Source organism: Saccharopolyspora sp. NPDC050642, from assembly GCF_040654735.1.
In the GTDB taxonomy this organism is placed as follows: Bacteria; Actinomycetota; Actinomycetes; order Mycobacteriales; family Pseudonocardiaceae; genus Saccharopolyspora; species Saccharopolyspora elongata.
Map to the genome: position 1 here is coordinate 727,865 of NZ_JBFAIN010000001.1, position 55,428 is coordinate 783,292.

General features: G+C 70.7%; 56 protein-coding genes (1 of these 56 running past the window's edge). 20 read left to right on the forward strand and 36 right to left on the reverse strand.

Features of this window, described 5'->3' with window-relative positions; translation table 11 throughout:
* Positions 1–113 precede the first annotated feature (113 nt).
* From AB0H93_RS03425 to AB0H93_RS03440, 4 genes are all read right to left on the reverse strand, one after another.
* The gene (locus tag AB0H93_RS03425; protein ID WP_235883588.1) at positions 114–647 is read right to left on the reverse strand and encodes a MarR family transcriptional regulator; all 534 of its coding nucleotides are present in this window, start codon (positions 645–647) and stop codon (positions 114–116) included.
* Positions 648–1,166: 519 nt separating this feature from the next.
* The gene (locus tag AB0H93_RS03430) at positions 1,167–1,883 is read right to left on the reverse strand and encodes a hypothetical protein (protein WP_358566690.1); all 717 of its coding nucleotides are present in this window, start codon (positions 1,881–1,883) and stop codon (positions 1,167–1,169) included.
* Between the two features lie 167 nt (positions 1,884–2,050).
* Positions 2,051–2,485 (reverse strand): VOC family protein, encoded by a 435-nt coding sequence (locus AB0H93_RS03435; RefSeq protein ID WP_358566693.1) that lies wholly within the window; start codon positions 2,483–2,485, stop codon positions 2,051–2,053.
* Between the two features lie 44 nt (positions 2,486–2,529).
* Positions 2,530–3,144: an SIS domain-containing protein gene (locus AB0H93_RS03440; protein WP_358566696.1), complete on the reverse strand. Its 615-nt coding sequence runs from the start codon at positions 3,142–3,144 to the stop codon at positions 2,530–2,532.
* Between the two features lie 393 nt (positions 3,145–3,537).
* Between AB0H93_RS03440 and AB0H93_RS03445 the strand changes: the two genes are divergently transcribed.
* Positions 3,538–3,636, forward strand: coding sequence for a YciI family protein (locus tag AB0H93_RS03445; RefSeq protein ID WP_358566900.1), 99 nt, complete (start codon positions 3,538–3,540; stop codon positions 3,634–3,636).
* A gap of 87 nt (positions 3,637–3,723) precedes the next feature.
* Here the strand turns inward: AB0H93_RS03445 and AB0H93_RS03450 are convergent, their stop codons facing one another.
* Positions 3,724–5,361: an ATP-binding cassette domain-containing protein gene (locus AB0H93_RS03450; protein WP_358566699.1), complete on the reverse strand. Its 1,638-nt coding sequence runs from the start codon at positions 5,359–5,361 to the stop codon at positions 3,724–3,726.
* 536 nt (positions 5,362–5,897) lie between these two features.
* Positions 5,898–6,437 carry a MarR family transcriptional regulator gene (locus tag AB0H93_RS03455; protein WP_358566702.1) on the reverse strand — a complete coding sequence of 180 codons (540 nt, stop codon included), beginning with the start codon at positions 6,435–6,437 and terminating at the stop codon, positions 5,898–5,900.
* Positions 6,438–6,536: 99 nt separating this feature from the next.
* Here AB0H93_RS03455 and AB0H93_RS03460 point away from each other — a divergent pair, with 99 nt between their 5' ends.
* The 3 genes from AB0H93_RS03460 to AB0H93_RS03470 all read left to right on the forward strand — a co-directional run bounded on the left by AB0H93_RS03460 (position 6,537) and on the right by AB0H93_RS03470 (position 9,681).
* Entirely contained in the window at positions 6,537–7,436 is a 900-nt protein-coding gene (locus AB0H93_RS03460) for an EamA family transporter (RefSeq protein ID WP_358566705.1), read from the forward strand.
* A complete protein-coding gene (locus tag AB0H93_RS03465) occupies positions 7,433–8,005 on the forward strand; it encodes an NADPH-dependent FMN reductase (protein ID WP_358566707.1) in 573 nt (190 codons plus the stop codon). Before AB0H93_RS03460 ends, AB0H93_RS03465 begins: the two co-directional genes overlap by 4 nt.
* A 101-nt stretch (positions 8,006–8,106) precedes the next feature.
* Positions 8,107–9,681, forward strand: coding sequence for an MFS transporter (locus AB0H93_RS03470; protein ID WP_358566709.1), 1,575 nt, complete (start codon positions 8,107–8,109; stop codon positions 9,679–9,681).
* 308 nt (positions 9,682–9,989) lie between these two features.
* On the opposite strand, the gene AB0H93_RS03475 is transcribed toward AB0H93_RS03470, so the two are convergent.
* From AB0H93_RS03475 to AB0H93_RS03495, 5 genes are all read right to left on the reverse strand, one after another.
* Positions 9,990–10,976 carry a LysR family transcriptional regulator gene (locus AB0H93_RS03475; RefSeq protein ID WP_358566711.1) on the reverse strand — a complete coding sequence of 329 codons (987 nt, stop codon included), beginning with the start codon at positions 10,974–10,976 and terminating at the stop codon, positions 9,990–9,992.
* Positions 10,977–11,024: 48 nt separating this feature from the next.
* Positions 11,025–12,212: an acyl-CoA dehydrogenase family protein gene (locus AB0H93_RS03480; RefSeq protein WP_358566714.1), complete on the reverse strand. Its 1,188-nt coding sequence runs from the start codon at positions 12,210–12,212 to the stop codon at positions 11,025–11,027.
* The gene (locus AB0H93_RS03485; protein ID WP_358566903.1) at positions 12,209–13,414 is read right to left on the reverse strand and encodes a CoA transferase; all 1,206 of its coding nucleotides are present in this window, start codon (positions 13,412–13,414) and stop codon (positions 12,209–12,211) included. The genes AB0H93_RS03480 and AB0H93_RS03485 overlap by 4 nt, the downstream gene beginning before the upstream one ends.
* On the reverse strand, positions 13,414–14,739 hold the full coding sequence (locus tag AB0H93_RS03490; protein ID WP_358566715.1) for an MFS transporter: 1,326 nt from the start codon (positions 14,737–14,739) through the stop codon (positions 13,414–13,416). Before AB0H93_RS03490 ends, AB0H93_RS03485 begins: the two co-directional genes overlap by 1 nt.
* A gap of 421 nt (positions 14,740–15,160) precedes the next feature.
* Positions 15,161–15,754, reverse strand: coding sequence for a TetR family transcriptional regulator (locus AB0H93_RS03495; RefSeq protein ID WP_358566717.1), 594 nt, complete (start codon positions 15,752–15,754; stop codon positions 15,161–15,163).
* Between the two features lie 124 nt (positions 15,755–15,878).
* Between AB0H93_RS03495 and AB0H93_RS03500 the strand changes: the two genes are divergently transcribed.
* From AB0H93_RS03500 to AB0H93_RS03510, 3 genes are all read left to right on the forward strand, one after another.
* Complete coding sequence (locus AB0H93_RS03500) at positions 15,879–16,847, forward strand: SDR family NAD(P)-dependent oxidoreductase (RefSeq protein ID WP_358566720.1); 969 nt, start codon at positions 15,879–15,881, stop codon at positions 16,845–16,847.
* A 161-nt stretch (positions 16,848–17,008) separates the two neighbouring features.
* Entirely contained in the window at positions 17,009–18,412 is a 1,404-nt protein-coding gene (locus tag AB0H93_RS03505) for an MFS transporter (RefSeq protein ID WP_358566729.1), read from the forward strand.
* A gap of 44 nt (positions 18,413–18,456) precedes the next feature.
* On the forward strand, positions 18,457–19,674 hold the full coding sequence (locus AB0H93_RS03510; RefSeq protein WP_358566731.1) for a cytochrome P450: 1,218 nt from the start codon (positions 18,457–18,459) through the stop codon (positions 19,672–19,674).
* 58 nt (positions 19,675–19,732) lie between these two features.
* Here AB0H93_RS03510 and AB0H93_RS03515 read toward each other — a convergent pair whose 3' ends face one another.
* The 3 genes from AB0H93_RS03515 to AB0H93_RS03525 all read right to left on the reverse strand — a co-directional run bounded on the left by AB0H93_RS03515 (position 19,733) and on the right by AB0H93_RS03525 (position 22,605).
* The gene (locus AB0H93_RS03515) at positions 19,733–21,046 is read right to left on the reverse strand and encodes a hypothetical protein (RefSeq protein WP_358566734.1); all 1,314 of its coding nucleotides are present in this window, start codon (positions 21,044–21,046) and stop codon (positions 19,733–19,735) included.
* Complete coding sequence (locus AB0H93_RS03520) at positions 21,043–21,630, reverse strand: RNA polymerase sigma factor (protein WP_358566737.1); 588 nt, start codon at positions 21,628–21,630, stop codon at positions 21,043–21,045. Before AB0H93_RS03520 ends, AB0H93_RS03515 begins: the two co-directional genes overlap by 4 nt.
* A gap of 72 nt (positions 21,631–21,702) precedes the next feature.
* On the reverse strand, positions 21,703–22,605 hold the full coding sequence (locus AB0H93_RS03525; protein ID WP_358566740.1) for an NADP-dependent oxidoreductase: 903 nt from the start codon (positions 22,603–22,605) through the stop codon (positions 21,703–21,705).
* A 250-nt stretch (positions 22,606–22,855) separates the two neighbouring features.
* Here AB0H93_RS03525 and AB0H93_RS03530 point away from each other — a divergent pair, with 250 nt between their 5' ends.
* Complete coding sequence (locus AB0H93_RS03530; RefSeq protein WP_358566743.1) at positions 22,856–23,242, forward strand: low temperature requirement protein A; 387 nt, start codon at positions 22,856–22,858, stop codon at positions 23,240–23,242.
* Between the two features lie 353 nt (positions 23,243–23,595).
* Here the strand turns inward: AB0H93_RS03530 and AB0H93_RS03535 are convergent, their stop codons facing one another.
* From AB0H93_RS03535 to AB0H93_RS03545, 3 genes are all read right to left on the reverse strand, one after another.
* Positions 23,596–23,838, reverse strand: coding sequence for a CDGSH iron-sulfur domain-containing protein (locus AB0H93_RS03535; protein WP_358566746.1), 243 nt, complete (start codon positions 23,836–23,838; stop codon positions 23,596–23,598).
* Between the two features lie 13 nt (positions 23,839–23,851).
* Positions 23,852–24,058, reverse strand: a complete 207-nt coding sequence (locus AB0H93_RS03540) for a heavy metal-associated domain-containing protein (RefSeq protein ID WP_358386169.1) — start codon at positions 24,056–24,058, stop codon at positions 23,852–23,854.
* An 80-nt stretch (positions 24,059–24,138) separates the two neighbouring features.
* Positions 24,139–24,972 (reverse strand): hypothetical protein, encoded by an 834-nt coding sequence (locus AB0H93_RS03545; protein WP_358566749.1) that lies wholly within the window; start codon positions 24,970–24,972, stop codon positions 24,139–24,141.
* Between the two features lie 337 nt (positions 24,973–25,309).
* On the opposite strand from AB0H93_RS03545, the gene AB0H93_RS03550 reads away from it, so the two are divergent.
* Positions 25,310–26,731, forward strand: a complete 1,422-nt coding sequence (locus AB0H93_RS03550; RefSeq protein ID WP_358566752.1) for an MFS transporter — start codon at positions 25,310–25,312, stop codon at positions 26,729–26,731.
* Between the two features lie 58 nt (positions 26,732–26,789).
* A complete protein-coding gene (locus tag AB0H93_RS03555; protein ID WP_358566755.1) occupies positions 26,790–27,329 on the forward strand; it encodes a carboxymuconolactone decarboxylase family protein in 540 nt (179 codons plus the stop codon).
* 167 nt (positions 27,330–27,496) lie between these two features.
* Here AB0H93_RS03555 and AB0H93_RS03560 read toward each other — a convergent pair whose 3' ends face one another.
* A complete protein-coding gene (locus tag AB0H93_RS03560) occupies positions 27,497–27,778 on the reverse strand; it encodes a pyrimidine/purine nucleoside phosphorylase (protein WP_358566758.1) in 282 nt (93 codons plus the stop codon).
* Positions 27,779–28,028: 250 nt separating this feature from the next.
* Between AB0H93_RS03560 and AB0H93_RS03565 the strand changes: the two genes are divergently transcribed.
* Complete coding sequence (locus AB0H93_RS03565; protein ID WP_358566761.1) at positions 28,029–28,481, forward strand: MFS transporter; 453 nt, start codon at positions 28,029–28,031, stop codon at positions 28,479–28,481.
* A 257-nt stretch (positions 28,482–28,738) separates the two neighbouring features.
* Here AB0H93_RS03565 and AB0H93_RS03570 read toward each other — a convergent pair whose 3' ends face one another.
* The 6 genes from AB0H93_RS03570 to AB0H93_RS03595 all read right to left on the reverse strand — a co-directional run bounded on the left by AB0H93_RS03570 (position 28,739) and on the right by AB0H93_RS03595 (position 33,541).
* The gene (locus AB0H93_RS03570; RefSeq protein ID WP_358566764.1) at positions 28,739–29,788 is read right to left on the reverse strand and encodes a polyprenyl synthetase family protein; all 1,050 of its coding nucleotides are present in this window, start codon (positions 29,786–29,788) and stop codon (positions 28,739–28,741) included.
* A 230-nt stretch (positions 29,789–30,018) separates the two neighbouring features.
* Complete coding sequence (locus tag AB0H93_RS03575) at positions 30,019–30,309, reverse strand: hypothetical protein (protein ID WP_358566767.1); 291 nt, start codon at positions 30,307–30,309, stop codon at positions 30,019–30,021.
* Positions 30,310–30,504: 195 nt separating this feature from the next.
* The gene (locus AB0H93_RS03580) at positions 30,505–30,852 is read right to left on the reverse strand and encodes a YciI family protein (RefSeq protein ID WP_358566770.1); all 348 of its coding nucleotides are present in this window, start codon (positions 30,850–30,852) and stop codon (positions 30,505–30,507) included.
* A gap of 165 nt (positions 30,853–31,017) precedes the next feature.
* A complete protein-coding gene (locus AB0H93_RS03585) occupies positions 31,018–31,926 on the reverse strand; it encodes a virginiamycin B lyase (RefSeq protein WP_358566773.1) in 909 nt (302 codons plus the stop codon).
* Positions 31,923–32,576, reverse strand: a complete 654-nt coding sequence (locus AB0H93_RS03590) for a CatB-related O-acetyltransferase (protein ID WP_358566776.1) — start codon at positions 32,574–32,576, stop codon at positions 31,923–31,925. The genes AB0H93_RS03585 and AB0H93_RS03590 overlap by 4 nt, the downstream gene beginning before the upstream one ends.
* Before the next feature lie 14 nt (positions 32,577–32,590).
* Positions 32,591–33,541 (reverse strand): GNAT family N-acetyltransferase, encoded by a 951-nt coding sequence (locus tag AB0H93_RS03595; protein WP_358566779.1) that lies wholly within the window; start codon positions 33,539–33,541, stop codon positions 32,591–32,593.
* A gap of 152 nt (positions 33,542–33,693) precedes the next feature.
* Between AB0H93_RS03595 and AB0H93_RS03600 the strand changes: the two genes are divergently transcribed.
* Entirely contained in the window at positions 33,694–36,378 is a 2,685-nt protein-coding gene (locus tag AB0H93_RS03600) for an AAA family ATPase (RefSeq protein ID WP_358566782.1), read from the forward strand.
* A gap of 116 nt (positions 36,379–36,494) precedes the next feature.
* Here the strand turns inward: AB0H93_RS03600 and AB0H93_RS03605 are convergent, their stop codons facing one another.
* The 3 genes from AB0H93_RS03605 to AB0H93_RS03615 form a co-directional block, all read right to left on the reverse strand.
* The gene (locus tag AB0H93_RS03605; protein ID WP_358566785.1) at positions 36,495–36,782 is read right to left on the reverse strand and encodes a hypothetical protein; all 288 of its coding nucleotides are present in this window, start codon (positions 36,780–36,782) and stop codon (positions 36,495–36,497) included.
* Between the two features lie 139 nt (positions 36,783–36,921).
* Positions 36,922–37,584: an NAD(P)H-binding protein gene (locus AB0H93_RS03610; protein WP_358566788.1), complete on the reverse strand. Its 663-nt coding sequence runs from the start codon at positions 37,582–37,584 to the stop codon at positions 36,922–36,924.
* 23 nt (positions 37,585–37,607) lie between these two features.
* Positions 37,608–38,657: an NAD(P)-dependent alcohol dehydrogenase gene (locus AB0H93_RS03615; RefSeq protein WP_358566791.1), complete on the reverse strand. Its 1,050-nt coding sequence runs from the start codon at positions 38,655–38,657 to the stop codon at positions 37,608–37,610.
* 111 nt (positions 38,658–38,768) lie between these two features.
* On the opposite strand from AB0H93_RS03615, the gene AB0H93_RS03620 reads away from it, so the two are divergent.
* Positions 38,769–39,374 (forward strand): TetR/AcrR family transcriptional regulator, encoded by a 606-nt coding sequence (locus tag AB0H93_RS03620; RefSeq protein ID WP_358566794.1) that lies wholly within the window; start codon positions 38,769–38,771, stop codon positions 39,372–39,374.
* A gap of 78 nt (positions 39,375–39,452) precedes the next feature.
* Here AB0H93_RS03620 and AB0H93_RS03625 read toward each other — a convergent pair whose 3' ends face one another.
* A complete protein-coding gene (locus AB0H93_RS03625) occupies positions 39,453–39,935 on the reverse strand; it encodes an Rrf2 family transcriptional regulator (protein WP_358566797.1) in 483 nt (160 codons plus the stop codon).
* Positions 39,936–40,044: 109 nt separating this feature from the next.
* On the opposite strand from AB0H93_RS03625, the gene AB0H93_RS03630 reads away from it, so the two are divergent.
* Together AB0H93_RS03630 and corA are read left to right on the forward strand one after the other, a co-directional pair.
* On the forward strand, positions 40,045–41,163 hold the full coding sequence (locus tag AB0H93_RS03630) for an NADH:flavin oxidoreductase (RefSeq protein WP_358566799.1): 1,119 nt from the start codon (positions 40,045–40,047) through the stop codon (positions 41,161–41,163).
* A 424-nt stretch (positions 41,164–41,587) separates the two neighbouring features.
* Positions 41,588–42,724, forward strand: a complete 1,137-nt coding sequence (gene corA / locus AB0H93_RS03635; RefSeq protein WP_358566801.1) for a magnesium/cobalt transporter CorA — start codon at positions 41,588–41,590, stop codon at positions 42,722–42,724.
* Positions 42,725–42,847: 123 nt separating this feature from the next.
* On the opposite strand, the gene AB0H93_RS03640 is transcribed toward corA, so the two are convergent.
* The 4 genes from AB0H93_RS03640 to AB0H93_RS03655 all read right to left on the reverse strand — a co-directional run bounded on the left by AB0H93_RS03640 (position 42,848) and on the right by AB0H93_RS03655 (position 47,039).
* Positions 42,848–43,780, reverse strand: a complete 933-nt coding sequence (locus tag AB0H93_RS03640; RefSeq protein ID WP_358566804.1) for a 3-keto-5-aminohexanoate cleavage protein — start codon at positions 43,778–43,780, stop codon at positions 42,848–42,850.
* Positions 43,781–43,806: 26 nt separating this feature from the next.
* Positions 43,807–44,571 (reverse strand): SDR family oxidoreductase, encoded by a 765-nt coding sequence (locus tag AB0H93_RS03645; protein ID WP_358566807.1) that lies wholly within the window; start codon positions 44,569–44,571, stop codon positions 43,807–43,809.
* 28 nt (positions 44,572–44,599) lie between these two features.
* Positions 44,600–45,904, reverse strand: a complete 1,305-nt coding sequence (locus tag AB0H93_RS03650; RefSeq protein ID WP_358566810.1) for an MFS transporter — start codon at positions 45,902–45,904, stop codon at positions 44,600–44,602.
* A gap of 64 nt (positions 45,905–45,968) precedes the next feature.
* Positions 45,969–47,039, reverse strand: coding sequence for a LacI family DNA-binding transcriptional regulator (locus AB0H93_RS03655; RefSeq protein ID WP_358566813.1), 1,071 nt, complete (start codon positions 47,037–47,039; stop codon positions 45,969–45,971).
* Between the two features lie 161 nt (positions 47,040–47,200).
* On the opposite strand from AB0H93_RS03655, the gene AB0H93_RS03660 reads away from it, so the two are divergent.
* On the forward strand, positions 47,201–47,764 hold the full coding sequence (locus AB0H93_RS03660) for an Asp23/Gls24 family envelope stress response protein (protein ID WP_358566816.1): 564 nt from the start codon (positions 47,201–47,203) through the stop codon (positions 47,762–47,764).
* A 68-nt stretch (positions 47,765–47,832) separates the two neighbouring features.
* On the opposite strand, the gene AB0H93_RS03665 is transcribed toward AB0H93_RS03660, so the two are convergent.
* The 3 genes from AB0H93_RS03665 to AB0H93_RS03675 all read right to left on the reverse strand — a co-directional run bounded on the left by AB0H93_RS03665 (position 47,833) and on the right by AB0H93_RS03675 (position 49,756).
* A complete protein-coding gene (locus AB0H93_RS03665) occupies positions 47,833–48,279 on the reverse strand; it encodes a hypothetical protein (RefSeq protein WP_358566819.1) in 447 nt (148 codons plus the stop codon).
* A gap of 28 nt (positions 48,280–48,307) precedes the next feature.
* Positions 48,308–48,805, reverse strand: coding sequence for a hypothetical protein (locus AB0H93_RS03670; protein WP_358566822.1), 498 nt, complete (start codon positions 48,803–48,805; stop codon positions 48,308–48,310).
* A gap of 201 nt (positions 48,806–49,006) precedes the next feature.
* A complete protein-coding gene (locus AB0H93_RS03675) occupies positions 49,007–49,756 on the reverse strand; it encodes an SDR family NAD(P)-dependent oxidoreductase (protein ID WP_358566825.1) in 750 nt (249 codons plus the stop codon).
* 121 nt (positions 49,757–49,877) lie between these two features.
* Here AB0H93_RS03675 and AB0H93_RS03680 point away from each other — a divergent pair, with 121 nt between their 5' ends.
* The gene (locus AB0H93_RS03680; protein WP_358566828.1) at positions 49,878–51,071 is read left to right on the forward strand and encodes a helix-turn-helix domain-containing protein; all 1,194 of its coding nucleotides are present in this window, start codon (positions 49,878–49,880) and stop codon (positions 51,069–51,071) included.
* 15 nt (positions 51,072–51,086) lie between these two features.
* Here the strand turns inward: AB0H93_RS03680 and AB0H93_RS03685 are convergent, their stop codons facing one another.
* Positions 51,087–51,998 carry a LysR substrate-binding domain-containing protein gene (locus tag AB0H93_RS03685; protein WP_358566831.1) on the reverse strand — a complete coding sequence of 304 codons (912 nt, stop codon included), beginning with the start codon at positions 51,996–51,998 and terminating at the stop codon, positions 51,087–51,089.
* Between the two features lie 125 nt (positions 51,999–52,123).
* Here AB0H93_RS03685 and AB0H93_RS03690 point away from each other — a divergent pair, with 125 nt between their 5' ends.
* The 3 genes in view from AB0H93_RS03690 to AB0H93_RS03700 are tightly spaced (at most 57 nt apart) and all read left to right on the forward strand, a layout consistent with a single transcriptional unit that may run on beyond the window.
* The gene (locus tag AB0H93_RS03690; RefSeq protein WP_358566834.1) at positions 52,124–53,311 is read left to right on the forward strand and encodes a CoA transferase; all 1,188 of its coding nucleotides are present in this window, start codon (positions 52,124–52,126) and stop codon (positions 53,309–53,311) included.
* A 49-nt stretch (positions 53,312–53,360) separates the two neighbouring features.
* Positions 53,361–54,665 carry an MFS transporter gene (locus AB0H93_RS03695; protein WP_358566837.1) on the forward strand — a complete coding sequence of 435 codons (1,305 nt, stop codon included), beginning with the start codon at positions 53,361–53,363 and terminating at the stop codon, positions 54,663–54,665.
* A 57-nt stretch (positions 54,666–54,722) separates the two neighbouring features.
* Positions 54,723–55,428, forward strand: partial view of an enoyl-CoA hydratase family protein gene (locus tag AB0H93_RS03700; RefSeq protein WP_358566840.1) — the 5' portion only. It continues 59 nt past the right edge of the window; only the first 706 of its 765 coding nucleotides appear in the window; its start codon is at positions 54,723–54,725; the stop codon falls past the right edge of the window.

Sequence of the window (55,428 nt, forward strand, 5' to 3'; positions counted from 1 at the left end):
CGGAGGGTCCGGAGGTCGACAGTTTCAATTGAAACTGCGGAGACCTCGGGCCCCAGAGGGTCCGGAGGTCGGCAGGCGCGCCGGAGAGTGATCTCCCGGCCCTCGCGGGAAGATCACTCTCCGGCGCGCCTGGCCACCGCGTGGTCGAGGGAGCCTTCGAGCCTGCTGAGCAGGTCCGCGAGGCGTTCCTGCTCCGTGGCGGACAGGCCGCTGAGCATCTCGCGTTCGTTGGCGAAGTGGGCCTCGCTGACCCTGTCGGTGAAGGCGAGGCCTTCCTCGGTCAGCTGCACGTGAACGGTGCGCCGGTCGTCGGCGTCGCGTTCCCGCCGCACCAGGCCGGCGGCCTCGAGCTTGTCGACGCGCTGGGTGATGCCGCCCGTGGTCACCAACGCGGCGTCGGCGAGCTCGCCCGCGGTGCGCCGGTACGGGCTGCCCGCCCGGCGCAGCGACGCGAGGATGCTGAACCCGGCCATGGTCAGGTCGAAGGACTGGAAGATCCGGTTCAGCTGGTCCTGGTAGCGGTGGTAGGCGCGGTGCAGGCGGCCGAACACGGCCATGCCGGATGCGTCGACGTCCGGAACCTCGCGCCGCCACTCCGCCAGCATGAAGTCGACCGCGTCCGGCCGGGACCGGTTGCGTCGGACCACCTTCGCCCACCACCCGAAACTCGACGAACAAGATGAACTAAGAATAACAGAGCTAAGAGAATTTCCCCGGCGACCGCCGACCGAGACCGCAGTTCGAACAGTGCCACCAGGACCGAACCCGGGCGACACGACGGACATGATCGCCGAACCTCCAACCACGAACCCCCAGCCACGAACCTCCGGCCGCGAGGCTCCTCGCGAGGCGCCGGCCGCCGCCCCCTGACCGGGGTTCCGCAATTTCAATGGAAATCGAAGGTCCGATTTCCATTGAAATTGCGGAAGTTGTCCACAGGTACCCCGGGTTGTCCACAGCCTCCGGTGTGTCGGGGCAATCGTGTCGGGGTAGCCGTGTCGGGGTAGCCGTGTCAGGGTAGCCGTGTCGGGGCAGCCATCCGTCCTTTGAGGACCACCGAGCGCGAAAGAAGCACCGGGACGGCAGGAGCGAGACCGCGACGCCCCCGCTCGCGCAGGCGAACGCCGAGGGCAAGATCGATTGGACCGTGAGCGTGGACGCGGCGATCAGGCCTGGAAACCGCAGCGGCGTTCGGCCAGCCGGGCGCGCAGCGGCGCGTAGTCGTGATCGGGGAACAACGTCGGGAAGACCTCGAGCATGATCTCCACGAACCGCCCGGAGACCCCGTGCTCACCGTCGTCGTTCAGCGAGACGTCGGTGAACAGGAACTGCCACCCGTAGGTGCCCTTCGTGATGCGCAACGCCTCGAGGTAGCCGGGGAAGTCGAGGTCCATCCGGCGGTAGCCCTTGGTCGTCGCGTCGAACCACAGCTCGGGGTTGGCCACGCCCGGCTGGATCCGCAACATCGACAGGTGCCCGACTCCGGCATACGGGGTTCCGTCGAAGCTGCGGAACCCGGAGTACAGCTGCAGCTCCTCGGGCGTGGGGTCGTACAAGCGCTCCACCAGCGGACCCGACTGGACCGCCCGGTGGATGTTGTCCAGGTAGAACTCCCCGGCGATGAGGCAGTCTTCGTCGTAGTCGGGGTCGGGATCGGGCACGTCCCACACCGCCGCAAGGCCGGAGAACCGCAGGTGGTAGGGCTTCAGCGACGGGTCCAGCGCGATGCCGTCCCGGTCGGCGAGTTCACCGAACGCCCGGTCGGCGTCCGCGTCGTCCAACTGCCCCTGATCGGCGCTTTCCAACCTGATCCCCGGGCAACTGCGCAATTCTTCCAGCACACCAAGCCACGTCGTCTCGTACGCGGTCAGCTCGCTCGTCATCGGTTCCTCCGGCCCGCAGCATTGGTGGCGTGTCACACCGGACTCCGATTCTGGCGCAGGAGCGGATGGTTCCACGCACGGCACTTCCCAACCGCCGACGACGTGCGCCCAGAGCAGTTCTTCGTCCTGGCCCGCGGGGGGCAGAACGAGGACACGTTCGCGGCCCCTCAGTCGAGGCAGAACTCGTTGCCCTCGATGTCCTGCATCACGATGCACGACTCGTTGTCTTCATCGGCGAGCAGCAGTCGCACGCGTACCGCGCCAAGCGCGACCAGTCGTGCGCACTCGGCCTCGAGCGTGGCGAGGCGCTCTTCACCCACGAGCCCGGTGCCGGCCCGCACGCAGAGGTGCACCCGATTCTTGACGACCTTGCCTTCGGGAACGCGCTGGAAGTACATTCGCGGGCCCTCACCTGAGGGATCCATGCAGACGAACGCCGAACCCTGTTTCTCAGGCGGCAGCGTGCGATCGTAATCGGCCCAAGTGGCGAACCCCTCCGGTGGCGGCGGCACGACGTACCCCAACACCTCGCACCAGAAACGAGCGACGCGCTCAGGTTCTGCGCAGTCGAAGGTGACTTGGAACTTCTTGATCGACGCCATGGGTCCACCATAGTGGCGCGTGCCGTTCACCGAGACCCCGGATGTCATCGCCACGTGGGTCGATGAGACGGGGCGATGCGGAAGACACGCCCTAGGGCTGGTCGTCCATGAGGTCGAGGTCGCTCCACACCTTCTGGACGTCTCCGGACGCGCGCGGAGTCGTCGTCCGCCATCTCGGCGAGGATCGCCTGCACCGCCGCGACCATGGCGGTGAGGGACGGGCCCGCCTGGATGCCCTCGATCGGCGTGGCGATCAGGTGGTGCGCGTCGTCGGCCAGCGGCGAGGAACGCAGGTCGGTGAGGACGCAGACGGTCGCGCCGCGTTCCCGGCCGACCCGGGCCAGGCCGCGGATCGCGCGGGTCAGGCGCCAGATGTTGAGGACCACCAGGCAGTCGCCCTCCTGCAGCCGGGCGACCTGCGCGGCCTGGCCGGTCGACGAGCCGAGCGCGAGCTGGATGTCGCAGCCCATGATGGTGCCGAGGTAGCCGAGGACGTGGGCGGGCCCGGTGCCGCTTCCGGAGCTGACGACGACGGTGCGGCGCGCGGCCTTGATCGCCTGGGCCGCGGCTCGGATCGCGTGAAGCTGGGCATTTCCCACAGGATCGAACTCGCGCAGCTCGACCTGCAGCACTGACCGCCGGTCCGATTGCTTGCGCACGTCCGCCGGGCACGTCGAGTCATGCGGCGAACGCCAGCAAGTCGTCCGATGCCCCGGGCACTACCGCCGCCATAGCTTGGTCCGGCAAGCAAGCCAAGACATCGAAACCGCGGCCGATCACGCGTCCGGTGCACCGGCTGACGCAGTCACAGGAGAGATCGCCATGAAGTTCGCCCTGCTCTACCAGTACGACCACACCAAGACCGGCCCGACCGACGGCTAGATCGACGACTGGCTGGCGCTCGACAAGCAGGTCCGCGACGCCAGCGTCTTCGTGTACGAGGCCGGCTTCCACCCCGCCGAGGCCGCCCGCACCGTGACCGTCCGGGACGACGCCGCGGCCACCACCGACGGCATCGAGCACCGCGCGGGCGAATACCTGGCCGGTACGTCATCGAGGTCGCCGACCTCGACGCGGCGACCAAGTGGGCCGAGCAGATCCCCACCGGCCGCTACGGCAGCGTCGAGGTGCGCCAGGTCGTCGAGTACTGAGGCCGGGAAGCGCGGAGGGGTGGCAGGTCCCGGCGGACCCGCCACCCCTCCTTTTGTCTACAAGGGACAGTTTGGCTACGACGTGATTCAGGCCGTGGCCGGTTCCCGGATCGTGCGCAACTCCTCGCCGAGCAGGACCCACCGGGTGATGCCGATCGATTCGAGGAACGGCATGTCGTGGCTTGCCACGATCAGCGCCCCTTCGTAGGACCTCAGCGCCGCGACCAGCTGACGTGCGCTGGCCATGTCGAGATTGTTCGTCGGTTCGTCCAGCATGAGCAGCTGCGGCGCCGGTTCGGCGAGCATCAGCGCGGCGAGGGCCGCGCGGAAGCGCTCACCACCGGACAGCGTTGCCGCCTGCTGGTCGGCCCGCGCCCCCTTGAAGAGGAAGCGGGCCAGGCGGGCCCGGATCTCGTTGTTGGTCGAACCCGGCGCGAACCGCGCCACGTTCTCGGCGACGCTCAGCTCCTCCTCCAGGACGTCGAGCCGCTGGGGCAGGAAGCGCAGCGGCACGTGCGCGGTGGCCTCCCCCTCCAGCGGTTCCAGTTCCCCGGCGATGGTGCGCAGCAGCGTCGTCTTGCCCGAACCGTTCCGGCCCAACAGCGCGACCCGTTCGGGCCCGCGCAGGTCGAACTCGCCCCGCACCCGCGCCCCGTAGCGCAGGCGCAGGTCGCGCAGGGTCAAGACGGTTCGGCCGAGCGGCACCGCCGTGTGCGGCAGATCGACCCGGATCTCGTCGTCGTCGCGCACCGCCTCCACCGCCTCGTCGAGCCGCTCCTTCGCCTCGGCGAGCTTCTCCTCGTGCATGATGCGGTGCTTGCCGGCGGAGACCTGGGCCTGCCGCTTGCGCTCGCTCATCACGACCTTCGGCTCGCGCTTGGTGTCCCACATCTTCTGGCCGTACCGCTTCCGGCGGGCCAGCTTGATGTGCGCGTCGGCGAGTTCGCGCTTCTGCCTCCGCAGATCGGTCTCGGCGACGCGGACCATCCGCTGTGCCGCCTCCTGCTCGACGGCGAGCGCCTCCTCGTAAGCGGCGAGGTTGCCGCCGTACCAACCGATCTCACCGTCCCTGAGGTCGGCGATCTGGTCCACCCGCTGCAGCAGTTCGCGGTCGTGGCTGACCACGACCAGCACGCCCGACCAGTTCTCGACCGCCTCGTACAGCCGCCTCCTGGCGTGCAGGTCGAGGTTGTTGGTCGGCTCGTCGAGCAGCAGGACGTCCGGCCGCGTCAGCAGCAGCGCGGCGAGCCGCAGCAGCACCGACTCACCGCCGGAGACCTCGCCGATGGTGCGGCCGAGCCCGATGTGTCCCAGCCCGAGACCGGCGAGCATGGCCGCGGCGCGCTCCTCGACGTCCCAGTCGTCGCCGATCGTGGCGAAGTGCTCCTCGCGCACGTCACCGGCGGCGATGGCGTTGAGCGCGGCGCGGATCCCGGCTATGCCGAGGGCCTCGTCGACGCGCATCCTGGTGTCCAGCGCGACGTTCTGCGGCAGGTAGCCGACATCGCCGGACACGCGGACCGCGCCGGCGGTCGGCGCGAGCTCGCCCGCCACCAGCTTCAGCAGGGTGGACTTGCCCGACCCGTTGAGCCCGATGAGGCCGGTGCGGCCGGGCCCGAACGCCGCCTGCAGCCCGTCGAAGACCCGGCTGCCGTCCGGCCAGGAGTAGCCGAGCTCGGTGCAGGTGATGGCGGCGATGCCGGGCAGGTGCGTGGAAGTAGACATGAGGGCCTCGCAGTTGCTCGAAGTAGCGATGTGGGTGCAACGCGTTCGAGACGCCGCGAGCGACAGCAGGCGAAGCGGGAAACGCCGACTCACGGCCCGTTGTCGGAGCGGAGGCGGAGGAACGGCTCACATCGCAGAGGTCGCGACCGGGTCGGCGCTTCGGGAACGAGCGCGACGCGCGGCGTCTCAGGACCTCAGATGAGCAACGTTCCTCTCCAATCGACGGCAGCAGAAGCTCGGCTACTTTAAGGACACCCGAGGAAGAAAGTCAAGCAGAAAACGAACCTTCTTTCATCGGCACGAGCACGCGCAGCGAAGCCACCACGGCTCGCGCTCGACGGGATCGAACCCACGGGGAGAGCCCGCCGGGACGACAGGCCCTCCCCACCATCTCAAGGCGCCTCGATAGGCAACCTGCTCCGCTGTCGTGTCCTGCTTCCTCAGCGACAGCACCCCTTCCGGCGGGACCACCGTCCAGAAAGACATCTTCACCGGGCAGCCCCGAAGCGAGCCCCGAGGTTCGCCGGAGACGGGACTCAGGCGTTTTCGGCCGGTTTGCCAGTGGCCCGGCCGCGGTCGAGCCGGTCTCCGAAGTGCTCGAGCAGGCGGCGGAGTTCGCCGGTGAGGTGTTGGTAGTCGGCGGGTTCGAAATCCGGGAGCAGCCGCGCCTCGTTGGCCAGGTGGAGCCGGAAGACGCGGTCGACGACCTCGATTCCGTGCGCGGTCAGGCGAACGCGCACCGAGCGGCGGTCGTCGGGGTCCCGGACGCGTTCGACGAGGTCTTTCGCTTCCATGCGGTCGATGCGGTTGGTGACCGTGCTCGAGGTGATCATCGCCGCCTCGAGCAGCGCTCCGGGGGTCAGTTCGTAGGGCGGACCGGACCGGCGCAGGGTGGTGAGGACGTCGAACTCCCACACCTCGAGACCGTGCTCGGCGTAGAAGTCCTTCAAAGCGCGGTCGAGGATGCGGGCGAGTCGTTGCACTCGCCCCACGATCGCCACGGGCCACAGGTCCTCTGCCAGCTCCGGCGCTTCGTCACGCCAGAGATCCATGATCATGTCGACGGTGTCGGCCACAGCCACTCCTCAATAACTCGATGTCGAGAGACTTGACATCGAGATTGTCCTCCTGGTTTTATCTCGACGTCGAGATTACCCGATGGAGGAGGCAGTGACATGGTCGCCGCCGCAGACCTGGCGCCGGAGGCGCGCATCCGCGAACCAACGCCGCTGCGCGACGCGCTGCTCACCGCGATTGCGCCCGTGAGCTTCGGAACCGTCTACGTCGCAACCACTCTGCTGCTGCCGCCGGATCGTCCGTTGCTGGCCGCGGCCGCGCGTGCACTGCCCGCGGGCCTGCTCATCCTGGCGTTCACCCGGACGCTGCCGCAGGGGGCGTGGTGGTGGAAGACGACGGCGCTCGGGATGCTCAACGTCGGCGCGTTCTTCCCGCTGCTGTTCGTGGCCGTCTACCGGCTGCCCGGCGGGCTCGCCGCCACCTTCGGAGCGCTGCAGCCGCTCATCGTCGCGGCGCTGGCGGTCCCGCTGCTGAAGATCCGCACTCCGCGCGCAGTGCTGTTCGCGTGCGTCGCGGTCGCGGCCGGTGTCGCACTGATGACCACTACAGCCGCGACCATGCCGGACCCGGTCGGCATCGCCGCCATGCTCGCGGCGACCTCGCTGATGGGCTTGGCGATCGTGCTCGGCAAGAAGTGGGGTTCACCGGTTCCGGCGCTGACCATGACCGGCTGGCAACTCACCATCGGCGGGCTGGTGCTCACGCCGCTGACGCTCGTGATCGAAGGGCTGCCGACGACGTTCACCGCCGCGAACCTGATCGGCTTCGCCTACGTCGGGCTCGTCGGAACCGCGCTCGCCTACACGCTGTGGTTCCGCGGCGTGCAACGCCTCGCGCCCACCTCGACATCGCTGCTGTCGACCGCGAACCCGCTCGTCGCCACGCTGGCCGGATTCGTCTTCCTCGGCCAGACCCTCACCCCCTGGCAGATCACCGGATTCACCATCGCCCTCGTCGCGCTCGTCGTGGGCCAATCGATGAACAGGAGCTCGAAATGACCGCACCGGCAAAGGAATACCGCGTTCTCGCCCTCTCCGGGAGCCTGCGCGCCGACTCCTACAACACCGCGCTGCTGCGCGCGGCCGGCAAGTTCAACCCCGGCCCGATGTCCATTCAGGTCTACGGCCTCGGCGATCTGCCGCTGTACGACCAGGACCTGGAACAAGGCCCGCTGCCGGCCGCGGTGCACGACCTGCACCAGTACGTCTCGCAGGCCGACGGACTGCTGATCGCGACCCCGGAGCACAACGCGTCGATCCCTGCCGCGCTGAAGAACGCGATCGACTGGATGAGCCGCATGCCCGACGGGGCGGGCATGAGCGGCAAGCCGGTCGCCGTGGTCGGCGCCTCGCCTGGTGCGCTGGGAACCGTTCGCGCCCAGCTGGCCCTGCGCCAGATCCTCGGCAGCATCGGCGCCGATGTGCTCGCCAAACCGGAGGTTCTCGTCTTCCGCGCCCACGAGCGGTTCGACGAAAACGGCATCCTGACCGACGAATTCACCCGGAACCTCCTGGTCGACCTCCTGGCAGAACTGGCCAGGCGAATCGAACGCAGCGATTTGACCTGAAGTTAAGTCGAGGTCATAGCGTCCCGATCGATCCCGGCCGGGACGCCGCCTCGTTCGCGCGCACGCCACGACACCGGTTCAAGCTACGAGGAAGGAAGACCATGCCATCCAACGCCCCCGAGGCCCCTGTCCGGAAGGCCGGGCCCCGGGAGTGGCTGGGGCTCGCCGTGCTCGCCCTGCCCACCCTGCTGATCTCCCTCGACCAGAGCGTGCTGTACCTGGCACTTCCCCACCTCGCCGAAGGGCTGCGGCCCACCGGCACGCAGACGCTGTGGATCATGGACGTCTACGGCTTCCTGATCGCCGGCTTCCTAATCACCATGGGCACCCTCGGCGACCGGATCGGCCGCCGCAAGCTGCTGATGATCGGCGCCTTCGCCGTCGGCATCACCTCGGTGGCCGCCGCCTGCTCCACCAGCGCGGAGGCCCTGATCATCACCCGAGCCCTGCTCGGCATCGCCGCCGCGACGCTGATGCCGTCCACCCTCGCCCTCATCAGCAACATGTTCCACGACCCGCACCAGCGCGGTCGCGCCATCGCGGTGTGGGCCAGCTGCTTCATGGGAGGCACGGCGCTCGGCCCGGTCGTCGGCGGCGCACTGCTGGAGTTCTTCTGGTGGGGCTCGGTGTTCCTGCTCGGCGTTCCCGTCATGGTGGTGCTGCTGATCGCCGCCCCGCTCGTGCTGCCGGAGTACAAGGACCCCGATGCCGGCCGGATCGACCTGCTGAGCGTGCTGCTGTCGCTGGTGTCGATCCTGTCGATCATCTACGGGCTGAAGGAGCTCGCGCGCTACGGCTTCGCGCCGGTGCCGGTCGTCGCGATCGTCGTCGGCCTGGCCGTCGGCGCGGCTTTCGTGTCGCGGCAGGGCAAGCTCGCCCACCCGCTGCTCGACCTGAAGCTCTTCAGGGTCGGCGCGTTCACGGCCGCGCTGCTGATCCTGATGGTCTCGATGCTCGGCACCGGAGGCGGCTACCTCTTCATCACCGGATTCCTCCAGATGGTCGAGGGCCTCTCGCCGATGGCGGCCGGTCTGTGGATGCTGCCCGCGGCCATCGCCTCGATCATCGCCGCGCAGGTGGCGCCGATCTTCGCCAAGCACTTCCAGCTCAGCACCGTGATCGGGGTGGCCCTGCTGATCGGCACGGCCGGCTACCTGATGCTCGTCTTCGTCGACCCGGTCGGCGGGATGCCGCTGCTGATGACCGGATTCGTGATCATCTTCATCGGCGTCGGCACCTTCGGATCGCTCGGCACCAACCTGGTCGTCGGGTCCGTCCCGCCCGAGCGAGGCGGCTCCGCGGCGGGCCTCTCCTCCATCAGCGGCGACCTGGGCAACGCGCTCGGCATCGCCACGCTCGGCAGCCTCGGCGCCGCCGTCTACCGCGACTCGATCGTGCCGCCCGCCGGAATCCCGGCCGACACCGCCAGGGTGAGCTTGGAGGACGCCATCACCGCTGCCCGGGAGCTGCCCGCCAAGGCCGCCGAGGACTTGATGGCCGCCGCCAAGGCGGCGTACACCAGCGGGCTCAACACGATCGGCCTCGCCTGCGCCGCCCTCACCGTGGTCAGCGCGATCATCGCGCTCACCATGCTGCGCAACCGCCGCGGAGCCGCCCCCTCCGGCAACGGTGCACCGCGGGAAAGGACAACCGAGGACTCCCTTCCGATCGCCTGATACGCGACGCTGGAGAACGCCGGCCTCGTGGGCGAAGCCGACGTTCTCCCGGATTCCTCCTCGTCCGGATCAGCCCGACCAGCTGTCTATATAGGACAGATGTGCGTGATCACGAGTTCGGCGATTGCCGCCCCTCGCCCGGAAGGCTGCGCCCCACGTGCCCTCCGGACCGGCCTCCGAGTGATCGGAGCGCGTTTTCCGGGAAGTTCGGCCGAACTCGGCGCAGGGGGTCGTTTCAGAATGGTGTGCGATTTGGGCTCAAGGCGCCTTCGGGATCAGCCGGGCGGAACCATTCTGAAACGGCCCCACTAGCCGCCCGGATTCATCGGGCGGTGCACGTCGTCGTAGGCGGCGTCGGCCGCGTCGATCAGGCTCGCCCCTTCGGCCTGGAGGTCGGCGATGGCGGCGTACCAGGTGTCGAGGGTGGCCTTGCACTGGCTGACCACCTCCTCCGCCGCCGGGCTCAACGCGGCGCGCCGGTGGACCACGCCGAAGGGCACCGACACCAGCGGATCGGTTTCGATCACGACGGCACCGAGCCGCCGCGCCTGAACGGCCATCCGCAGCGGGAGGAAGGCGTGCACGCCGCCGCCGAGGACGAGCGTGAGCTGCGCGTGGCGATTGGGCATGCCCGCGATCAGCCGCGGCTCCACCCCCACATCCCGCAGCGCCGTCGCGACCCGGTCGTTCTCGCGCTGCGCGAGCGAACAGATCGTCAGCGGCAGGTCGCCGAGGGCGTCGAGCGGCAGCCGCCCGGTCGGCGGTGCCGGCGAGCCCGGCGGCATCACCAGCAGCAGCCGCTGCACGCCGAGCTCGACGAAGTCCAGGCTCTCGGTCGGGACGGGCCGAGTGGTGAACCCGAGCTCGTACCGGCCGGCGACGACCTCGCCGCACAGCGCCCGGACGCCGGCGGCCTCGGCGATGTCCAGCCGCACGTCCGGGTGCCGGGCCCGGAACGAGGTGATCCAGGAGGCGACCGCGTCGCTGGACATCTCCGGCATCGTGCCGATGGAAACGGAGCCCGCCTTGAGATCCCGGGCCCGGCTCATCGCGTCCCGGGCGGCCACGACGCCGTCGAGGATCGCCCGCGCCTTCGGGACCAGCAGCGTCCCCGCCGGGGTCAGCACGAGGCTGCGCCGCCCCACGCGCTGGAACAGCTCCACGCCGAGCTCGCGTTCGAGCGACTGGATCGCCTGGGAGAGCGCCGGCTGGGAGACGTAGAGGCGCTGCGCGGCCCGGTTCAGGCCCTCGTGCTCGACCACGGCCAGGAAGTACTCGATCTGGCGCAGCTCCATCGTCCCTCCTCCGATCGTCCGGGGCCGGCGCGCTCCCGATGACGAGCCCTAACGTACGCGGTAGCTGTCCGGCAGCACCCCGTCCGCCGCGACCGACCGGATCATCGCGCGGCCCAGGTTCCGCTCGTGGATCGCGGAGGCGCCCTCGTAGATGCGCAGGGTGCGGACGTCGCGCCACATCCGGGGCACCGGGTGCGGCCCGACGATGCCCTCCCCGCCGAGCAGCTGCACGCACCGGTCCGCGACCCTGCCGACCATCTCCGAGCAGTACAGCTTCGCCGCCGAAATCCGCTGCCGGGGAACGGATCCGGCGTCGAACGCGCGGGCGGCGTCCAGGGCGAGGGCCCGCCCGGCCTCCATCTCCGAGTAGCACCGGCCCAGTTCGGCCTGCACGACGCCGAGATCGGCGAGCGGGGCGCCGAACTGGTGCCGCTCGCTGACGTGGCGGGTGGCCTCCTCCAGCATCCGGGTCGCCTGGCCGACGCAGGTCGCGGCGACGTGGAGCCGGGCGTGGTTGATCCCGCGCATCGCGGCCGCGAGCCCGGTGCCGGGCACCCCGCCGAGTAGCCGGTCCTCGGCGACGACCACCGACTTCAGGTCGATCTCGGCGACGGGGCCCTCGGCGTGGCCGTTCATGAGGTCCGGGATCCGGGTCGACACGCCGGGCGCGGTCCGGTCCACGATGAACGCGGACACTTCAGGGCTTTCGGCGCCGTCGGTGCGCGCGAAGACGAGGAGCGTGTCCGCCCAGTGGGCGTTGGTGATGTAGCGCTTCGACCCGTCCAGGACCCAGCCGTCGCCGGTGCGCCGGGCAACGGTCTGCACGTTGGTCGCGTCGGAACCGGCCTCCGGTTCGGTCAGCGCGAACGAGGTCACCTGCCGGCCGGCCGCCATCTCCGGCAGCATCTCGCGGCGCTGGTCCTCCGTGCCGTGGTCGAGGATCGCCTGCGAGCAGAGCCCGATCACGGTCGAGAAGCGGGACCGGTACACGCACGACGCCCTGGTGAACTCGAGCGTCAGCAGCACCTGCTGCTCCATGGTCCAGCCGAGCCCGCCGTAGGCGGGCGGGATCGAGATGCCGAACAGCCCGAGCTCGGCCATGCGCCGCACGATCGCATCCGGAACCTGCCCCGCGGCGACCATTTCGGCCTCGGCGGGGATCAGCTCGTCGTCGGTGAACGCGGCGATCGTGCGCAAGTACGCGTCGAAGTCGGCCATGCCGGCGGCGCGGGTCATCGTTTCTCCATCCCTGGTCGCGGTTGCTCCGGCAGGGCGACGACGCCGTCGTCGGCCAGCCGGTCGATCTCGTCCTCGCTGCGCCCGAGTTCGCGCAGCACGTCGCGGGTGTGGGCGCCCAGCCGGGGCGCGGCCGACGTCCGGCCGCGGGCCGCCCCGTCGACCCGGAAGGGCGCGGCCGGGGCGTCGATCCCGAGCTCGTCCAGCTCGACGACCAGGCCCGATGCGGCGAGGTCGGCGTCCTTCACGAGCTCGTCGAACGACCGCACCGAGCCGCACACGATCCCCCGCGAGGCCAGCAGTGCGATGGCCTCGGCGCGGGTGAGGTGGCCGAGCGCGGAGCTCAGGACTTCCTTCAGCGCCAACCGGTTCGCGACCCTCGAACCGTTGTCCGCGAAGCGCGGGTCGGTCGTGAGCTCCGGCCTGTCGATCGCCGAGCACAGCGCGGCCCACTTGGTCGCGGTGTAGGCGGAGACCACGACGGCGCCGTCGACGGTCTGCACGAGATCCGCGGCGGGCGCCACCGCGGGCTGGCCGTTGCCCGTCCGCCGGGGCGCCTCGCCGGTGAGGCGGTAGCCCGTCCACTGCGCCGCTTGGGCCGCCACCACCGCTTCCATCAGCGAGGTCTCGACGACCGCGCCGTTCCCGGTCCGGCCGCGCCGGACCAGCGCGGCGAGCACCCCGGCCGCCAGCGCGTTCGCGGCCAGCACGTCGGCGACGGTGAAGCCGACGCGCTGCGGTTCGCCGTCGGCATCGCCGGTGGTGTGCATGATCCCGAACTCGGCCTGGGCCGCGATGTCCAGTCCCGCTCGCCCCGCCGAGGGGCCGCGGGTTCCGAATCCGGTGACGAACCCGTAGACGAGGTGCGGGTGGCGCGAACGCGTCCGCTCCGGCCCGATGCCGAGGCGTTCGGCCGAGCCGTGCCGGAAGTTGTGCAGCAGCACGTCCGATCCCGCGCACAGCTCGTCGAGGACTCGAAACCCCTCGGGATGCCGCAGGTCGACCGCGATGCTGCGCTTGCCGCGGTTGTTCGCGTGCAGCATCGCTTGGCCGAACGAGCCGACGGATCGCGCCTGGTCGCCGGTGGGGCTCTCCACCTTGATCACCTCGGCGCCCAAGTCGGCCAGCTGCTGACCGGCCCCGGGAGCGGCGATGTACTGGCCCAGGTCCACCACCCGGATCCCGGTCAGCGGTGCCTCCATCACGAAGCCCTCCTCATCGCGGTCTCGGCCTCCAGGGTTCGGCGGGCGGCCTCGGGGTCCAGCAGCCGCGCGCCGATCACGGCGCACGCGCAGATGGCGATGCCGACGACGAGGAACCCGTTCGAATAGCCCTCGGACGGCGTCGGTCCGGCTTGGACGATGAGCCCCAGCGCGTAGGGGGCGACGATTCCCGCGATGCTGTAGAACCCGATCACGCATCCGAAGAACGCGGTCCGCTGGCGCTGCGGCAGGAAGTCGGAGGCGCCCGCGAAGGCGACCGAGAACGCGACGCTGTTGATGGAGAAGGTGCAGATCACCAGCACCAGCTGGAGCGTTCCCGGCCCGACCAGCGCGAACGCGATCATGCTCAGCCCGGCGAAGACGATCAGCGCGCCGCTGAGGTGACCGCGCGCGGCCCGGGAGCTCCAGCCCCGCGCGAGGAGCCGGCCCGACAGGTATCCGCTGGCGACGAGGACGACGACCGCCGTGGCGTAGGGCGCGGTGACCAGCCATCCGACGGTGGTCGGCGCGTAGCCGAGGCCTTCGCCGAGGAACGCGGGCAGCCACGAGACCTTCAGCGAGGTGATGAGGTAACCCGCGAACGACAGCAGGCTGAGCCCCCAGAAGCTGGGCAGCCGCAGCAGCCGGAGGAACGGCACGTCGATGTGCCCGTTCGGGTCCGCCTCCGCCACCGCGGTCGCCGGGCACTTCCGCAACGGCTGCCGCTCGACGTAGCACAGCCAGACGACCAGCCAGACGACGCCGACCGCGATCAGCACGAGGAACGCGGCGTGCCAGGAGTACGAGACGATCACCCACGTCAGCAACGGCGCGGAGATCAGCGGGCCGACCGAGGACCCCGCGTTCACGATCGACCCGGCGAACGCGCGCTTCTCCTTCGGGAACCGGTCGGCGACGACGCTCTGGCACAGGGCGTGCGCCGGTCCCTCGAAGAAGCCCAGCACGATCCGGGAAACCAGCAGCACCCCGAACGTCGTGGGCACCGCGAGCGGCAGCATGCTGGCGATCCAGGTGAACATCAGGATGGCCGCCGCCCACTTCGCGGAGATCCAGCGCATGGCGGCGGACAACCCCACCGCGCCGACGGCGAACAACCAGAAGAACGCGCTGCCGACCAGGCCGAAGTCCCCGGCGGTCAGGCCGAGGTCGTGGCGGATCTGCTGCGCCGCCAACCCCACCGCCGCCTTGTCCGCGAAGTTCAGCGTGAAGAAGGCGAAGAGCAGGATGACGATGCCCCAGGCCTTGCGGTCCGGGCGTGGGAGCGCCGGTGACACCACCGGCGTCCCGATTTCGGCTGATGCCATGTGACCCTCCGTCACGGCCTTGACCTCGTTGACAAGCGCTGCGCCGCAACAACTCCACCGGTGATCCGCGGCACCAACAAGACCGAATCCCGAGTCACGCTTATAGCCAGAGCCGATAATCCGCGACGCGCTCGCCTCCCACCGCCCGCACCGCCTTTGGAGGCCGCTCCGGTATTGGGGTGCGGGCAACGCAACGTGGCCGCTTGGGGTGCAGGGCGCTGCTTTCGCGCGAAATCGCCACCGGTGCCAGGCGTCCGGACGTCTTCGGGACGAGCTTGCCCGAAGCCTTTCCGAGACGCCCCTTTGATGTCGAGGACGCAAGATCATCAGCTTGTGAACGAGACCCCGTCCACAAGAGACCAAGGCGTGCGAAAACCAGGGGAACGCAGGGAAATCGGCCTGGCTGTCGCCGTGGTTCGGCTCAGGGCAGGTCGGGCCAGCCGCGCGCGAGGTGGGAGAACGCGATGTCCAGGGCCGCTCGCGGGTCGGGTTCAGTGCCCGCGAGATCGGGGATTTCCAGGACGTAGCGGGCCAGCAGGCGCAGGGCGAGGTCGTCTGCGTCGCGGCCGGTTTCCTCGGCGATGACGCGGGCCAGCGCGGCTTCGCAGCTCGTCCACAACGTCCGGGCGTAGGCGCGCAGAGCCGGGGTGGCTACCACGAGTTCGGCGACGCGCCGGGCCTCGGGTCCGGGGTCGGGGGCGAAAGGGCCTCGCGTGGCGAGGAAATCGCGCAGGGCATCCAGGACCGAACCGCCCTCCGGGCGGTTGCGAACGGCCGCCGCCAGGGCCGCCTCGCGTTCTCCGGCGTCGCCGAGGACCAGCGCCTCCTTCCCGCCGGGGAAGTGCGCGAACAGCGTCGACACCGCCGTGTCCGCGGTGTCGGCGATCTCGGCGACGGTGACCTGGTCGAAGCCCCGTTCCAGGAACAGCCGGCGCGCGGCCGCCGAGAGCGCCTGGCGGGTGGCGGCCTTCTTGCGTTCACGCCGGTCGGACACCCGCGCCGGAGTCTGTGCCATGCCGCGATGCTACCGGCGAGCAGGAGCGACTCCAAAATCGAAGTCATTGCAAAGTCGGAACGACTTCGATTTACTTGGGCGGGGCGCCGCACCGCGCCCCGAAACCGAGCCCACCGGAGCCGCCATGCCGCCCACCGCCCAGACCGCGCCGTGGAACGTCCGCCGGCCACCGCGCGCCGACGGGAAGACCTTCCTGGTGACCGGCGGAAACGCGGGGATCGGCTACTTCGCCGCCGAGCAGCTGGCCGGCACCGGGGCGACCGTCGTCCTCGGGAGCCGCAGCAGCACCAAGGCGAACGCCGCGATGGCATCGATCCGCTCCCGGATCCCCGATGCGCGCGTGCGCCACCTCCGCCTGGACCTCTCCGACCTCTCCTCGATCAAGTCCGTCGCGGACGAGCTGGACGCGGACGGACTCGACGCGATCGTCTGCAACGCCGGGGTGCTGCTGGACGGGCCGCAGCGCCAGGAGACCGGGGACGGCCACGAGCTGACGTTCGCCACCAACCACCTCGGACACTTCCTGCTGGTCGGCCACCTGGCGCAGCTGCTCGCCGCGCGCGCGGGCCGCGTGGTCACCACCGGTAGCTTCGTGGCGAAGTCGGCGAGCCTGGACCTCGCCGACCTGCAGAGCACGCGGGACTACGAGCCCAAACGCGCCTACGCGCGGTCGAAGCTCGCGCAGATGTTGTTCGGCTTCGAGCTCGACCGCCGCCTGCACGCCGCTGGCGGGGCCGCGCTGAGCGTGGTGAACCACCCCGGTGGCGCGCTCGACTCCCTCACCCCCTCCCGGCCGCCCGTCCACATCCGGACCACCGGTCAGCGGCTGCGGGGGCTGCCCGCCGGTCTCGCCTTGCAGGGCAAGGAAGCCGGCGCGTGGCCCGCCGTTCGAGCGGTCCTGGACCCATCCGCTCGCGGCGGCCAGCTGTGGGGGCCTCGCATGTTCGGGCTTCGCGGCGAGCCTCGCAGCGAACCCGTCCAGGGCCCGCTCGCCGACGCCGCGCTCGCCGCAGGCGTGTGGGCCGCCAGCGTGGACCTCACCGGCGTCGACCCCTTCGAGGCCGTTCCAGGACCGGCGAAGCACGGGCGGTAAGCCCGCCCTGCTCCATCCACATCGGACAGATCGCGAATGCCCACCCATCGCGAGCGACCTCAAGAAAATGTGACGCATTTCACGTCTGTTTTGTCCGTTTACCGGGTGCCCCCGGCCCGTCATGATGCACGCGCCAATCGCTCAACAGTGAGGAAAAGCGCGTGGAGAACACTCGGGATACCGGGTCGTGGCGGGAGCTCGGCGGTCATCTGAGCACCGCGGTCGTGCTGGCCGGCGGGGTGCTCGTCGGCGCGGTGAACATCTACGTGGCGGCGAGCCTGCTGCCGACGGCGGTCGGCGACATCGGCGGCGAGCGGCTGTACGCGTGGAACATGACGGCCTTCCTGATCGCCCAGGTGGTCGCGACGATGTTCGTGGGCCGGCTGCTCTCCCGGCGCGGCGATGTCGGCTCCTACCTGATCGGCTTCGGCGTCTTCGCCGGCGGTTCGCTGGTCTGCGCGGTGGCCCCGGCGATGCCCGTGCTGCTGGTCGGCCGCGGCATCCAGGGCCTCGGCGCCGGACTGCTGACCGGGCTGGGATTCGCCATGATCCGCTCGGCGCTGCCACCCCACCTTTGGTCGCGCGGCAGCGCGTTGGTCTCCGCGATGTTCGGCGTCGGCAACTTCGTGGGCCCGGCGCTCGGCGGGCTGTTCGCGCAGTTCGGTTCGTGGCGGCTGGCTTTCGCGGTGCTGGCCGCCGTCTCGGTCGTGATGGCGGCGTTCGTGCCCAGGGCGCTCCCGCGTAGCGAACGGGACGAGCACGCGGCCCCGGTACCGGTGCGCTCGCTGGTGCTGGTCGTCGCGGCCGTGGGTGCGGTGAGCGTCGCCGGGATCCTCTCGAACGCCGCCGCGATGACGGCGTTCATCCTGCTGGGGCTCGCGTCGGTCCTGGCGTTCCTGGTGGCGGAGAAGCGCGCGGAGGTGCGGGTCCTGCCGCGTTCGACGTTCCAGTCCGGCTCGGCGTTGCGGTGGGTCTTCCTGACCATCGTGCTGCTCGCGTCCGGTGTCGCCGTGGAGACGTTCCTGCCGTTGTTCGGCCAGCACCTGGGTGGGCTGCCGCCCGTGGCGGCGGGATTCTTCGCCGCAGCACTGTCTTTCGGCTGGTCGGCGAGCCAGATCGCGAGCTCCTCGGCGAGCCGGGAGCGGACGATCCGGTGGCTCCAGGTCGCCGGCCCGGCCGCTCTCGCCGCCGGGTTCGCAGTGCTCGCCCTGCTGCAGCACGACGACGCGCCGCTGCTCGTGGTCCTGGCCTGGCTGCCCGTGCTCGTCGCCGGTGGCGCGGGAATCGGCATCGCCATGCCGCACCTGTCCGTCGCCGCCATGGCCAGCACCGATGATCCCGGCGAGGGGCGGAAAACCGCTGCCGCGATCGCGACGGTGCTGACGATGTCGACCGCTTTCGGCGCGGCGGTCGCCGGACTCCTGGTCAACCTGGGCGCGCCGTCGATGGTCGCGTCCGCCCGCTACCTCCTGATCGGGTTCGCCGCCATCGCCGCCCTCGGGATCTTCACCGCGCGACGCGCCAACGACGTCGCGCGCCGCCGGGAGAAGGCGGCCGCCCGCTGATGACCAAGCCGACAACACATGACAGTCCGACACAAGGAGATTCGATGCACGACGCAGAGGCGACGACGCCGATGTTCCCGATGACCCGAGCGCGGGGTTGCCCGTTCGACCCGGCGCCGGAGCTGTCCGGGCTGGCGGAACGGGCGCCGGTGTCGCGGGTGAGGCTGTGGGATGGCAGCACGCCGTGGCTGGTCACCCGCTACGCGGATGTCCGGGCGCTGCTGGTCGATCCCCGTGTCAGCGTCGATGTCGCGCAGCCCGGTTTCCCGCACACCAACGCGGTGAGCAAGGCGCGGGACGCGCAGATGAAGACGCTGATGCAGATGGACGCGCCGGAGCACACCGCCCAGCGGCGGTTGCTGACCCCGGAGTTCACGTCGAAGAAGATCGAGGCGTTGCGGCCCGGTATCCAGCGGATCGTCGACGAGCTCGTCGACGCGTTGCTCGCCGGCCCGAAACCCGTGGACCTCGTGGAGGCCCTCGCGCTGCCGATCCCCTCGCAAGTGATCTGCGAGCTGCTCGGCGTGCCCTACGCCGACCGCGACTTCTTCCAGGAGGTGGCCCGCACGCTCGTCATGGACGAGTCCGATCCCCTGCGCGCCGTGGCCGCCAGCGAGGAGCTGAACGCCTACTTGGAGGAACTCGTGGTCGCGAAGGACGCCGAGCCTGGCGAGGACCTGCTCAGCAAGCTGGCCGTCGAGCACTACCGGACCGGGGAGATGACGCGCCGCGAGATCGCCGTGCTGGGACAGCTCCTCCTGGTCGCCGGGCACGACACCACCGCGAGCATGATCGCCTTGGGCACCGTCGCGCTGCTGACGCACCCGGAGCAGTTCCACGCGGTCCGGGACAGTGACGACCCTGCTCTGGTGGCCAACGCGGTGGAGGAACTCCTGCGCTACCTGTCCATCACGCACACCGAAGCCCGCCGCGTCGCGCGGGAGGATCTGGAGATCGGCGGGCGGACCATCCGCGCGGGTGAAGGCATCATCGCGGTGAAGAGCACCGCCAACCGGGATCCCGCGGCGTTCCCGGACCCCGACGCGCTCGACGTCCGCCGAAAGGCCCGCCACCACGTCGCTTTCGGCCACGGCGCGCACCACTGCCTCGGCCACGCGCTGGCCCGGGTCGAGCTGCAGGTCGTGTACGGCACCCTCTACCGGCGCATACCGACCCTGGAGCTGGCCGTACCGCCGGAACAGCTCGTGTTCAAACAGGATGCGGTCTTCTACGGGGTTCGAGAGCTGCCCGTCACCTGGTGAGCTCCGGCGGAAACCGGGCGGGCGGCTTCGAAAAGCCGCCCGCTCGGCCGCTTCCCCGTTACTTCAACGGCACGAATCCGTTGAACAACGGCAGCCTCTCGCCGTCCAGCGCCAGGAGCCACGTGGTTCCGTCGTCCGGGGAGACGGGCTTCGCCCCTTCCGGCAGCCACATCCCGAACGTCCCGTTCGCGACCGGCACGTCGGACGGCTGCCCCAGCGAGAAGTCGGCGATCATGGATGCCCCCGACGGGGGCACGATGCCCACGAACGCGATCTTCGCGCCGTCCTTGCCCAATCCGGGCACCGCGAGGCGGCGAACCGGGATGGACTGGCCGACGAAGGTGTCGGTGTGCAGCCGGTGGATCTTGCCCGCGGGGTTGGCCGGATCCGGCTCCGTGGTGCAGGCCACCGCGTGCTGCGCGGTCCGGCCCAGCACCACCCGGTACGGCCCGTCCTCGACGAGGACGCCGGGCTGGTAGCCGTCCCGGTCGGCCGGCGGCTCGGCGAGCCCGGCCAGGCATTCGCCGAGTGCCCTGCCCGCCGGAGAAGTCCGGTCCCCGGCGCGGTCGATCAGGCTGAGCAGCGGCGCGGGTGGCGCGGGCAGTTCGGCGCGGGGCCAGATGACCCTCTCCGCGCCCCTACCCGGCTGCTCCGGCGTTCCCTCGCCCGGCTGTTCCGGTTCGCCCTGACCCGACGGCTCCGCCTTGCCCCGGCCCGACTGTTCCGGTTTGTACTCGTCCAGCCGTTGCGCCCAGAGCCGGGTGGTCGCCGGGTTCGTCAGCGTGAAGCTGGTGAACTGCCGCGTGTCCTTCGCGACGTCGCTCTCCGAAACACCCAGGCCGTCCGGCATGGACAGCATGATCCGGGGCCAGGTGGGATCGGCGACGCCGGCGGCCACCCCGGTGCTGGTGTAGAGCAGCAGCGCGGTGCGGCTTCCGGCTGCGTAGGAGGGTTCCGCGTTCGGGTCGGACATCGTCACCGTCGTCGACGTCGTCTCGCAGAAGACGGGCTTGCCGCCCGCGGTGAACGCGGCGACGACATCGTCGCCCTGCGCCGTGATGGACGCGTTGACCCATTCGCTCCGATCGGGCACCTGGCCAGTCTTGCCCGCGGCGCGAACCGCGTTCCAGCACCGGTCGAGCGTCCTGGTCGTGGCGTCGGGCGGCGCGGCGGCGGGCGTCTCGACGAGCTGCGAGCGGGCGACCTGCACACCGATCACGGCACCGGCGGCGAGCAGGACGACCGCGGCCGAAGCCGCCACCACCCGGCCGCGGTGGCGCGCCGACATCCCGGCCTCGACCCTGCCGCGCAACCGGGCGCGGACCTCGGGCGGGAGCTCACGTCGCGGGGGAAGCCGTGGCTCGTCGTTCATTTCTCCTCCACCAGGTCGCGCAGCTGGGCCTTCGCCCGGGACAGATGCGAACGAACGGTGACCTCGGCGACCTTGAGCAGCACCGCCGCATCCGCGATCGACAGGTCGCCGAGCAGGCACAGCTCCACGACCTGCCGCTGCGCTCGCGGCAGCGTGCGCACGGCATCGATCACCTGCTTCAGCCGCGCTTCGCCGTCGAGCTGGTCGGCGACGGCGTCGGCGTGGTCCGACACCACGTCCGGTTCGGGAATTTGGCGCAGCAGCCGCAACCGCCGGCTCGCGCCCCGGCGCTCCGTTCGCGCGAGGTTCCCGGCCACCGTGTAGAGCCACGGCAGCAGGCTGTCCCGCACCAGGACGACCTCGGCGCGCTTGCGCCAGGCGATGAGGAAGGTGTTCGACGTCAGGTCTTCGGCGGCGCTCCAGGAACCCGTCAGCCGGTAGGCGTGGTTCCACACCGCTTGCACGTGCCGCTCGAACAGGACGCCGAAGGCCCCGTCGTCGTCGCGTGCCGCGCGCGCCCAGAGGTCACCGTCTTCGCGGTCGTCGGCCGGCTCCGCCGACGACCGCGCTCCGGTCCATTGCATGGTCACACCCCTCAGTGGCCGGCAACGGCGGAAGTGTTGTCGCGGTCGGCCGGAAGGGAGGCGGCGGTCCGCTCAGGGAACGAGGACGATCTTGCCGACCGCGTGCCCGTTCTCGACCTGGGCGAGGGCTTCGCCGGCTTCGTCGAGCGGCCGGACCTGCGTGACGTGCGGGTCCAACGCCTTCGTCGCGACCAGCCGGGCGAGCTCGGTGAGGACGGCAGTGCTCCGGTCCCGTTCGACCTCCCCGCCGCCGAGCTCGCGGGCCAACGGCTTGTCGGCCACCGAGCGCAGCTTGGAGCGGTCCGCGACCAGACCCGCCACGGTGCGCAGGGCCTCGCCACCGACGAGGTCGAAGACTGCGTCGACCCCGCCCGGAGCGGCGGCGCGCACCCGATCAAGGACACCGTCGCCGTAAGCGACCGGGACGGCACCGAATCCCGCCACCAGCTCGTGCTTGGCCGGGCTGGCGACCCCGACGACGTTGATCCCCCGGGCTCGCGCGAGCTGCACGACCGGAATCCCGACGCCGCCGCCGGCCCCGTTGACCAGCAGCGTCGCCCCGGCATCCAGGCCTAGGTCCTCCAGCGCGTCGTGCGCGGTACCGGCCGCCACCGGCAGCACCGCAGCCTCCTCCGGCGACACCTCGTCCGGTCGATGCGCCGCGAACGACGCGGTGACCAGCGCCTGCTCGGCCCAGCCGCCGACCATCCCGGGGCAACCGCCGAACACCTCGTCGCCGACCGAGAACCCCTCGACCCCGGGCCCGAGCGCGGTGACGGTCCCCGCCACCTCGCGGCCCAGCACGGCGGGCCCGGCCACGCCGTAGGAGCCCTCGCGAAGCCGCCAGTCCCCCGGGTTCACGCCCGCCGCGCGCACCCGGACGAGCAGCTCGCCCGGGCCAGGAACGGGCACCGGGACGTCGAGGAAGGTTTCCTTCTCCGGCCCGCCCGCTGCAGAAAATCCGTACGCCCGCATGCCCACTCCCCTTCGCCGTCCCCTCCAACGTACTAAGAGGTGGTTTCGCGTGGTGCGCGGGCACGTGCGGGACGTGGCCGTCCGGAGCGCTGGGCGCCGGTTTCGCGCGAAACCGCCACCAGGCATTGGGCGCCTTCGGAGTGAGGCGGGCGGAGCCGCGCTGAGGCGAACTCCAAGAGGCGCCCGGGAACGGGCATGGCGTGTCTGGAATGGACAGTCACTTGCGCGGTGTCGTTCCAGATCCGGGCCCTTGTGCGGTGCTCGGCGCCCCGACCTCCGCATCTGGTGCTGGGCGGCGGCCGCGCTCATCGACCTCTTCGGCACCTGGACCGCGCACCCCGCGCCGGGCCGCACGACGAGAACCGAGCGCCTCCCGTTCGACGCCGAGCACGTGCTGGGGCGGATGCTGCTGTTCCTCATCATCCTGCTGGGCGAAACCGTCCTGACGCTGGGCCGGGCGGTCTCCGCGCACCACTCCGACCCGCTCACCCCGCTGATGGCCCTGGTCGGCCTCTTGACCATCTACTTCGGACGGGCCGAGCAGCTGGCGGCGAGCCACGCCGCCGCGACCGAGGGCCCTATCCGGTCCGTCCACCTCGGCATCAACGTGATCTACGGGGTCGTCGCCGCCTCGTGATCCTGGCCGGGCGCACCGAGATCGTGCTCGCCCGCGCGCACGATTCCCGGTCCGGCGTCGCCGGAGTGCTCGTGCTCGCCGGGTCGATGGTCTACGTGCTGTCGTAGGCGATCTACTTCCGCGTCGAACCGGCACCGGCCGGCTCCCGCGGGCCATCGGAGCCGCGGTCCTCGGTGTTGCGGCCGCGGCGGCTTGCTGGCTCCCGCCGTGTGCCGTGATCGCGTTGCTGGTCGTCATCGTCCTCGGGCTGGCCCGCCACATCTCCAGGGGCACGGCGGATTCCGCGACGCCCTGACCTCGTGGCGCTTGCTGCGAAAGGCCGGTGGCGTCGTTCCGCCACCGGCCTTTCGCCCCTATTCCGCTGCCTTCTCGCCGGCGCGCTCCGCCGCGGAGAATCCTTCCCGCGCGTGCGATCCGTCGCAGAACGGCTTCTTCACCGAGAGCCCGCATCGGCACAGCAGCCGGGTGCGGCCGGGGCCGAGCTCGTAGGTGTTGTTCTCGTGGTCGACGATCTTGACCGGTCCTTTGACCTGGTACGGCCCGTTGTCCACGGTCTTGATCACCACGGGCGGCTCGGCCGGGGTCGGATCGCTCATCGATTCGCCGCCGTCAGCTCGCGACCTGGTATCCGGCCTCGTTGACGGCCTTGCGGATCGCGTCCGGGTCGACCGGCGAGGCGCTGACGACCGTGAGCTCGCCGTTGCTGATGTCCACGTCGACGTCGGTGACGCCCTCGACGCCCGTGACCGCGGACGTCACCTTGCTCATGCAACCCGAGCACGTCATGCCCTTGACGACGAAGGTGCTCTCACTCATCGGATCTCCTCCTCTGGGAACGAACTTGATCAGTACCCCGGCAGGGTATCAACAATACCTCAGGGGGGTATACCGGTGGGCTACTCGGCCAGTGCGGTGAACTGAGCGGTGCGGACCTTCCCCGCATGCTTGAAGTCGAGGAACAAGCGGTAGGTGCCCGGACCCGGCACTTCCGCGTGGAACGCGACCTCGGGCCCCGGGCGGGTCACGCCGTCCTCCGGCGAACCGTCCGGGTGGACGTGCAGGTACGCCAGGTCGCCCAGCCGGAGCGCGACCAGGTGCCCGTAGGCGCCGAGGTACGGCTGCAGGTCGGTGACCGGCACGCCGTCGCGGCGCACCACGAGGGTGAGCGGGTTCGCCCGGCCGGCGACCAGCTCCCCGCCGAGCTCGACCTCATAACCGTCGACCGCCGAGACGGCGGCGACCTCCGGCACCGGGCGCGGCCGGTAGTCACCGGCGACCGCCAGGTCTGCGCCGAGGGTGAGCGCCGGCCCGCCTTCCGGCTGGAAGTCGATGAAGACCCGGTACTCCCCGGCTTCCGCGAGCTCCAGCGGCACCGACCAGGCGCCGCCGCCCACCTCGACCGGGTGCACGTGCCAGAACCCGGTGAGATCCCGGCGGACGACGATGAGGTGGATCTTCTTGCCGTGCACCTCGGCCAGCGAGGTCAGCGCGGCGCCGTCGGGCCCGAGGATCCGGAACCGGTAGTCGGCGGCGCCGCCCGCCGCCAGCCGGGTCGTCTCCGGTGCGAAGGTGTACCCGCCCTTCGTGATCTGCAGCCCCTGCGGCACACCCCCGGCCCCGTGGCCCTGATGACCGGCCGCGTGACCGTGCTGGCCGTGGTGCTGATGACCGGCCGCGTGGCCCTGGTGGGCGTGGTGCTGGTGGTGACCGACATTCGCCGACGCGTTCATCGTCGCCGCCTCCTTCTCGTATACCCCCTAGGGGTATCTCTCGAACACGGAGGACTATGCCAAACGATCAGCCCGGGACGCAACGTGATACACGACATACCCCTCCGGGGTACGCGCGGATCAAGACGGCAACCGACCGAACGACAAGGCGATTCATCGAGGTCGCGCGGCGAAACCCCACGCCCCAACAGGAGATCCGGATCGAGCAGGACTCGCACCGGGTCACCCGCCACGCCCGCATCGATGATCGGCACGGACTGGACATCCCGACCTCGCTCGTCTATACCCCTAGGGGGTATCAGCATCCGATCATCCGAATCACGCGAGGAGTCCCGACATGTCCGCACCAACCCGATCGCCGCGCAGGTGGTGGGCGCTCGCGCTCATCGCCCTGGCCCAGTTCATGGTGATCATGGACACCTCGATCATCGGCGTCGCCCTGCCGCGGATGCAGGCGGATCTGGGCTTCTCCCAGGAGAACCTCTCGTGGGTGTTCAACGCCTACGTCATCGCCTTCGGCGGCCTGCTGCTGCTCGGCGGCCGGCTGTCCGACCTGCTCGGCGCGCGCCGGATGTTCGCCGCCGGCTGGCTCGTGCTGCTCGCCGGCTCCGCCGTCGCCGGAGCCGCCGGCACGGCGTGGGTCGAGCTGGCCGGGCGGGCGCTGCAAGGCGCGGGATCCGCGCTGATCGCTCCGTCCGCGCTGACGCTTCTGATGATGCTCTTCGGCGCAACGCCGAAGGAACTCGGCAAGGCGCTCGCGCTCTACGGCGCCGCCGCCCCGGCCGGCGGAACCGCCGGCGTCTTCCTCGGCGGTGTCATCACCGAATACCTGAGCTGGCCGTGGGTCTTCTACCTGAACATCCCGATCGCGGTGCTCGCGCTCGCGCTCACCCCCGCCCTGATGCCGGCCGGTTCGGCGCAGCGCGGTTCCACGGACCTGCTCGGCGCGTTCCTGGCCACCGGCGGGCTCGCCGTCGCGGTCTACGCCATCGTCCGCGCGCCCGAAACCGGTTGGGGTTCCGCCGAAACCGTCATCGGCCTGGTCGCGACGGTCGCGCTGTTGGCGGCCTTCGTGGTCGTCCAGGCCAAGCGCCGCACGCCCCTGGTCCGGCTAGGCATCTTCCGGACACCGGACCTCGGCGCGGCCAACATCGCACAGCTGCTGCTGGGCGCGGCGTGGATCCCGATGTGGTTCTTCCTGAACCTCTACCTTCAGCAGGTGCTCGGCCTCGGCGCCTTCGCCAGCGGCTCCGCGCTGCTGCCGATGACCACGGTCATCATGCTGCTGATGATCGTCATCGCGCCGAAGCTGGCCGCCCGCTTCGGGGTCAAACCGATGATCGTGTCGGGCCTGGTGCTGCTCGCGCTCGGGCTGGGGTGGCTGGCCCTGGTGCGACCGGACGGCAACTACGCGGCCGATGTGCTGCCCGCCTCGCTGGTGGCTGCGGCGGGCATGGCGCTGGCGTTCGTCCCCTCGCTGGGCACCGCCATCTCCGCCGCCCGCCCCGAGGAAGGCGGGCTGGCCTCGGGAATCGTCAACACCAGCTACCAGATCGGGTCTGCCCTGGGCTTGGCCGCGATGACGGCGCTGGCGACGTCGCGGGGCGTCGACCGGATCGGCGATCCCGCCGCGCTCACCAGCGGCGTCTCGGCCGCCTTCGTCGGCGCCGCCGGGATCGCGATCGCCGGTGCGCTCATCGCCGGGATGAGCTTGCGCGGCAAGCGTTCCGCGACCGAGCCCCAGAGCACGAACGCCTGACCACCGGCCGCCGCCCGTCTCGCGGGACGGGCGGCGGCCCCGAACCCCGGAGCACCACATGCGACGTCTCAAACCGCTCGAAACCGCCGACGCACCGGCCAAGTCCAGCGAACTGCTGGCGGAGATCATCGGCCGCCACGGCACGGCCGGCGACATGGTCCGCACCATGGCGCACTCGCCCGCGCTGCTGACCGGCTACCTGTCGTTCTCCCGCGCGATGAAGCGGACCAAGCTGCCCGCGACGCTGGGCGAGAAGATCTCGCTGGCGGTGCAGGAATGGCTCGGCTGCGCGTCCTGCCTGGCCGCGCACACCGACGCCGCGAAGGCCCTCGGACTCAGCGACACCGACATCGCCCTGGCCCGCCAGGGCACGTCGGCCGACCCCCGGGAGGCCGCGCTGCTCGCCTTCGTCGTGAACGTGGCGGCCGAACCCTCGACGATCGGCGACGACGACATCGCCGCGCTCACCGCCCACGGCTGGACCGAGCGCACCATCGCCGACGTCGTCGGGCTGGTCGCCCTGAACCAGCTCACCGGCACCTTCAACCTCGTCGCCGGCATCGAACCGGCACCCGCCGGGGAGATCGCCGCGCGCTGACCCCGGGAGGCGGCGTCATGTCCCGGGCATGACGCCGACTCCCAGAGCCAGGCCCATCACGAGCCCGGCACCGGTCGGCTGATCCCCAAAACGCACCAGGAGCCGGCGCTTGCGTGCGCCGGCTCCTGGTTCCGCTCCCGGGACGACGGTCCGCGCGGCGGTGAGGATCAGGTGTACGGGCAGAGGTAGGCGACGGCGTCCGTGATGCGCACCGTGAAGGACTCGTTGTCCTCGATCTGGAAGGAATCCCCTTCGCCGAAGGTCTTCCACTCCTCCGAACCCGGGAGTTTGACGTCCCAGGAGCCGCGGGTCAGGATCATCCACTCCCGGGTCGGCGCCTCGAAGGTCCACTCCCCCGGTTCCATGACTCCGACGGTGAACTTGCCCTGCGCATTGGCGAACTCGAGGCTGCGGACCCGGCCTTCGTAGTACTCGTTCTGCTTGATCATCGCGTCTCCCTCCACGGGATCGTGCGTCTCGACGGCGACGCGCCGAGTGAACTGACGCGCTCACGCTATGGCCGGCGGATCGCCCCGAACAATCTCCGCGTCGTACAAGCCGGGCAGTGGTTCTTCTCCGCTGGGGATAAATTCCCGACCAGTAGGATCCCCGCATGGCAAGCTCGTGGAAGCGGAACGTGCCGACAGGGACACCCGGCCCGCACCGCGGCGATCGCAGTTGCTCGCCAACCTTCCGGGCATGGGCAAGCTGCTGCTCGTCATGGCGCTCAACGCGGGCGGCTACTACCTGCTGCTCGGCTACCTGCCGACCTATCTCATCGAGCAGGTCGGGCTGAGCCAGGCCGACTCGAACCTCGTCGTCACGATCTCCCTGATCACCTACCTCGCCATCGTCCCGATCACGGCATCCCTGTCGGACAGGTTCGGCCGCAAGCGCACGCTGATCGCCGCCTGTGTGCTCCTCATCGCGCTGAGCTACCCGCTGATGGTGCTGCTGTCTGCCGGCGGGATGCTGCTCGCCACCGTTGTCCTGGTCCTGTTCCTGGCGATGTTCTCGCTCAACGACGCGGTGTTCCGGCCTTCTTCGCGGAGACCTTCGCCACGCGCTCGCGGTACCTCGGCTTCGCCCTCCCCTTCAACGTCGGCGCCGTCCTCTTCGGCGGTGTCGCCCCGTACGTCGCGACCTGGCTGATCGCGCGGACCGGCAATCCGCATTCGCCGGCCTTCTTCCTCATCGGCGTGGCCGTGCTCTCCCTCATCGGCGTGGTGCTGGCCAAGGAGACCGCGAGGAAGCCCCTGCCGGACAACGGGACCGAGTCGCCGCACCTGCCGCCTCGTTGAGGTTCCGCGCGGTCGCCTCGGCTTCTCACGTCCGATCCGCGCCGTTGGGCACGGATCGGACGTGGGACCTCGCGGCCGTTGGCGCTGCGCGTCGAGGCTGTGTCCGGGTCAGCGGGTCCGGCCGATCAAGGACCGGGCCAGCGCCTCGAAGGTCGCGCGGATCTCCGCCGGCATCGGCAGCGATGCCAGGCAGTCCGCGACGCCCGTGAGGTGCCGCATGGCCTCGCGTTCGGCGAACTCCCGGCCGCCCAGCTCCTCGACGAGCTCCGCCGCGAGCCTCAGGTCGGATTCGGTCCGCGCCTCGGCGCCGACCAGCGAAACCAGGCGCTCGCGCGCGGGGCCCTCCGCGGCCAGCGCGGCGATGATCGGCAGGGTCTTCTTGCCCTCGCGCAGATCCCCGAGCACCGGCTTGCCCGTCGCCGCCGGATCTCCCCAGATGCCCAGCACGTCGTCGGTGCACTGGAAGGCGAGCCCGAGGCTGCGGCCGAGGCGGTCGAAGCGCTCCGCCGTCGCGGCGTCCGCGCCGGCCAGCAGGGCGCCCGCCGAAGCGGAAAAGCCGAGCAGCGCGCCGGTCTTGGCCTCGGCCATCGCCTGGTACTCGGCGACGCCCACCGCCAGCTCGCCCGTCCACGGCCGTTCGGTGAACCGGATGTCCTCGACCTGGCCGACGACCACCTCCCGCATCGAGGCGGCGAGGCGCCCGGCCACTGCGGCGCCGGCGTGCGCCCCGCCCTGGCCGAGCAGGATCGCGAACGCTTCGGACTGCAGGGCGTCGCCGAGCAGGATCGCCGCCGGAACCCCGTGCTCCTTCCACACCGCGGGCTGACCGCGTCTCAGCACGTCGCCGTCGATGAGGTCGTCGTGGATCAGGCTGAAGTTGTGGACGAGTTCGACAGCGGCGGCCGCGGGCAGCGCCACCGACGGTTCGCCGCCGACCGCCTCCGCGGCGAGCACGGCCATCGTGGGCCGAATGGCCTTGCCGGTGGCGGCGGGATCCCGCGAGTGCCAGCGAAAATGGTAGGAACCGATCGCCCCGAGCGATGGCCCGAGCCGTGCGACGGCATCGCGCAGCAGCGGTTCGGTGAGCTCGCGAGCCCGTCGGCTGGCGCTCGCCAGCAGCTCGTGATCAGTGTTCGCGGTGACCGGCAGCGTGGTCATGATCGGCCTCGATCCTGGTTTCAAATCCCGACGTGACCGACGTTACGTGTCCAAAGAGGTCGGTCAGATCGGCCGAAGTGGCAACCGAGATCGACCGATCGGCCAGGAAACAAGGCCCGGCGCCTCATACTTTCGGCCGAAGAGGTCGTTCCAGATCGGGGTGCGGGGACGTGTGAGACGTGACCGCCCGGCGCCTTCGTTTCCGGAACCCCCCGGGCGTCACAGGCGCATCATCCGTCCCTGGCGGTGCGGAACCCGGTGTTGCCGCTGGTGGATCCACCCGCCGACGAAAGGCCCTGCGCGGTGGTGAGGCGGAGGGTCGGAAAGGGCTCCACCGACAGCGGGAACAGCGCCACCGTCATGCTCTGGATCGGGATGGTGGACAACGTGATCAGGCCGAACATCAGCGCGACGTGGCCCTTGTCGACGAACGCGAGCGCCAGCGTGAGCACCGCGGCCGCCGCCCAGCCGACCAGCACGAACGTCCGGTGGCCGAACCGGTCGAGGTACAGCGTCGCCACGCGGTGGCGATCGTGTAGATGAGGTCGAGCGCGACGCTCTGGTTCGCCCACCGCCGGCGGCCGCTCCCGGCCTCCGTCGCGACCTTGATCGAAACCGTCCGGGAATACACGAACGCTACGACGCGAACGCGGAGTGATCACCGCATCCCTGCCCGCCGTCGAGGACGACCGGTCGGCAGGGATGCGGCGTTCAGCTCAGGCGGATTCGAGGACCGGACGGATTTCGATCGTCTCCGGGGTGGGGAGCCCCTTGGCCAGCTCGACGGCCTCCGCGCGGTCCGCCACCTCGAGCACGAACCAGCCGCCGAGGGTCTCCTCGCCGCCGTGCGCGGGCCCCTCGGTGACCGCCGACGATCCGTCGGCCGCCTTTCGCACCGTCACCGGGGCGTTGTGCTCGGTTTCGAGAGCCTCGCCGCCGACGAGCTTGCCGGCCGTCGCGACCTGACCGATCCAAGCCTCGTACGCCTTGCGGTACGCGTCCCGGTCGGCCTGGATCCGGCGGCGCGACTCATCCGTCTCGAAGATCACGAGTGCGAATTTCATGGGTGTTCCTTTCTGATGGCCGTGCGGCCTGGAGGTTTTGCCGTGCGGTGTCGCCGTCGGGCTTCCGCCACGGGCGTTGGGTCTGCCACGCGGCGCTCGCGACTGCCGCAGCAGGGGTCGCGGAAGAAGTTCTGGCGAATTCGTTGCGGTCGTCGATCTCCTCGTTCAGCGGCAGTTTTCGGCCGCGGGCGCGGCGATCCGGGCGAGGGCACCGATTTCCAGCGCCGTCCACAGTGCACCGTCCGGGCCGAGGGCGATGCCGTGCGGTTCCGAGCCGGACGTGGGCAGGTCGTGCACCTCGATGACGCCTCCGGCGGTGATCGAGCCGACCCGGCCGGCTCCCCACTCGGTGAACCACATCGCCCCGTCCGGTCCGGTGGTGATGGCGTGCGGCCGGGCGGCGCGGTCGGGCAGCGGAAACTCCTCGATCCGGCCGTCGGTGCTGATCCGGCCGATCTGGCCCGCGCCGATCTCGACGAACCAGATCGCGCCGTCCGGGCCCGCCGCGATGCCCACCGGCCCGGCGGCCTCGGTCGGCAGCGGGTGGATCGCGACCTCGCCGTCCAGGCCGATCCGCCCGATCGCGTTGGCCATGTTCATGGTGAACCACATCGCGCCGTCAGCACCGGCGGTGATCGCCGACGGGAACGCTCCGGCGAGCGGTAGCGGGAACTCCCGCACCTGACCGTCCGGCGTGATCCGGCCGATCTGGCCGGCGGCCGTTTCCGTGAACCACAGCGCGCCGTCCGGCCCGGGGGCCAGGCCGTACGGCCCGGATTCCGGTGTGGGCAGTTCGAACTCGGCGATCTCGCCCCCGGTGGTGATCCGGCCGATCCGGTGCGCCTGGTACTCGGTGAACCAGACCGCGCCGTCCGGGCCGGTGACGATGATCGTCGGCCCGCTGTCCGGGTCGAGCTGGTGGCTGGTCGGCTCGCCTCCCGGCACCAGCCGGCCGATCCGGCCGGTGCGGACCATGGTGAACCACAGGGCGCCGTCCGGGCCGGTGGTGATCGAGTACGGGCCGCCGGCCTCGTCGGAGACGACCTGCTGCTCGATCTGCACGGTCGATGTCATGCGACCTCCTCGTTGTGCTGCTGTGCGATGCGTTCGATATCCGCGGGAGTGCCCGCCATGATCGTCCGGGCGTGCTCGGTGACGAGTTCGACGGGCCAGTCCCACCACGCGGCGCGGAGCAGCCGCTCGACGTCGGCGTCGTCGAAGCGCCGCCGGATCGGCTTGGCCGGGTTGCCGCCGACGATCGTGTAAGGCGCCACGTCGGAGGTCACCAGAGCGCCGGCCGCGATGATCGCCCCGTCCCCGATCTTCACTCCTGGCATGACGGTCGCCTGGTAGCCGAACCAGACGTCGTTGCCGACGACGGTGTCGCCGCGGCTGGGCATGCCGGTGACGATGTCGAGGGTCCGCTCGGTCCACTCGCCGCCGAACATGGTGAACGGGAAGGTGGAGACGCCCATCGTCGGGTGGTCGGCGCCGGCCATCAGGAACCGGGTTCCGGTGGCGATCGCGCAGTACTTGCCGATGATCAGCCGTTCCGGCCCGTATCCGTAGAGCACGTTGCGGTGCTCGAAACCGGTCGCGCCGCCGGGGTCGTCGTAGTACGTGTACTCGCCCACGGTGATCTTCGGCGAACCGACCAGCGGTTCGAGGAACACGACCCGCTCGTGATCGGGCAGCGGGTGGACGGTGGCCGGATCAGGAGTCATCGCGAAGTCCTTCCTCATGAGGCGGGTGTTCCCACCTGTTGCACGCCCAGCCGGTATTGGTGGCTGCGGCGATGCGGGCGAAAGCCCAGCCGCCGGTTGACGGCGAGCATGCGGACGTCGTCCTCGGCGTGATCGGTCTCGATCTCGGCGATATCGGGGTGGTCGGCCCGCAGCCGCCGCACCATCGCGGCCTTCATCCAGAGGCCGAGCCCGCGCCCGCGGTGCTCGGGCACCACCGCGGTGTCGTGCTGCAGCGCCCGCTTGCCCCCGTCGGCCCGGATGACGATCTCGGTGTAACCGGCCATGGCCTTCCCGTACAGCACGGCTACGACCAGCAGGCTGTCGCCGCGGTCTGCCGGTACCCGCTGCTTGCCCGCAGGCATGTCGTGCATCGCGGTCTTGGCTGCGGCGAAGCTGCCGGCCAGACCGTCGGGCACGGTGCCCGTCCAGGAAGCCAACTCATAGCCGGGATGTGAGGTGTCCGCCGCGCTGTCGTCGGCCGCGGACAGGTTCAGCAGCAGGTGCAGCGAGGTCAGGACGCGCCGGAAGCCCCGCGCGGTGCAGAAAGCGTCACCCGGTCCCGCGTCGGCGACCCTGGTGAGCACGCTGCGCCGGTCCTCCACCTGGGCGGCGAAGACCACCTGCGCCAGCAGCTGCGAGCCCACGCCGCGGCGGCGCCGCTCGGGGTGGACGTGGAGCTCCAGCTCGGTCACGTGCTCCTGCCCCGGGCGCGTGAACAGCCGCAGCCCGGCCACGCCGGCGACCGAGCCGTCCGGCTCGGCGGCCAGCCAGAGCAGCCGACGGCTGTCCGGCCCGGCGGTGGTCAGCCGGGCGTGCACCTGCTTCGGCGTCGGCGGCCGGTCCGGCAGGTCGTGCTCCAACGAGGCGGCCAGGACGGCGTGCCAGGAAAGCGCCTGCTCCGCCGACACCCAGGACAGCGGAAGAATCTGGATCGAGGACGGCAAGGCGGCTCCTTCGGTGCGCGAACACGAGATGTCACGCTAGGTGCGCCGGTCTCCCCCGCGAATCGGCAACGATGACGTAATCGCCGGTCCCGCACCGCCCGCCCTATCAGTCGGAGAGCCCGCGCAAATCCGCCTTGGATAGCCTGGCGTCCGTGCTACACGGGAGACAGGCAGAGCTGGAGATGGTCACGCGGCTGCTTGACTCCGCCCGCAACGGCGCCAGCGGAGCCCTGGTGATCCGCGGCGAACCGGGCATCGGCAAGACGGCGCTGCTGGACGAGATCGCCTCCCGCAGCGGCATGCCGATGCTGCGCGGCCTGGGCATCGAGTCGGAGGCCGAACTCTCCTTCAGCAGCCTCCACCTGCTGTTCCACCCGGTCCTGGGCGAACACCTGCCCACGCTGCCCGGTCCCCAGCGGCAAGCGCTGGAGGGCGCTTTCGGCCTGAGCGCCGGCCCGCCAACCGACCGCATGCTGGTGGGCCTGGCGGTCCTGACCCTCCTGTCCGGGATCGCCGAACGGGCTCCCCTGCTCTGCGTCATCGACGATGCGCACTGGCTGGACCGGCCTTCGGCCGAGGCACTGCTGTTCGCCGCGCGGCGGCTCGGGGCCGAAGGTGTGGCCATGCTGTTCGGCGCACGCACCGGCGATGCACCCTTCCCCGCGCCTGGCCTGCCCGAGCTGCACCTGGACGACCTGTCGCCCGACGACGCCGCCGCCCTGGTGGACGAGCGGGAACGCGACCTGGAGCCCGAGGTGCGGCGGCGCGTCCTGGCCGAGGCGAGCGGCAACCCGCTGGCACTGATCGAGCTGCCCGCCGCCCTGCGCACCGCCCAGGCGACCGACGTGCTGCCGCTCACCAACCGCCTGCAGCTGGCCTTCCACGCCCAAGCCCTCCGCCTGTCCGCGCCCACCAGGGCGTTGATGCTGGTCGCCGCCGCCGACGACACCGGTGACCTGGGAGTCGTGCTGCAGGCGGCCGCGAGCTTGGGCGCGGGCGTCGAACACCTGCCGCCGGCCGAACAGGCGGGGCTGCTGCGCGTGACCGGCCAACGCCTCGGTTTCCGCCACCCGCTAGTCCGAGCCGCCGTCTACCAGGGCGCACCGCTCGACCAGCGGTTGCGCGCCCACCGGTCGCTGGCCGATGCGGTAGCGGAGCCCGACCGGCGCGCCTGGCACCTGGCCTCGGCCGCCACCGGCCCCGACGCCCGCGTCTCCGCCGAGCTGGCCCGGACCGCGAAACTCGCCGCGGCGCGCAAGGGTTACGCGGCCGCGGCAGCAGCCTTCGAGCGAGCCGCACAGCTGGCCGAGGACAGCGACGAGAGCACGCTGCTGCTGGCCGGCGCGGCCGAGGCGGCTCTGGAGGCAGGCCAGCTGTCGCGCGCCCGGGCCTTGGCAGAGCGAGTCCTGCCTCAAGTGAGTGCACCTGACGCCCGCCTGGCGCTGGTCCGGGCGCATGCCACCGCCGCGGCCGGCCTCGGCCTGCTGCACGAGGCGCAGGGGCTCCAGCTGGCCGAAGCCACCCGCTTGACCGAGACCGACCCGCGTCAGGCGGTCGCCATGATGCTGGACGCCCTGCACACCACCTGGTTCTCCGCCGATCCCGAGCTGACCACCACCGCCGCCGCGCAGCTCGATCGCCTCCACCTGCCCGACGACGATCCCGCTTGGCCGGTCCTGCAGCTGCAGCGCTGGCTGTCCGCCCTGGCGATGGGTGCGGACACCGAGCGCCTGCCCGAGCTCGCCAAGGTGATCGCGCAGGTCGGCGAGTCGCCTGCCCGCGATGCCAGGGATCTGCTCATGACCTGCGGCATCGCCCTGATGGGCGGCCTGGACCGGCAGGCGCTGGAACTGGCCGCGCGGGTGTCCGCCGACGCCCGCGCCCAGGGCCGGGCGGGCATCATGCCCTCTGCCCTCTACTACATGGCCGTCTCCCAGACGTTCCTCGGTCATCACCGCAGCGCGATGACCAGCGCGGCCGAGGCGCTCGACATCGCCGAGGCCACCGGCCAGCACCACTGGGCCAGCCACGCCGCCGGCGCGCAGGCCTACCTGCTGGCCATCCGGGGCGCGCAGGACGACTGCCGCCGGCTGGCCGGGCGGGCGTTGGAGTACGAGGGCGGCGGGGTGCACCGGGCCCGGTGGGCGCTGGGACTGCTCGAGCTGGGGCGCGGCAGAGCGCAGGAGGCGCTCGACGAGCTGATGGTCCTCTTCGACGGCACCGCTCAGCACCAATTGCCCGCCGAACACAGCCTGCCCGACCTGGTTGAAGCCGCAGTGCGGCTCGGCCGCCACCAGCTGGCGGCAGAGGCGCTGGCTCGTTTCGAGCGGGTGGCCCGGCGGGCTGCGGAGCCGGCGGTCGAGGCGCTGCTGCACCGCTGCCGCGCCCTCCTGTCCCCGGCGGAGCACACCTTCGCCCGGGCTCTGGAACTGCACAAGCGCGACAGCCGCGGCTTCGAGCACGCCCGCACCCGGCTCCTGCACGGCGAGTGGCTCCGCCGGTCACGCCGCAAAACCGAGGCACGCGAGCAACTCTCAGCCGCGCTGGAGATCTTCGACCAGATCGATGCCCGGCCGTGGGCCGAGCGCGCGCACGGCGAACTGACCGCGGGCGGTGCGGCCACGACGGCGCGGCGAGATCCCGGTGTGCTGGCACTGCTCACGCCGCAGGAGCTGCAGATCGTCCGGCTCGCCGCCCAAGGCCTTTCCAACCGGGACATCGCAGCCCAGCTGTTCCTCAGCCCGCGCACGGTCGGCCACCACCTCTACCGGGCCTATCCCAAGCTGGGCGTCGGATCGCGCCGCGAACTCGCCGCGGTCGTGCGGCCGGACAGCTGATTCTCGCCGAAGTTCCACGTAGCTCTGGAAAGGCCCGCCGTCCGGGTCCTTCGCGCGGGGCCCGTGATGGCAGCGTCCACAAGAGACAATCACATGCGAAGCCCGGCGAACCGCTTTCACGCCAGCGCCAGCACGCCGCGCACCACGGCGGCGGCCCCGCCGATCAGCGCGACGACGGCGATCAACCGCCGCCCAGTCTCCGCCGCGATCCGCTCGTCCAGCCACTCCCCGGCGATCGCTCCCGCCACGAGCGCCACGCCGCTGTACACCCAGCCGAGCCAGGGCACCGGCGGAATTCCCCTCGAGAAAAGGGAAACCACGTTCACCATGCGGAGGTAGGCCTGCGCGGTCGGGATGAGCACGCGCCGCGTCCACCGCTCGGACAGCGCGTACACCGACGCCATCGGGACACACCCGGGGAGCTCTTTTCCAGATCTACCCAGGATTCGACGAACAGCGCTCGCACATCGCACCCCGAGCGGATGCGACCTCACCCGGCGGCAGCACGGGTCGGAGATCCATGCCGCCGCCGGGTTCGGCGACTTACGCCCCCGGGCGCCGGGCGAGATCTGCGACGGCGTCGGCGACCGGCGTGGGGCCGTCAGTGAGCTCGACGATGATCCGGTTGACCCCGGGCTCGCCCAGCACCGCGGCGATGAACCCGGCGACGTCGTCGCGGTGCACGGAGCCGTACTCGATCGCGGCGCCGGCCGTCACGCGGCCGGTTCCGGGATCATCGAGCAGCTGCCCGGGGCGCACGATGAGCCAGTCCAGATCGGTGCGAGCCAGGTAGGCGTCGGTGGTCTTCTTGACCCGGATGTAGTGCTCGAACCGCTCGTTCGGCTCCTTGCCGCGCCCCGCCTCGGGGAACACCGAGACCAGGACGAACCGGGACACGGCGGCGCGAGCGGCCGCATCCGCGGCCTTCTCCAGGCCCTTGCCGTCGATCAACGTGGTCTTGTCCATGCCGGTGCCGTGCGCACCGGCGGAGAAGACGATCGCATCGTGGCCGGCGAACTTCTCGGCGAGATCGTCCACCGAGTCGGTGATCAGGTCGCCGTGGGCCGGCGTCGCACCGGACAGCCGCACCGTCTCGGCCTGCGCCGGCTCGCGATGCATGCCGGTCACGTCGTCACCGCGCGCCGCGAGCAGTGCCGCGAGGCGCCGCCCGACGCCGCCGGCCGCACCGATCTGGAAAACCCTCATGCGTCAGCCCCTTCGCCGCCGGCTCAGGCGCCGATGGTGGCGGTGTCGATCACGAAGCGGTACCGCACGTCGCTGTTCTCGACGCGCTCGTAGGCCTCGTTGACCCGGTCCGCCGAGATCAGCTCGACCTCCGCGCCGATGCCGTGCTCCGCGCAGAAGTCCAGCATCTCCTGGGTCTCGGCGATCCCGCCGATCATCGACCCGGCCAGCACCTTGTTGCCGCCCAGCAGCGAGAAGGCGTTGTAGGACAGCGGTTCGCCGGGAGCTCCGACGTTGACCATCGCGCCGCCCACCCTCAGCAGCCCGAGGTAGGCGTCGATCGGGAGCTTCGCCGAGACCGTGTTGAGGATGAGGTCGAACCGCCCCGCCAGCGCCTCGAAGGTCGACTCGTCGCTGGTCGCGAAGTAGTCGGTCGCGCCCAGCCGCAGGCCGTCCTCCTGCTTCTTCAGGCTCTGGCTGAGCACCGTCACCTCGGCGCCCAGCGCGGCGGCCAGCTTGACCGCCATGTGCCCCAGCCCGCCGAGCCCGATCACGGCGACCTTCTTGCCCGGGCCCGCGCCCCACTGGCGCAGCGGCGAGTAGGTGGTGATGCCCGCGCACAGCAGCGGCGCGGCTACGTCCAGCCCGATGCCGTCCGGGATCCGGCACACGAAGGCGTCCTTCACCACGACCTGCCGGCTGTAGCCGCCGTAGGTGTTCTCGCCGTCGAAGCCGACGCCGTTGTAGGTCTGGACGTTGCCCTTGACGCAGAACTGCTCGCGGCCGGCCCGGCAGTACTCGCACTCGCCGCAGGAGTCGACCATGCAGCCGACCCCGACCCGATCCCCGACCTGGTACTTCGTCACGGCCGATCCGACCGCGGCGACCACGCCGGCGATCTCGTGCCCGGGCACCATCGGGAAGATCGCCTCGCCCCAGTCCTCCTTGGCCTGGTGGATGTCGCTGTGGCAGATGCCGGCGTAGGCGATGTCGATCAGCACGTCGTCCGGGCGCAGGTCACGTCGCTCGATCGTCGTCGGCGCCAGGGGTGCACCCGGCGACGGTGCGGCGATAGCGTGCGTGATCGTGCTCATGAATCCTCCAAGGAACAGCTGTGCAGCAGGTCCCGATCATGTAAGAGACCTCTTACATTGGAGACGTAAGAGCCCTCTTACATATTCCGAGCGGAAGATGTGATCCACGGCATGGGCGGCAAGTACCACCACGGCGACCTCCGCGCCAAGCTCGTGCGCGTCTCGCTGGACCTGATCGCGGAACGGGGCCTGGCCGGCTTCTCGGTGGCGGAGGTGGCGCGGCGGGCCAAGGTCAGCCCGGGCGCGCCGTACCGGCACTTCCCCGAACGGGAGAGCCTGCTCGCGGCCGCCGCGGCCGCGGTCGCGTGCCAACTCGCGGAACGCGTGCGGGCCGCCGTCGAGACCCGGGAGGATCCCGTGGACGCGCTCGCCGCGGCGGCCGGGGCCTACACCGAGTACCTCCTCGAACGCCGCGCGGGCATGAACGTCATCTACGCGGACGACCTGCAGGGCCCCAAGCACGCCGAGCTGCACGAGCAGACGCGGCGGCTGACCGATCAGTTCCTGATGCTCTGCCTGGCCGTGTCGGACACCCCCCAGGAGGCCCTGGAACTGATGGAGCAGCTGTTCGCCCAGGCGCACGGCTACGGCATGTTCTGGCTCGACGGCGTGTTCACCAAGCAGGGCTACTCCCCCGAACTCGTCGTGCGGAAGTCCACCGCCGCCGCGCGCATCGCGATCGAAGGCCACGCGAAGCAGCCGCCACCGAGCCCCTGAAACCCATGGGCGACAAAGGAATTCGCACTGGCCGGACGAGCACGCCCCGTCGCTCCCGGGAGCGGCGGGGCGTCGAGCCTACTGACCGGACTTCGCGTCGAGGCCGCGCAGCTCGCGCACGCTCTCGGCGAGCGTGCGGTCACCGAGCGAATTCAGCACCGCTTGCTCGGCCTCGGCCGTGAGCGCGGCGAAGTACTCCCCTGAGCGCGCGGTGACCAGGCACATGTCTTCCGCCTCCGGCGAGCAGGCCCACAGGGGCTTGTCGCCGACGGCGCAGCGGTAGATCTCCGCCAGCGTGATCCGATCCGCCGGGCGCCCCAGCCGGGCCCCGCCGGCACGACCCTTGGCGCAGACGACCAGCCCGGCGTTCGCCAGCGGCACGAGGAGCTTGCGGACCAGGCTCGGGTTGGCGTTCAGGCTGCCGGCCAGGTGGGCCGAGCTCAACGCGGCGGAGTCCTCTTCGGCGGCGATCGCCAGGAACAGCATCACCTGCAACGCGCGGGAGAACCGGATGTCCAGCACGGTCTCCACCCCCTCCCGCGGATCGACGCCGACGTCCACCCCAGAATAGCAACTATCACAGTTGCACTTCTCGCCGCTAAATGTATCTTTGACTTGAACATTTAAACGCGGGCGATCGCCCGCAAGCACACGGCAGGAGACCGACACGGTGAGCACCCGCGCAGCTCAGGCACTGTCCCGCCCGTTCACGTTGGGTTCGGCAGAGCTGCCGAACCGGATCGTCATGGCACCCATGACCCGCCAGCTCTCCCCCGGTGGCGTGCCCGGCGAGGACGTGGCCGCCTACTACGCGCGCCGCGCCGCGGCGGGGACCGGCCTGATCATCACCGAAGGCACCTTCGTCGACCACCGGTCCGCCGGCTTCAGCGACGGGGTCCCCCGCTTCCACGGCGAGCAGCAGCTCGCCGGCTGGAGCCGCGTCGTGGAGGCCGTGCACGCGCACGGCGGCAAGATCATGCCGCAGATCTGGCACGTCGGGATCCAGCGGCCGGCCGGCGCACCGCCGTTCCCGGAGGCCCCGTCCGTGGGACCATCCGGACTCACGCTGGACGGCATGCCCGGCACGGGCGAGCCGCTGACGCTGGCCGACATCGACGACGTCATCAGCGCGTTCGCCGACGCCGCGCAGGCGGCCGAGCGGATCGGCTTCGACGGCGTGGAACTGCACGGCGCGCACGGCTACCTCATCGACCAGTTCCTGTGGGAACGCACCAACCAGCGCACCGACGCCTACGGCGGCGACCTGCTCTCCCGGACCAAGTTCGCCGCCGACATCGTGGCCGCCGTCCGCGAGCGGGTCGCGCCGGACTTCCCCGTCGTGCTGCGGTTCTCCCAGTGGAAGGCCGACCACTACGACGCCCGGCTCGCCGAGGATCCCGGCGAGCTCGAATCCCTGCTCACCCCGCTGGCCGACGCGGGAGTCGACGCCTTCCACGCCTCCGGACGCCGCTACTGGGTGCCGGAGTTCCCGGAATCCGGGTCGGACCTGAACATCGCCGGGTGGACGAAGAAGCTCACCGGCAAGCCGGTCATCACCGTCGGCTCGGTCGGCCTCGACAAGGTCTTCGAGCCCGGCGCCATCACGGGAGCCGCAGCGGCGGTGGAGAGCATCGAGCGGCTCGCCGAACACCTGGAGCGCGACGAGTTCGACCTCGTCGCCGTCGGTCGAGCACTGATCGCCGACCCGGAGTGGGGCGACAAGGTCCTCGGTGGCCGCCTGGCGGAACTCGTCCCGTTCAGCAAGGAAGCGCTGCAAACCCTGCACTGACGACCGGATCCGCGGAGGGGCGGGCGTTGACGTCGGCCGAAAACGCCCGCTCCGCCGCACTTCGCGCCGCGTCGCCCCGACGGGGCGGGACTGCCGAACGGACAGGTGCTGCCTGGCGAACAGCGACAGCTCGCGTTCCAGGGACGGCCAGCCGGAGCAGCCTCGCCGCAGGCCACCGGACCCCACGCCGCGCGAAGTCCGACGTCCACCGCCCGTTGTGCACATAGGACTCTCCTAAGTGCACAACGGACAGCGGAAGGTGCAGGCGAGTTCGGGGGCGGATGACGTTCGACGGGCAAATCGGCGATGAGGCCGGGCGGACCGGTGTCAGCGGACCTCGGCCTGGACTGAGTAGGCTGGTCTCGATCGCAGCCGCCGGGCGCTCGCTCGGCCCACGCATGCCCTGACCGCCCAGGAGGTCCTCGTGCCCGAATGGCGTCCCTTGCGCAAGCGCCCCCGGCGCACCCCGAAGCAGTCTGGGCCCGCCGCTCCCGAGCACTCCATGGACCCCCGCTCCGCCGACGAGCGGCCGCTGGCGGACCGGCCGCTGATCGACACCGCGATCTACCGCGACGGCGTCCGGACCGCCACCCCGTCCAGCCTCGCCGAGACCTACCGGCTGCTGCGGGACGAGCCCGGCACGATGGCGTGGATCGGGCTGTACCGCCCCGCCGAAGAGGAGCTGCTGGCCGCCGCCGAGGAGTTCGACCTCCACAAGCTCGCCGTCGAGGACGCGATCGTCGCCCACCAGCGCCCCAAGATCGAGCGCTACGGCGACACGCTGTTCGTGGTGCTGCGCGCCGCCACCTACGTGGACGAGACCGAAGAGGTCAGCTTCGGCGAGCTGCACCTCTTCATCGGCCCCAACTTCGTGCTCACCGTCCGCCACGGCCAGTCCCCCGACCTGTCGGCGGTGCGCCGCCGCATGGAGGACGACCCGGATCTGCTGCGGCGCGGCCCGGAGGCCGTGCTGTACGCGGTGCTGGACAACGTCGTCGACGGCTACGCGCCGGTCATCGCGGGCCTGCAGAACGACATCGACGAGATCGAGACCGAGGTCTTCGAGGCGAATCCGAACGTTTCGCGGCGCATCTACGAGCTGTCCCGCGAGGTCATCGAGTTCCAGCGGGCGACGCAGCCGCTGCTGGCCATCCTGCGGAGCCTGGAGGCGGGCTTCCAGAAGTACGGCATCGACGAGGAGCTGCAGCGCTACCTGCGCGACGTCGCCGACCACGCCACCACGGTCGCCGAGCGCGTCGACGGGTTCCGCCAGATGCTCGACAACATCCTCACGGTCAACGCCACGCTGGTCACCCAGGCCCAGAACGAAGAGATGAAGCGGATGACCGAGGCCAGCTACGCGCAGAACGAGGAGATCAAGAAGATCTCGTCGTGGGCGGCGATCCTGTTCGCGCCCACCCTGATCGGCACGGTGTACGGGATGAACTTCGACTTCATGCCCGAACTCCACTGGGGCCTCGGCTACCCCTTCGCGGTCGTCCTCATGCTGGTGGTCTGCCTGAGCCTCTACACGATCTTCAAGCGCCGCAACTGGTTGTGAGCTACGCGCGCATCTCGTCGGCCGGTGGCTCGGCGCCGGCCTGGCGGCCGAGCGGGGGCGAGCAGCTCGTGCCGCGACTCGAACCGAGCCCCGGCAACGATGACCTCGCCAGGGCTCGGGCGGTCAGAAGCCGACCTGGTCCTTGCCCTTGAGCCGCAGGATCTCGCGGGCCTCGTCGGGGGTGGCGACCTCCAGGTTCAGCGCCTCCAGCACGGTGCGGATGCGGGTCACCTGGTCGGCGTTGGTCTTGGCCAGCTCGCCCGGCCCGATCCACAGCGAATCCTCCAGGCCGACGCGCACGTGCGAGCCCTGGGCCGCGCCGATGGTGGCCAGCGGGATCTGGTTGCGGCCCGCGCCCAGGATCGACCACTGGTAGGTGTCGCCGAGCAGGCGGTCGGCCGTGCGGCGCATGTGCATCAGGTCCTCGGGGTGCGCACCGATCCCGCCCAGCAGCCCGAACACCGACTGGACGAACAGCGGGCCCTGCACCAGGCCGCGCGAAGCGAAGTGCGCCAGGTTGTTGAGGTGTGCGATGTCGTAGCACTCGAACTCGAACCGGGTGCCGTTCTCCGCGCCGATGGCCAGGATCGCCTCGATGTCGGCGAAGGTGTTCTTGAACACCAGGTCCCGGCTCTTCTCCAGGGCCTCCCGCTCCCAGTCGTGCCGGAATTCCTTGAAGCGGTCCAGCATCGGGTAGAGGCCGAAGTTCATCGAGCCCATGTTCAGCGACGCCAGCTCGGGCTTGAACACCGCGGCGGGCCGCATCCGCTCCTGCACGGTCATGTGCGGCGAGCCGCCGGTGGTGATGTTGATGACCGCGTCGGTGTGCGACTTCAGCTGCGCCAGGATCGGTTCGAAGTGGGCTGGGTCCTGCGAGGGCCTGCCGTCCTCGGGATCGCGGGCGTGCAGGTGCACGATCGCCGCCCCCGCCTCGGCCGCGCCCAGCGCCGCCTCGGCGATCTCCGCCGGCGAGACGGGCAGGTGCTCCGACATCGACGGGGTGTGGATCGCGCCCGTCACCGCGCACGTGATGATGACCTTGCGACCGGTTGCCATCTGCGTCAAACCTCCACAGTGGATCGTCAGTAGAGCTTCTCGGTGTTGCCGTCGACCGCCATCGCCTGGCCGTTGACGTTGCGGGCCAGCGGGCTCGCCAGGAACGCGGCCATGTCCGCGATGTCCTCGGCGGTGACCAGCCGGCTCATCGACGACTGGTCCTGGTAGGCGGCCGCGATCTCCGCCACCGGCCTGCCCAGCATCTCGGCCTTCGCCTCGATGACCGCGCGGATGCGCGGGCCGTCGACCGCGCCGGGGCAGATCGCGTTCGCCCGGATCCCCTCCGGGCCGAGCTCGATCGCCAGGGTCTTGGTGAAGCCCACCACCGCCCACTTCGACGCCGAGTACGCGCTGCGCCCGGCCATGCCGAGCCGCCCCGCGGCCGAGGAGAGGTTCACGATGGACGCGTCGGTGGCCTCGCGCAGCAGCGGCAACCCGTGCTTCACGCAGTAGAACTGGCTGTGGATGTTGACCTCGAAGGTCCGCGCCCACGCGGCGCCGTCCAGCGTTTCCACCGGCCCGGTCGGACCGGCGATGCCCGCGTTGTTGACCAGCACGTCCAGGCCGCCGAGCTCCGCGCGCACGGCCCCCATCAGCTCCTCGACCTGCGCTTCGCTCGAAGCATCCGAGATCCGGGCCGCCAGGCCCCGTTGCCCGGCCGCCCGCACCGCGTCCTCGTTGATATCGGTGACGAGCACGCGGGCGCCGAGCCCGGCGAACCGGTCGGCGATCGCCAGCCCGATGCCGTCCGCACCGGCGGTGACGAGCACCCGCTTTCCCGAGAAATCCACTTCCTGCACCCTTCCTGGAACTCCGGTGTCACGAACGCCGTTCGGCGTCGCCGTACTTGAGGAAGAACGACAGCGCGGTGCCGATGGCGCACACGCCGACGACGAACCACAGGCCGGACAGCTTGCTGCCGGTGAAGTCCTCCATCGCGCCCATCACGTACGGGCCGAGGAATCCGCCGAACAGCCCGATGGTGTTGACGAACGCGATGCCGCCCGCCAGGGTCGCCCCGCTCAGCCGGGACGCCGGGAACGTGTAGAGGATCGGCTGCATCGCGAAGAACGAGAACGCGCCGAGGCAGAACCCGATCAGGCCGACGACCGGGCCGGAGACCGCGCCCAGCGCGAAACCGACGCAGATCCCGCCCATCGTGATGGTGACCAGCCTGCGGGAGCTGCCGCCGTTGACGGCGAACCGCGGCACCAGGAACGCGCCCAGGCCGGCGAAGATCCACGGGACCGAGGTCAGCAACCCGATCTGCAGCGACGACAGCTGGCCGTAGGTGCCGATGATCGACGGCAGGAAGTAGGACAGCGCGTACACCGCGATCTGCTGCGACAGGTAGATCGCGACCACCAGCAGGATCTGCTTGTCCCGCCACACCTGGCGCATGCTGTGCGTGCCGGACGCCTCGGCGCCCGCCTCGTCCTCGGCGGCGATGCGGCGCTGCAGGTCTTCGGCTTCGGCCGCGGTCAGGAACTTCGCCTGGTCCGGCCGGTCGGGCAGCTTCTTCCACACCACGAAGGCGAACAGGCAGGCCGGGAGCCCCTCGATCAGGAACATCCACTGCCAGCCGTGCATGCCGCCGAGGCCGCCCATCCCGAGCAGCAGGCCGCCCAGCGGCGGGCCGAGGATGCTCGCCGCGGACACGCCGAGCAGGAACAGGCCGTTGGCCTTGGCGCGGTCGGCGCGGGTGAACCACTGCGTCAGGAAGTACATGACGCCCGGGAACAGGCCGGCCTCGGCCACGCCGAGCAGCATCCGCATGATGTAGAAGGACCACTCGCCCTGCACGAAGGCCATTCCGGCGGACACCAGGCCCCAGGTGATCATGATCCGGGTGATCCAGAACCGCGCCCCGACCCGGTGCAGGATCAGGTTCGACGGGATCTCCGCCAGCGCGTAGGTGATGAAGAACAGCCCGGCGCCGATCCCGTAGGCGGTCGCCGAAATGCCCAGGTCGATCTGCAGGTGTTCCTTCGCGATACCGATGTTGGTCCGGTCCAGGAAGCTGATGATGTAGGCCCCGATCAGCAGCGGGAGCAACTTGCGGAAAATGACTCCGTTCAGCTCGCTGGGCGAGCGCATCACCGATTCTGGGGCGCTTTTCGGCATGGCGTGACCTTCGGTTCTTTTCCGGCGTGCGGATGGTCGGGTTCTTCTTCGGGAATTCGCTTTTTCAGCGGCGGGATTTCTCGGCGGCCCGGGTCGGTTCGCAACCGCAGGTCCGGCCGATGTGCAGGCGGTGCGCGCACACCAGCGATTGGTAGCTGTTCGACGGCTTTTCCATGCGTTTGAGCAGCATTCCGAAGGCCTCCCGGCCCATTTCCTCGTGCGGCTGCATGACGGTGGTGAGCCCGATCAGCCCGGACATGCTGTGCGGAATGCCGTCGTGCCCGGTCACCGCGACGTCCTCGGGCACCCGGATGCCGTGTTCCACCGCGTACTCCAGGATGCCGATCGCGAGCTCGTCGCTGCCGCACACGATGGCGCTCGGCGGATCATCTCGGGCGAACAGGCGGGCCGCCGCGCGGCGGCCGCCGTCGCTGTTGAGCTCGGTGCTGATCTTGCGGTCGCCGCCGATGTCGACGCCGTGCGCGCGGGCGGTCGACACGAAGGCCTGCTCCCGGGCCAGGGACGCCGAGGAGAACCGCGGCCCGATCACGGCGGCGATGTCGGTGTGGCCGTGCGCCAGCACGTGCTCCATCAACGAGGTCGCCGCGGCGGCGTCGTCAATGCCGACGAAATCGCCCTCCAGGTACTGGGATCTCCGCGACAGGTAGACGTACGGGATCCGGGCGGCGCGCAGCGTCCGCAACGCGGTGGCGTCCTCCCGGAACGCGGCGCTCAGGACGACCCCGTCGACGTTGCGGTGCACCAGGCTGCTGGAGACCTTGCCCAGCGTCCGGAGGTCGTCCTGGGTGGTCGCGACGAATACCTCGTACCCGGCTTCGGCGGCCGCGGAAACGATGCTCTGCGCGAATCGCGGATAGGTCGGATTGATGATGTTGGGTTGCACCAGCCCGATGACGCGGGTGCGATTCGGGTCGACCGGTTTTCCCCGGTTCGGCGGGCGAAAACCGATTTCATCGGCGACGGCGAGGATGTGCCGGCGCGTTTCCGGCGCCACCCCGCCCTTTCCGTTCATGACGTAGGAGACGGCGGCGGTGGAAACGCCGGCGGCGCGCGCCACCGCGGCCGCCGAGACCGTGCCCGGTCGGCGCGAGGAGCGACGAGTCGCGATCTCCACAGCCGAGTCTCCCTTGACCTGCGATGCGGATCTCAGATCCGGGGTGAACCTAAGGCGCTCGCTGAACGTTAAGCAACATTAAGCTGACGGCCTCCCCCGGCGACAGCCGGCCGCGCGTGCGGCACTGCCCGACGAGCACGCCCTACGACGACCTGCCGACCGTGCGCGAACGTCGCAGACTGGTAGGCAGCCAGTCATCACCGAATCTCGGGCGAGACGTGCGCGAGCCGAAATCGAACAGGGAGACGGCAGCGATGGCCGAATCAGGCGGAAGAACATCGAAAGAGCAGGCGGAGACCACCGAGGCGGTCAGGTGGACCACGACGGCCGGCGAAGTCGCCGAGACCGGTCAGGGACGCACGACGATCGGGGTCGTGGTGGTGCAGAAGATCGCGGTGACGGCCACCCGCGAAGTCCCCGGCGTGGCCGCGTTGGGCGGCGGGATGGCACGGGCGTTCGGCGCGCTGAGGGAGCGCATTCCCGGCGCCAGCGCCGCGCAGACCTCGGGCGCGAACGTGGAAGTGGGCGAGAAGCAGACCGCGATCGACTTGCAGATCATCGTGGATTACGGCGTTTCCTTGGTGGAGCTGGCACGAGCGGTGCGGCGCAACGTCATCACCGCCGTGGAACGCATGACCGGGCTGCAGGTCGTGGAGGTCAACATCGACGTCATCGACATCCGCCTGCCCGGCGAGGAGGAGGCGGCGCCCGCACGCGTCGAATGATCAAGCGGCGGTGGCCGCTTGCGGTGCGGGACTCAACTCGCACCGCCGCGGGTTCACGGTGCCCACTCCTACTGGTCGTCCGGGACCGTCCGGCGAGCCGGCTGTTCCCGGAGATCCACGGCCAGCGCCCAGATCACGGCGACGTCGATCACGATGATGAGCAGCGACCACACCGGGGCGTACGGGATGAACAAGAAGTTCCCCAGGGCGCTGAGGCCGGCGATGATCAGGCCGACGACCCGCGCCCAGGACTGGCCCGCGGTCAACGCGATTCCGGTGGCCCCGACCAGGACGCCCAGCACCAGGTGCACCCACCCCCACGTCGTGACGTCGATGCTGAAGGCGTAGTCGTGGGTGACGACGTAGTACGAGCTCCGCAGGATCGCCGCGAGCCCGATGATGACGTGGAAGAACCCGATGATGATCATCATCACCGCGGCGAACAGCTCCACCCCGCCCGCCCAGGACTCCCGGGCGCTCGGGTAGTGGACTCCCCCGTGTCCCGCGTGTGCCATGGTCCTCATCTCCCCTGCTCCGGCCGTCCTACCCGCCGATCCGGTTCCCCGCGGGTGAGATCGCGTACCAGCTGCCTCCGTTGGAGTCCACGGCTTGACCGTTGGCCTGGCCCGCCAGTTCATCGCCGACGTAGTAGTACAGCGGGTGTCCGTTGTAGACGACCTGCGTGCTGCCGTCCGGGCGCCGGGTCGTGGCGAGCAGGGCCGCGTTCACGGCCGGACCCGCGGTGGGCGGAGCGGTCGTGGTCAGCGGCGGCCAATCGCCTGCGCACGCCTCCAGGCAGGCCAGCTGGTCGCTTCGATCCTTGTCGAACAGGTACACCGTGCGCCCGTCCGGACCCGTGAGCACGGCGCCGAGGTTGGGCACTTCGCGGGTCTGGACCGCAATGGCTCCGCCGGTGACCGGCGGGGCCGTCGTCGGTGGCGGGGGTGTTCCAGGTCCGCTGCCGGCCGGGACGTCTCCAGGGGGGACGCACGCGGTCGCGAAGGCCAGGACACCTCCCGCCAGCCCGATGCTTCGCAGCACGGCTGCACGGTCTCGCGCCAAGTGGGCCATCGCGCCTCCCCAGGGCGAGGCCGCCGAGCCCCGCCATCGACGCATCCTGATCCGGTGCCGGGTTCGCGGTGGCCGAAAAGACGGCCACTACCCGAGCACAGCACGAGGGTGGAACCCGCCGGGTGGCCGAGCACAGGGCCGGAAGTCCCCGCGTCTGTTTCGATCACGTGGTCACAGCGGTCGTCGCGCGAGGCTGAAGGTCTGGCCGGTCGGCCCGCCGTGCGGCCTGGTCGCCAGCCACAGGACGAGTTCGGCGACCTCGTCGGGCGCCTTGACGCGCTCGCTCCTGGCGCCCCGGAGGGATTCGCCGAGGGTGAAGTGCGGACTGGTGAGTTCGGTGGCCACCGGCCCCGGGACGATCTCGTTGACGTCGATGCCGTCCTGCCACACCTCCTGCGCGAGGACCCGGACGAGCTGCGACGCCCCGGCCTTCGCGGCGGCGTAGGCCGACATGCCCGGGGTGGCGGCGTGCCCGGCCCCGGAGCCCATCAGCAGGACCTTCCCGGCGCCTTGCCGCGCCATGACGGGGATGGCGGCCTGGCAGCAGTGGAACACGCCGGTCAGGTTGAGGACCACCGTCCCAGCCCAGGCCTCGGGATCGCTGTCGACGAGCTTTCCCCCGGTCAGTCCTCCCCCGGCGTTGCACAGGAGCACGTCGAGCCTGCCGAGTTCGGCAACGGTCCGCTCGACCATCGCGCGGCACTCGTCGCGGGAGGTGATGTCGGCCTTGACGGCGAGCGCCGTGCCGCCTTCGCCGCGGATCTCCTGGACGACGTCGGCCAGCTGCGCGGTGGTCCGCGCCGCCACCGCAACGGCCGCTCCGGCGCGGGCCATGGCCAGGGCACTTGCCCGGCCGATCCCCCGGCCACCCCCGGTGACCAGGCACACCGCGCCGTCGAGGGGGCGGGACGTCGTCGTCATGGTCGTGCTCCGTTCTCGTCGGGGCCGCCCCTCGGGGTCATGTGCCTCGCCCCAACCCTGAACCGGCAGGTGCCGCACCGGTAGCGCGTTTTCCCCAGGATTTGGGTTAGCGTGCTGTGGCATGTCACAGGATCTGTGGGATCGGCTCGAACACCGGATGCCCGAGATCGTCGATCGCGCGATCCATGCCTACGCCGCCGCGTCACCGCTCTACCAGGGCGATGTCCCCGAGCACCTCCACCGCCACATGGCGCACAGCAGCCGCGAGTTCGGCCGGCTCTACGTGCGCATGGCCAAGCAGGAGCGGGAGCCGCGCGACGACGAGCTGGAGCTCTTCCGGGACAGGGGTGGGGAGCGCGGCGCGGAGGGACTGCCCGTCACCGACCTCATGGACGCCTACCTGGTGGGCGCCGAAGCACTGTGGGACGAAGTGTCACGCCTCGCGGGCGGCGAGCCGCCCGCGGCCGCGGCAGCCGTGCTGCTGCGCTGCCTGCACCGCACCATGCACGTCGGATTCCAGGCGCACCAAGACGAATACCAGGCGGTGCGCAGCGAGGAGCGGGAGACCATGCGCGCCGCGGTGCACGCGTTGGTGAGCGGCGAGGCAAGCGACGGGGCGGCCGGCCGTGTCGACATCAAGCCGGCCGAGGGCTACGCGGTCCTCGCGCTCCAGTTCGCGCCAGAACCATCCGAATCCGTTGACAACGCGGCCGGGCGCCGCCTCGCCGGACGACGCAAGGTCCACCGGCTCACCGACGAATTGACCCGCTCGTTGCCCGACGACGCCCTCATCGCGCTGGAACCGGACGGGGGCCTGGTCCTCCTCCCCTCCGCTCCCGATCGCGCCGCCGCCGACCTGGCGGCAGCGCGGTCCGCGGTAGGCCGGTTGCAACGGGTCATCGGCGTCGACGTGACGGCGGGATTCGCGCACGCCGGAGACCGTTCCGCCGTCCCGGCCGTCACGGACCAGGCCCGGCGCCTCGTTCAGCTGGGCACGCCCGGCGACGTGGCCGTGCTCGAAGACCTGCTGTTCGAGTACCAGCTCCGCCACGACAGCGCGGCGCTACCACACCTATTGTCCATAGTGGACGATCTGGCCCGCGAACCGGACCTGCTGGCGACGCTGCGGGCCTACTTCGCCGCCGACTTCAACCGGAGCCGGGCCGCGGGCCGGCTGCACGTCCACCCGAACACGATCGACAACAGGCTCTCCCGGATCGCGAACCTCACCGGAGCCAACCCCCGCACCGCACGCGGCCTGATGACCCTGGCGGCGGCCCTGAACGCGGCCGCCAAACTCGCCCCGGACGCGTGACGCGGGGCGTCGCGATCACTCGCCTCGGCCTGCGTCGTCGAACGACTCGAGCAGGTCCAGGAGGCGGAGCACGGCCGGGTCTTTTTGGTGGTCGCGCGTGGCGGCGAAGGTCGCCACGGCGAGGAACCCGGTCGGATCTTCGAGCGGCCGGAAGACGACCCCGGCCGGCCTGCTCGCACCCACCTGTTCCGGCACCAGGGCCACCGCGCCTCCTGCGGCCACGCCAGCGAGCAGCCCCGAGAGGCTGTCGGCCCGGGCCAGCTCGCGCGGCGTGAACCCGACTGCCCGGCACGCGGCGCTCACCTGCTCGGCGAGGGCGGCGAGCGCGGTCAGCGACGGCAAGGCGAAGTCCTCGTCGACGAGGTCGTCCAGCCGCAGGATGTCGCGCCCTGCAAGGGAATGCTCCTCGGGCAGTGCGACGACGAGTCGTTCGGAGCCGAGGTCCTGGAGGTCGACGCCGTCGGCGTCGGCGACCGGACCGCGGACGAATGCCAGATCGAGGAACCCGGAACGGACCGAGGCGACGAGTTCGCTCGAGAGGTTCTGGTGGAGGTGCAGACGCAGTCCTGGGAGGTGCTGCCGGGCCTCGCGGAGCAGGCGCGGCAGGAACGCGTGGGCGAGGCCGCTGACGTAGCCCAGCTGCAGTTCCCCCTCAGCGCCGTGGGCGATCCGCCTGGCCCGTTCGACCGCGGAGGCTTGCGCGTCCAGCAGTCGCCGCGCGTCCTGCGCGAAGGCTTCGCCCGCGGGGGTCAGGCGCACTGCGCGCGTGCTGCGCACCAGCAGCGGCACGCCGAGTTGCCGCTCCAGCCGCTGAAGCGCCTGGCTGAGCGGGGGCTGGCTCATCGAGAGCCGCTCTGCCGCGCGTCCGAAATGCCGCTCCTCGGCGAGGACCACGAACTGTTCCAGGAGCCGCGGCGTCAGATCCATATGACTCAGCCTATCAATCGACGCCAAAGAAGTATTGGAGGTGGATCAATCCACTCGCTTTCAATGATGCCGCGCGCCACCTGAACTCCCATGGGGGCGCCCGGCCGATCGCAGGAGGAATTGACATGGCGACGGAACATCCCGCCCTCGATGGCCCGCTGTCCGGACTGCGGATCGTCGAGCTGGCGACGGTGATCATGGGCCCTTACGCGGGCGCGCAGCTCGGCGACCTCGGCGCGGACGTCATCAAGATCGAGGCCCCAGGCGGCGACCCGACCCGGCACTTCGAGCCCAAGCGGAACCAGGGCATGGCGGGCGCCACCCTGAACATCAACCGCAACAAGCGCAGCGTGGAACTCGACCTGAAGACGGCGACCGGGCATGACGCGCTGCTTGCGCTGCTGCGCACCGCGGATGCCTTCCTCACCAACGTCCGGCCGGACGCCCTGCGCCGCCTCGGCCTGTCCTACGACGACGTGGCGGAGATCAACCCCGGCCTGGTCTACGTCAACGCACAGGGTTTTCGGAGCGACTCACCGCTGAGCGGCAACGCGGCCTACGACGACATCCTGCAGGCCGCATCCGGCCTGGTCGCGCTCAACGAGCGCGTCACCGGTGAGCCGTACTACGTGCCGACCGTCATCGCGGACAAGGTCTGCGGCTTGGTGATCGTCCAGTCCCTGCTCGCCGCCCTGCGCCACCGGGACCGGACCGGCCTCGGACAGCACGTCGAGGTGCCGATGGCCGACACGATGATCGCCTTCAACCTGGTCGAGCACCTCGCCGGCGCTTCGCTCGAACCGACGCGGGACCCCGGCTACGGCTATTCCCGGGTGCTCAGCCCCGAACGCAAGGCCTGCCGCACGGCCGACGGCTTCATGTGCATCCTCCCGTACAACGACCGGAACTGGCGCGACTTCTTCACCTTCGCCGGCCGCCCGGACCTCGCCGGGGATTCCCGGTTCACGACCATGGCCGGACGCGTGCGGCACGCCGACGAGGTCTACCGCCGCCTCCGGGAGCTCACCCCGAAGTTCACCTCCGCCGAGTGGCAGCGGTTCTGCGACCGGGTCAGCATTCCCGCGCATCCCGTCCGCACCTTGGAGGAGGCGGCGGAGAGCGAATACGCGCGGCAGGGCGGCCTGGTGCAGACCGCCCTGCACCCGACCGAGGGGGCCTACCGCTACGTCGCGCCGCCGGTCCGCTTCTCCCGCACCCCTGGCCGGCTTCGGCGGCACTGCCCCGGGCTCGGCGAGCACACCGAGGAAGTGCTCGCCGAGCTCGGCCGCCCCAGTGAGCTCGAGACCTGCTGACCGACGCACCTGCCCCGATCCAGCGAGCACACGCGGAGGAGCCGCACCCATGACAGACGTAACCGCCCCGCGTCGCAGCACACCGGGCGAGGTGCCCGACCGCCGGCGGCAGTTCCTCGCCGGCACGATCGGGCACCTGGTCGAGTGGTACGACTGGTCCGCCTACGCGTACCTGGCGATCTTCTTCGCCGACAAGTTCTTCCCCCAGGACTCGGCTTCCAGCCTGGTTCCCATGCTGGGCACTTTCGGGGTGTTCGCGGTCGGGTTCCTGGCCCGTCCCTTCGGCGGGCTGGTGCTCGGGGCGTTCGGCGACCGCTACGGGCGTCGTGCCGCGCTCACCCTGTCCATCGCCATGATGGGCGGCGGCAGCCTGCTCATCGCCGCCCTGCCGACCTATGCCCAGGTCGGCGTGGTCGCCCCAGCACTGCTCGTGGTGGCCCGGCTCGCGCAGGGCATCTCCACCGGCGGCGAGTGGGGCGCGGCGTCGGCCTTCATGGTCGAGTCCGCACCTCCGCACCGCCGCGGCCTGTACTCCAGCTTCCTCTACGTCGGCTCGAACATCGGCAAGATCGCCCTGACCTCCTCCGGCGCTCTGCTGATCGCCCTCACCGGCGAGCGGGCGATGGGCGACTACGGTTGGCGGATCCTCTTCGGGGTCGGCGCCGCGCTCGCCCTCGTCGGCTGGTGGATCCGCCGCGGCGCCGCGGAGACTTCCTCGCACACCGCGGAAATCCGCGCCGGCAAGGCCGCACGTCCCGGCGTCTTCGAGTTCGCTCGCCGCCACCCGGTGCCGACCCTGCAGGTCCTCGGGATCTCGCTGGGCCCGGCCGCGGTCTTCTACACCTGGACCGCCTACCTGCCCGCCTACGCCGTGACCGCGGGCGGCGTCACCAAGGGCCAGGCGTTGACCGCGGGCACGATTTCCCTGGTGGTGTTCGCAATCGCCCAGCCGATCGCGGGCGTGCTCTCCGACCGCATCGGCCGCAAACCGCTGCTCCTGGTCTACTCGGTGGGCTTCTGCGCGGGCACCGTTCCGCTGCTGGACCTGGCCGGCGGCAGCATGATCCGGCTGATCCTCGTCCAGGCCGCGGGCCTGCTGCTCCTCAGCTGCATGACGGCGATTGCGGCAGCCGTGATGGTGGAGATCTTCCCCGCTCGCGTGCGCGTCACCGGGATCGGCGTGCCGTACTCGGTCGCCGTGGCGGTCTTCGGCGGGACCGCCCCGACCATCGCGACCGCCCTGCAGGCCGCCGGGCACGTCTCCTGGTACGGCTGGTACCTCGTCGGGTGCACCGCGCTGACGTTGATCACCGTCTTGACGCTCCGCGAGACGTACCGGACCCCGCTTTCCTAGCGCACAACGGCTGGAGAGCTTTTCCGCTGACAGCACGATCTTTGGAGTCGCACGAACATGCCCACGTCCGCACCCGTGCTGCGTTCCTACGACCGCGGCATCGCCACGCTCACGCTCGACTCACCGCGGAACCGGAACGCCTTGTCCGCCGGCCTCATCACCGAGCTGACCCGAGCGCTTGCCGAGGAATCGTCCGATGTGGACGTACGGGCGATCCTGATCACCCACACCGGCCCCGTGTTCTGCGCCGGGATCGACGTGCGCGAGGCCCTCGGCACGGCCGACCACGCGACCGGACCGCGTCAGGTCCTCGGCCTGTTCCGGGAAATCGCCGGATCGCCCAAGCCCGTCGTCGCCCGCGTGACCGGCCACGCCAGGGCAGCCGGCCTCGCGCTGCTCGGCGCCTGCGACATCGCGGTGGCCGCGACGAGCGCGACCTTCGCGATCACCGACGTGCGCCTCGGGCTGACGCCGGTCATCTCGTCGACCACGCTCCTCCCCCGCCTCGACGGGCGGGCGATGAGCCGCTACTTCCTCGCCGGTGAACGATTCGACGCCGCAGAAGCAGCGCGCATCGGGTTGGTGTCGGCCGCCGCCGACGACGTCGACGAAGCCCTCGCTCCCGTCCTCGACGGATTGCGGGGCGCCGCTCCAGCGGCCCTCGCCGCCACGAAGCAGCTGACGGCCGCCGCCATCCGCGGCTCCCTGGAACAGGAAGCGGACACCGCGGCAACGTGCGCCGCGCAGATCATCACCACCGAGG

Coding starts and splice junctions, on each gene's coding strand:
- AB0H93_RS03430 (WP_358566690.1), bottom strand. CDS start 1,883: ATGACGAGCGAGCTGACCGCGTACGAGACGACGTGGCTTGGTGTGCTG.
- AB0H93_RS03435 (WP_358566693.1), bottom strand. CDS start 2,485: ATGGCGTCGATCAAGAAGTTCCAAGTCACCTTCGACTGCGCAGAACCT.
- AB0H93_RS03450 (WP_358566699.1), bottom strand. CDS start 5,361: ATGTCTACTTCCACGCACCTGCCCGGCATCGCCGCCATCACCTGCACC.
- AB0H93_RS03460 (WP_358566705.1), top strand. CDS start 6,537: ATGGTCGCCGCCGCAGACCTGGCGCCGGAGGCGCGCATCCGCGAACCA.
- AB0H93_RS03465 (WP_358566707.1), top strand. CDS start 7,433: ATGACCGCACCGGCAAAGGAATACCGCGTTCTCGCCCTCTCCGGGAGC.
- AB0H93_RS03470 (WP_358566709.1), top strand. CDS start 8,107: ATGCCATCCAACGCCCCCGAGGCCCCTGTCCGGAAGGCCGGGCCCCGG.
- AB0H93_RS03475 (WP_358566711.1), bottom strand. CDS start 10,976: ATGGAGCTGCGCCAGATCGAGTACTTCCTGGCCGTGGTCGAGCACGAG.
- AB0H93_RS03480 (WP_358566714.1), bottom strand. CDS start 12,212: ATGACCCGCGCCGCCGGCATGGCCGACTTCGACGCGTACTTGCGCACG.
- AB0H93_RS03485 (WP_358566903.1), bottom strand. CDS start 13,414: ATGGAGGCACCGCTGACCGGGATCCGGGTGGTGGACCTGGGCCAGTAC.
- AB0H93_RS03490 (WP_358566715.1), bottom strand. CDS start 14,739: ATGGCATCAGCCGAAATCGGGACGCCGGTGGTGTCACCGGCGCTCCCA.
- AB0H93_RS03495 (WP_358566717.1), bottom strand. CDS start 15,754: ATGGCACAGACTCCGGCGCGGGTGTCCGACCGGCGTGAACGCAAGAAG.
- AB0H93_RS03500 (WP_358566720.1), top strand. CDS start 15,879: ATGCCGCCCACCGCCCAGACCGCGCCGTGGAACGTCCGCCGGCCACCG.
- AB0H93_RS03510 (WP_358566731.1), top strand. CDS start 18,457: ATGCACGACGCAGAGGCGACGACGCCGATGTTCCCGATGACCCGAGCG.
- AB0H93_RS03515 (WP_358566734.1), bottom strand. CDS start 21,046: ATGAACGACGAGCCACGGCTTCCCCCGCGACGTGAGCTCCCGCCCGAG.
- AB0H93_RS03520 (WP_358566737.1), bottom strand. CDS start 21,630: ATGCAATGGACCGGAGCGCGGTCGTCGGCGGAGCCGGCCGACGACCGC.
- AB0H93_RS03525 (WP_358566740.1), bottom strand. CDS start 22,605: ATGCGGGCGTACGGATTTTCTGCAGCGGGCGGGCCGGAGAAGGAAACC.
- AB0H93_RS03535 (WP_358566746.1), bottom strand. CDS start 23,838: ATGAGCGATCCGACCCCGGCCGAGCCGCCCGTGGTGATCAAGACCGTG.
- AB0H93_RS03540 (WP_358386169.1), bottom strand. CDS start 24,058: ATGAGTGAGAGCACCTTCGTCGTCAAGGGCATGACGTGCTCGGGTTGC.
- AB0H93_RS03545 (WP_358566749.1), bottom strand. CDS start 24,972: ATGAACGCGTCGGCGAATGTCGGTCACCACCAGCACCACGCCCACCAG.
- AB0H93_RS03550 (WP_358566752.1), top strand. CDS start 25,310: ATGTCCGCACCAACCCGATCGCCGCGCAGGTGGTGGGCGCTCGCGCTC.
- AB0H93_RS03555 (WP_358566755.1), top strand. CDS start 26,790: ATGCGACGTCTCAAACCGCTCGAAACCGCCGACGCACCGGCCAAGTCC.
- AB0H93_RS03560 (WP_358566758.1), bottom strand. CDS start 27,778: ATGATCAAGCAGAACGAGTACTACGAAGGCCGGGTCCGCAGCCTCGAG.
- AB0H93_RS03565 (WP_358566761.1), top strand. CDS start 28,029: ATGGGCAAGCTGCTGCTCGTCATGGCGCTCAACGCGGGCGGCTACTAC.
- AB0H93_RS03570 (WP_358566764.1), bottom strand. CDS start 29,788: ATGACCACGCTGCCGGTCACCGCGAACACTGATCACGAGCTGCTGGCG.
- AB0H93_RS03580 (WP_358566770.1), bottom strand. CDS start 30,852: ATGAAATTCGCACTCGTGATCTTCGAGACGGATGAGTCGCGCCGCCGG.
- AB0H93_RS03585 (WP_358566773.1), bottom strand. CDS start 31,926: ATGACATCGACCGTGCAGATCGAGCAGCAGGTCGTCTCCGACGAGGCC.
- AB0H93_RS03590 (WP_358566776.1), bottom strand. CDS start 32,576: ATGACTCCTGATCCGGCCACCGTCCACCCGCTGCCCGATCACGAGCGG.
- AB0H93_RS03605 (WP_358566785.1), bottom strand. CDS start 36,782: ATGGCGTCGGTGTACGCGCTGTCCGAGCGGTGGACGCGGCGCGTGCTC.
- AB0H93_RS03610 (WP_358566788.1), bottom strand. CDS start 37,584: ATGAGGGTTTTCCAGATCGGTGCGGCCGGCGGCGTCGGGCGGCGCCTC.
- AB0H93_RS03615 (WP_358566791.1), bottom strand. CDS start 38,657: ATGAGCACGATCACGCACGCTATCGCCGCACCGTCGCCGGGTGCACCC.
- AB0H93_RS03620 (WP_358566794.1), top strand. CDS start 38,769: ATGGGCGGCAAGTACCACCACGGCGACCTCCGCGCCAAGCTCGTGCGC.
- AB0H93_RS03640 (WP_358566804.1), bottom strand. CDS start 43,780: ATGGCAACCGGTCGCAAGGTCATCATCACGTGCGCGGTGACGGGCGCG.
- AB0H93_RS03650 (WP_358566810.1), bottom strand. CDS start 45,904: ATGCCGAAAAGCGCCCCAGAATCGGTGATGCGCTCGCCCAGCGAGCTG.
- AB0H93_RS03665 (WP_358566819.1), bottom strand. CDS start 48,279: ATGGCACACGCGGGACACGGGGGAGTCCACTACCCGAGCGCCCGGGAG.
- AB0H93_RS03675 (WP_358566825.1), bottom strand. CDS start 49,756: ATGACGACGACGTCCCGCCCCCTCGACGGCGCGGTGTGCCTGGTCACC.
- AB0H93_RS03680 (WP_358566828.1), top strand. CDS start 49,878: ATGTCACAGGATCTGTGGGATCGGCTCGAACACCGGATGCCCGAGATC.
- AB0H93_RS03685 (WP_358566831.1), bottom strand. CDS start 51,998: ATGGATCTGACGCCGCGGCTCCTGGAACAGTTCGTGGTCCTCGCCGAG.
- AB0H93_RS03690 (WP_358566834.1), top strand. CDS start 52,124: ATGGCGACGGAACATCCCGCCCTCGATGGCCCGCTGTCCGGACTGCGG.
- AB0H93_RS03695 (WP_358566837.1), top strand. CDS start 53,361: ATGACAGACGTAACCGCCCCGCGTCGCAGCACACCGGGCGAGGTGCCC.